At 30.8% G+C, this 48,892-nt stretch carries 43 protein-coding genes, 1 tRNA gene, 2 rRNA genes and 1 other annotated feature; of the genes, 30 read left to right on the forward strand and 16 right to left on the reverse strand.

The features are described 5' to 3' along the window. The first annotated feature begins 8 nt into the window (after window positions 1-8). Window positions 9-125: ribosomal RNA gene (rrf, locus tag Ctaglu_RS19680) — 5S ribosomal RNA — on the forward strand. Between the two features lie 5 nt (window positions 126-130). Then, window positions 131-206 (forward strand) — tRNA-Lys (locus Ctaglu_RS19685). Between the two features lie 31 nt (window positions 207-237). Here the strand turns inward: Ctaglu_RS19685 and Ctaglu_RS19690 are convergent. Further along, entirely contained in the window at window positions 238-816 is a 579-nt protein-coding gene (locus Ctaglu_RS19690) for a response regulator (RefSeq protein WP_125004911.1), read from the reverse strand. Window positions 817-1,262: 446 nt separating this feature from the next. Here Ctaglu_RS19690 and Ctaglu_RS19695 point away from each other — a divergent pair, with 446 nt between their 5' ends. From Ctaglu_RS19695 to kdpC, 10 genes are all read left to right on the forward strand, one after another. Next, a complete protein-coding gene (locus Ctaglu_RS19695) occupies window positions 1,263-1,916 on the forward strand; it encodes a potassium channel family protein (RefSeq protein ID WP_125004913.1) in 654 nt (217 codons plus the stop codon). Beyond that, window positions 1,913-2,572: a potassium channel family protein gene (locus tag Ctaglu_RS19700; RefSeq protein ID WP_125004915.1), complete on the forward strand. Its 660-nt coding sequence runs from the start codon at window positions 1,913-1,915 to the stop codon at window positions 2,570-2,572. Before Ctaglu_RS19695 ends, Ctaglu_RS19700 begins: the two co-directional genes overlap by 4 nt. A gap of 111 nt (window positions 2,573-2,683) precedes the next feature. Next, window positions 2,684-4,219, forward strand: coding sequence for a TrkH family potassium uptake protein (locus tag Ctaglu_RS19705; RefSeq protein WP_125004917.1), 1,536 nt, complete (start codon window positions 2,684-2,686; stop codon window positions 4,217-4,219). Next, a complete protein-coding gene (locus tag Ctaglu_RS19710) occupies window positions 4,195-4,695 on the forward strand; it encodes a DNA-binding protein (RefSeq protein ID WP_125004919.1) in 501 nt (166 codons plus the stop codon). Before Ctaglu_RS19705 ends, Ctaglu_RS19710 begins: the two co-directional genes overlap by 25 nt. A 57-nt stretch (window positions 4,696-4,752) precedes the next feature. After that, entirely contained in the window at window positions 4,753-6,384 is a 1,632-nt protein-coding gene (locus tag Ctaglu_RS19715; protein WP_233439880.1) for an ATP-binding protein, read from the forward strand. After that, entirely contained in the window at window positions 6,353-7,054 is a 702-nt protein-coding gene (locus Ctaglu_RS19720) for a response regulator (RefSeq protein WP_125004921.1), read from the forward strand. Before Ctaglu_RS19715 ends, Ctaglu_RS19720 begins: the two co-directional genes overlap by 32 nt. Window positions 7,055-7,352: 298 nt before the next feature. Continuing rightward, window positions 7,353-7,430 (forward strand): K(+)-transporting ATPase subunit F, encoded by a 78-nt coding sequence (gene kdpF / locus Ctaglu_RS26510; protein ID WP_224617774.1) that lies wholly within the window; start codon window positions 7,353-7,355, stop codon window positions 7,428-7,430. Between the two features lie 26 nt (window positions 7,431-7,456). Beyond that, window positions 7,457-9,130, forward strand: coding sequence for a potassium-transporting ATPase subunit KdpA (gene kdpA / locus Ctaglu_RS19730; RefSeq protein WP_125004925.1), 1,674 nt, complete (start codon window positions 7,457-7,459; stop codon window positions 9,128-9,130). A gap of 29 nt (window positions 9,131-9,159) precedes the next feature. After that, a complete protein-coding gene (gene kdpB / locus Ctaglu_RS19735; protein ID WP_125004927.1) occupies window positions 9,160-11,223 on the forward strand; it encodes a potassium-transporting ATPase subunit KdpB in 2,064 nt (687 codons plus the stop codon). A 31-nt stretch (window positions 11,224-11,254) separates the two neighbouring features. Beyond that, window positions 11,255-11,845 (forward strand): potassium-transporting ATPase subunit KdpC, encoded by a 591-nt coding sequence (gene kdpC, locus Ctaglu_RS19740; protein WP_125004929.1) that lies wholly within the window; start codon window positions 11,255-11,257, stop codon window positions 11,843-11,845. A 121-nt stretch (window positions 11,846-11,966) separates the two neighbouring features. Here the strand turns inward: kdpC and Ctaglu_RS19745 are convergent, their stop codons facing one another. After that, complete coding sequence (locus Ctaglu_RS19745; RefSeq protein WP_125004931.1) at window positions 11,967-13,121, reverse strand: sensor protein KdpD; 1,155 nt, start codon at window positions 13,119-13,121, stop codon at window positions 11,967-11,969. 290 nt (window positions 13,122-13,411) lie between these two features. Here Ctaglu_RS19745 and Ctaglu_RS19750 point away from each other — a divergent pair, with 290 nt between their 5' ends. After that, the gene (locus tag Ctaglu_RS19750) at window positions 13,412-13,825 is read left to right on the forward strand and encodes a hypothetical protein (RefSeq protein ID WP_125004933.1); all 414 of its coding nucleotides are present in this window, start codon (window positions 13,412-13,414) and stop codon (window positions 13,823-13,825) included. Window positions 13,826-13,975: 150 nt separating this feature from the next. Here the strand turns inward: Ctaglu_RS19750 and Ctaglu_RS19755 are convergent, their stop codons facing one another. The 4 genes from Ctaglu_RS19755 to Ctaglu_RS19770 form a co-directional block, all read right to left on the reverse strand. Continuing rightward, the gene (locus Ctaglu_RS19755; protein WP_125004935.1) at window positions 13,976-14,179 is read right to left on the reverse strand and encodes a hypothetical protein; all 204 of its coding nucleotides are present in this window, start codon (window positions 14,177-14,179) and stop codon (window positions 13,976-13,978) included. A 63-nt stretch (window positions 14,180-14,242) separates the two neighbouring features. Then, the gene (locus tag Ctaglu_RS19760; protein WP_125004937.1) at window positions 14,243-14,911 is read right to left on the reverse strand and encodes an ABC-2 transporter permease; all 669 of its coding nucleotides are present in this window, start codon (window positions 14,909-14,911) and stop codon (window positions 14,243-14,245) included. Beyond that, window positions 14,911-15,771 carry an ABC transporter ATP-binding protein gene (locus Ctaglu_RS19765; RefSeq protein WP_125004939.1) on the reverse strand — a complete coding sequence of 287 codons (861 nt, stop codon included), beginning with the start codon at window positions 15,769-15,771 and terminating at the stop codon, window positions 14,911-14,913. The genes Ctaglu_RS19760 and Ctaglu_RS19765 overlap by 1 nt, the downstream gene beginning before the upstream one ends. Window positions 15,772-15,841: 70 nt before the next feature. Beyond that, window positions 15,842-16,219 (reverse strand): GntR family transcriptional regulator, encoded by a 378-nt coding sequence (locus Ctaglu_RS19770; RefSeq protein ID WP_125004941.1) that lies wholly within the window; start codon window positions 16,217-16,219, stop codon window positions 15,842-15,844. 203 nt (window positions 16,220-16,422) lie between these two features. Here Ctaglu_RS19770 and Ctaglu_RS19775 point away from each other — a divergent pair, with 203 nt between their 5' ends. From Ctaglu_RS19775 to Ctaglu_RS19795, 5 genes are all read left to right on the forward strand, one after another. After that, entirely contained in the window at window positions 16,423-17,589 is a 1,167-nt protein-coding gene (locus Ctaglu_RS19775) for a mechanosensitive ion channel family protein (RefSeq protein WP_233439882.1), read from the forward strand. 226 nt (window positions 17,590-17,815) lie between these two features. Beyond that, window positions 17,816-18,865, forward strand: coding sequence for a M42 family metallopeptidase (locus Ctaglu_RS19780; protein ID WP_125004943.1), 1,050 nt, complete (start codon window positions 17,816-17,818; stop codon window positions 18,863-18,865). Further along, the gene (locus tag Ctaglu_RS19785; RefSeq protein ID WP_125004945.1) at window positions 18,856-19,854 is read left to right on the forward strand and encodes a M42 family metallopeptidase; all 999 of its coding nucleotides are present in this window, start codon (window positions 18,856-18,858) and stop codon (window positions 19,852-19,854) included. Before Ctaglu_RS19780 ends, Ctaglu_RS19785 begins: the two co-directional genes overlap by 10 nt. A gap of 32 nt (window positions 19,855-19,886) precedes the next feature. Beyond that, on the forward strand, window positions 19,887-20,843 hold the full coding sequence (locus tag Ctaglu_RS19790; protein WP_125004947.1) for a M42 family metallopeptidase: 957 nt from the start codon (window positions 19,887-19,889) through the stop codon (window positions 20,841-20,843). A gap of 133 nt (window positions 20,844-20,976) precedes the next feature. Continuing rightward, a complete protein-coding gene (locus Ctaglu_RS19795) occupies window positions 20,977-22,224 on the forward strand; it encodes a right-handed parallel beta-helix repeat-containing protein (RefSeq protein WP_125004948.1) in 1,248 nt (415 codons plus the stop codon). A gap of 68 nt (window positions 22,225-22,292) precedes the next feature. Here the strand turns inward: Ctaglu_RS19795 and glgD are convergent, their stop codons facing one another. The 3 genes from glgD to Ctaglu_RS19810 all read right to left on the reverse strand — a co-directional run bounded on the left by glgD (window position 22,293) and on the right by Ctaglu_RS19810 (window position 25,993). Then, window positions 22,293-23,402 carry a glucose-1-phosphate adenylyltransferase subunit GlgD gene (gene glgD, locus Ctaglu_RS19800; protein ID WP_125004950.1) on the reverse strand — a complete coding sequence of 370 codons (1,110 nt, stop codon included), beginning with the start codon at window positions 23,400-23,402 and terminating at the stop codon, window positions 22,293-22,295. 9 nt (window positions 23,403-23,411) lie between these two features. After that, on the reverse strand, window positions 23,412-24,557 hold the full coding sequence (locus Ctaglu_RS19805; protein WP_125004952.1) for a glucose-1-phosphate adenylyltransferase: 1,146 nt from the start codon (window positions 24,555-24,557) through the stop codon (window positions 23,412-23,414). A 224-nt stretch (window positions 24,558-24,781) separates the two neighbouring features. Further along, complete coding sequence (locus Ctaglu_RS19810) at window positions 24,782-25,993, reverse strand: Nramp family divalent metal transporter (RefSeq protein ID WP_125004991.1); 1,212 nt, start codon at window positions 25,991-25,993, stop codon at window positions 24,782-24,784. Between the two features lie 615 nt (window positions 25,994-26,608). Between Ctaglu_RS19810 and Ctaglu_RS19815 the strand changes: the two genes are divergently transcribed. The 4 genes from Ctaglu_RS19815 (at window position 26,609) to Ctaglu_RS19830 (ending at window position 31,382) form a co-directional block, all read left to right on the forward strand. Then, window positions 26,609-27,190, forward strand: coding sequence for a TerD family protein (locus Ctaglu_RS19815; protein ID WP_125004954.1), 582 nt, complete (start codon window positions 26,609-26,611; stop codon window positions 27,188-27,190). A 41-nt stretch (window positions 27,191-27,231) separates the two neighbouring features. Further along, window positions 27,232-27,810, forward strand: a complete 579-nt coding sequence (locus tag Ctaglu_RS19820) for a TerD family protein (RefSeq protein WP_125004956.1) — start codon at window positions 27,232-27,234, stop codon at window positions 27,808-27,810. 64 nt (window positions 27,811-27,874) lie between these two features. Further along, entirely contained in the window at window positions 27,875-28,480 is a 606-nt protein-coding gene (locus Ctaglu_RS19825; RefSeq protein WP_125004958.1) for a TerD family protein, read from the forward strand. A gap of 124 nt (window positions 28,481-28,604) precedes the next feature. Continuing rightward, complete coding sequence (locus Ctaglu_RS19830) at window positions 28,605-31,382, forward strand: calcium-translocating P-type ATPase, PMCA-type (RefSeq protein ID WP_125004960.1); 2,778 nt, start codon at window positions 28,605-28,607, stop codon at window positions 31,380-31,382. 72 nt (window positions 31,383-31,454) lie between these two features. On the opposite strand, the gene Ctaglu_RS19835 is transcribed toward Ctaglu_RS19830, so the two are convergent. The 4 genes from Ctaglu_RS19835 to Ctaglu_RS19850 are packed head-to-tail and all read right to left on the reverse strand — an operon-like array spanning window position 31,455 to window position 35,964. Continuing rightward, the gene (locus tag Ctaglu_RS19835; RefSeq protein WP_125004962.1) at window positions 31,455-32,324 is read right to left on the reverse strand and encodes an HAD hydrolase family protein; all 870 of its coding nucleotides are present in this window, start codon (window positions 32,322-32,324) and stop codon (window positions 31,455-31,457) included. 46 nt (window positions 32,325-32,370) lie between these two features. Further along, entirely contained in the window at window positions 32,371-33,507 is a 1,137-nt protein-coding gene (locus Ctaglu_RS19840; RefSeq protein WP_125004964.1) for a cysteine protease StiP family protein, read from the reverse strand. Between the two features lie 44 nt (window positions 33,508-33,551). Continuing rightward, window positions 33,552-34,928, reverse strand: a complete 1,377-nt coding sequence (locus tag Ctaglu_RS19845; protein WP_125004966.1) for a phosphoribosyltransferase family protein — start codon at window positions 34,926-34,928, stop codon at window positions 33,552-33,554. Continuing rightward, window positions 34,873-35,964 carry an HpcH/HpaI aldolase/citrate lyase family protein gene (locus Ctaglu_RS19850; protein WP_125004968.1) on the reverse strand — a complete coding sequence of 364 codons (1,092 nt, stop codon included), beginning with the start codon at window positions 35,962-35,964 and terminating at the stop codon, window positions 34,873-34,875. The genes Ctaglu_RS19845 and Ctaglu_RS19850 overlap by 56 nt, the downstream gene beginning before the upstream one ends. 367 nt (window positions 35,965-36,331) lie before the next feature. Between Ctaglu_RS19850 and Ctaglu_RS19855 the strand changes: the two genes are divergently transcribed. From Ctaglu_RS19855 to fliB, 3 genes are read left to right on the forward strand one after another with little or no spacing between them, the layout of a single operon-like run. Beyond that, a complete protein-coding gene (locus tag Ctaglu_RS19855) occupies window positions 36,332-36,991 on the forward strand; it encodes an AIM24 family protein (RefSeq protein WP_125004970.1) in 660 nt (219 codons plus the stop codon). Window positions 36,992-37,006: 15 nt separating this feature from the next. Further along, window positions 37,007-37,837, forward strand: a complete 831-nt coding sequence (locus tag Ctaglu_RS19860) for a TerD family protein (RefSeq protein ID WP_125004972.1) — start codon at window positions 37,007-37,009, stop codon at window positions 37,835-37,837. 22 nt (window positions 37,838-37,859) lie between these two features. Beyond that, window positions 37,860-39,089: a flagellin lysine-N-methylase gene (gene fliB, locus Ctaglu_RS19865; protein WP_125004974.1), complete on the forward strand. Its 1,230-nt coding sequence runs from the start codon at window positions 37,860-37,862 to the stop codon at window positions 39,087-39,089. A gap of 107 nt (window positions 39,090-39,196) precedes the next feature. Here fliB and Ctaglu_RS19870 read toward each other — a convergent pair whose 3' ends face one another. Continuing rightward, entirely contained in the window at window positions 39,197-41,725 is a 2,529-nt protein-coding gene (locus tag Ctaglu_RS19870) for a YceG family protein (RefSeq protein ID WP_125004976.1), read from the reverse strand. Window positions 41,726-42,130: 405 nt separating this feature from the next. Between Ctaglu_RS19870 and Ctaglu_RS19875 the strand changes: the two genes are divergently transcribed. Next, window positions 42,131-42,442 (forward strand): hypothetical protein, encoded by a 312-nt coding sequence (locus Ctaglu_RS19875; protein WP_226176702.1) that lies wholly within the window; start codon window positions 42,131-42,133, stop codon window positions 42,440-42,442. Between the two features lie 155 nt (window positions 42,443-42,597). Next, window positions 42,598-43,302: a glutaminyl-peptide cyclotransferase gene (locus Ctaglu_RS19880; RefSeq protein WP_207669506.1), complete on the forward strand. Its 705-nt coding sequence runs from the start codon at window positions 42,598-42,600 to the stop codon at window positions 43,300-43,302. 112 nt (window positions 43,303-43,414) lie between these two features. Here Ctaglu_RS19880 and asnA read toward each other — a convergent pair whose 3' ends face one another. Further along, window positions 43,415-44,437 (reverse strand): aspartate--ammonia ligase, encoded by a 1,023-nt coding sequence (asnA, locus tag Ctaglu_RS19885; RefSeq protein WP_125004980.1) that lies wholly within the window; start codon window positions 44,435-44,437, stop codon window positions 43,415-43,417. Between the two features lie 103 nt (window positions 44,438-44,540). Continuing rightward, window positions 44,541-44,791, reverse strand: a binding site (T-box leader). 234 nt (window positions 44,792-45,025) lie between these two features. On the opposite strand from asnA, the gene Ctaglu_RS19890 reads away from it, so the two are divergent. Beyond that, the gene (locus Ctaglu_RS19890; protein ID WP_125004982.1) at window positions 45,026-45,478 is read left to right on the forward strand and encodes a VanZ family protein; all 453 of its coding nucleotides are present in this window, start codon (window positions 45,026-45,028) and stop codon (window positions 45,476-45,478) included. A 190-nt stretch (window positions 45,479-45,668) separates the two neighbouring features. On the opposite strand, the gene Ctaglu_RS19895 is transcribed toward Ctaglu_RS19890, so the two are convergent. After that, window positions 45,669-46,523 carry a hypothetical protein gene (locus Ctaglu_RS19895; RefSeq protein WP_125004983.1) on the reverse strand — a complete coding sequence of 285 codons (855 nt, stop codon included), beginning with the start codon at window positions 46,521-46,523 and terminating at the stop codon, window positions 45,669-45,671. Window positions 46,524-46,801: 278 nt separating this feature from the next. Between Ctaglu_RS19895 and Ctaglu_RS19900 the strand changes: the two genes are divergently transcribed. Further along, a complete protein-coding gene (locus Ctaglu_RS19900) occupies window positions 46,802-47,935 on the forward strand; it encodes a pyridoxal-phosphate-dependent aminotransferase family protein (protein WP_125004985.1) in 1,134 nt (377 codons plus the stop codon). A 737-nt stretch (window positions 47,936-48,672) separates the two neighbouring features. Beyond that, a 16S ribosomal RNA gene (locus tag Ctaglu_RS19905) occupies window positions 48,673-48,892 on the forward strand; the annotation flags it as partial.

A 48,892-nucleotide genomic window follows, 5' to 3' on the forward strand; every position in this document is an offset into this window, starting at 1 on the left:
TTTCTCAATCTGGTGATTATGGCATGAAGGTAACACCCCTTCCCATACCGAACAGGTCGGTTAAGCTTCAATGCGCCAATGGTACTGCAGGGGTAACTTTGTGGGAGAGTAGGTCGTCGCCAGGTAACATGGTTTACTAGCTCAGTTGGTAGAGCACATGACTTTTAATCATGGTGTCCGGGGTTCGATTCCCCGGTAAGCCACCAAAAAAAGCACTTCTTTATGAAGTGCTTTTTTTTATTCCCATTGGGCAGCCATATTATGAAATATTTCAGCCTTTCTTAAGTCACCTTGTTTTCTGTATACCATAGATATTAATTCATAAACTTCAGGAGTATTTGGATCAGTAGATAAAACTACTTTTAGTGCATCCAATGCTTTTTTTAGGTTATTCTCAGATATTAATTGTTTTATAATCATTATTTGATATTCAATATTTTTTGCATTTGGAGCCTCTTCCTTTGTTATCATTTCATCAATAATAGTCTTAATTTTATCTGTAGTAAAAGGTTTCTGTAAATAAGTAATGGCGCCAAGTTTTGTACAATCCACTGCATTTTTAACCGTAGCGAAAGCTGTCATAATTACTACAGGAGCAGTTAAACCTTTAGCTCTAATTCTTTTTAGGACCTCTGTGCCACTTATTTCAGGCATTTTAATATCTAAAAATATTAGATCTACAGGTTCTGTATCAATTAAGGATAGCGCTTCATGACCGTTAGTAGCCATCAAAACTTCAAATCCCTTTAGTTTAAGATAAATTCCGAGCAGTGTACGAATATTTTTTGTATCATCTACAACTAAAACTTTCTTCATAATTGCCCTTCTTTCCCCAATAATTAATAATATAATTAATTATATAGAACTATATTTTCAGCATAAATATCACTTGTATTTTTAAGTTTACATATAAGTATAAGACTTTTATTGATTATATGCAACTACAAATTAACAGATAAAGTATATGGTAGATGTAAGTTATAGGCGTATAAGGAGTATAAATACAATATATTTCTTTAATAAAACTCATATATTCAATTATTGATTTAATACTATAAGAAAAATGAAGGATAACGAATATAAACAAAGAATAGCAGTGATAAATCTCTTAAATCACATACAACAATTAGGATAATGATTTTAAAATGAGTTAGACAAAGTTGCGATATGCCCTAAAATCGCTTAACATATACATATAATATTCAAATTTAATAAGAAATTATTATTTTTCAATAAAGAAATTCAAGTAAGGAGAACAAACTATGTATATTATAATAATAGGTTGTGGTAGATTAGGCAGTGGACTTGCCATGGAACTTTCTAATGATGGTCATGATGTGGTAATAGTGGACAAATATGCAGCCAATTTGCAGCGCCTTAGAAGTGGTTTTAATGGAATTAAAATTAAAGGTGTGGAGATAGATAATGATACATTGATGGAAGCTGGAATAGATAAAGCAGATATATTTTTGGCCATGACCCCTGCAGATAATATAAATATTATGGCTAGTCAAATTGCGAAGAATATATTTAAGGTACCTAAAGTAATAGCTAGAATCTTTGACCCATCCAGAGAATTTATTTATAGAAAACTAGGATTACAAACTATAAGTCCAACTGAATTAGGTATAAATATAATTAAAAACAAAATAATAGATAAAAATTCAGATACACTATTTACGTTAAACAATGATATATCTATAGAAGAGATTACAATAAACAAACTTAAGTTTAAAAATGTTTTAGAAATAGAAGATAAGTTTAATTGTAGCATATGTGCAGTTTGTAAAAATGGTGAATTTATGATTCCAAATAAAAATGAACTATTTAAAAAGGGTAATAAAATAGTTTGTAGCATAAATAAAGAGAATAAAGAAAAGTTGGTAAAGGCGATAATGAGGGAGAAACTTATATGAGAGCAGTAATAGTTGGTGGTGGAAAGGTAGGGTACTATCTTGTTAAAGCATTAAAAGAAAAAAAACATCAAGTAGTATTAATAGAAAAAGACATAGATATTTGCCAAAAGATTGCTGAAGAAATTCAGGTAGACGTAATATGCGGGGATGGGTCGGATGTTGAAGTACTAAAAGATGCGGGTATTGAGGAAGCGGAAGTAGTAGCTGCAGTAACGGGTAAAGATGAGGAAAATTTGGTAATATGTCAGATGGCTAAAGTGAACTTTAATATTAATGAGACAATAGCCAGAATCAATAATCCTAAAAATACAGCAATATTCAAGGCATTAGGAGTAGATAAGACTGTATGTAGCACACAAGTAATTTGTAATTTAATAGAAGGAGAATTTAATAGCGAACCTCTAAAAGTAATAGAAAGCATAAATAGAGGGGAAATGATATTAGTAGAAGCGAAAATAGATAAGGACAGTGCATGGAAAGATAAATCTATAGAAAAGTTAAAATTACCTAAGGAATGTCTAATAATATCAATAATAAGAAGTGAGAAAGTGATTTTTCCAAGAGGCGGCGAAGACATAAAAGAGGGCGATAAAGTACTTATCATAACAAATACAGATAGAAAGAAAGATGTAGAGAAATCTATAATTGGAGGGTAAATATTATGACAAGCAAAAAGATTATAGGTGGAGTAATTACAGAGATAGGATATACACTAATGTTTTTATTTGTGTTATATGGCATTAATATGATTTTGGCAAGGTGATTATATGAAAAAAATAATAAAAAACTTTGATGATTTTAAAATAATAAATTTTTATGTAGGATATGTAATCATAGGAACCGCAAGTTTAATGCTGATACCAATGCTTACTTCATTAATATTTAAGGAATGGAGTGCACTTTTAGATTTTACTATTAGTATAAGTATAGCTATTAGTTTAGGTATATTGCTTATGGCTACAGGTAAGAGTAAGATTGATAAAGTAAAAGTGCAATGGAAACATGGATTAATTATTGCATCTAGCTCCTGGCTTATACTAACTTTGTTATGTGCGGTGCCATATCATCTTAGTGGAAATACTCAATCTTTCTTAGATGCATGTTTTGATGTTATGAGTGGGTTTACAACCTCAGGAGTTTTACTTATCCAAAATATTGACCATCTTTCACTGGGACTCAATATGTGGAGACATATTATTACCTTTGTTGGGGGACAAGGTATGGTAGTACTCGCTTTAAGTTTTATGGTAGACCATACTTTAGGTGCTTACAAAATGTATGTTGGTGAAGGTAAGGATGCAGAACTCGTACCTAATGTAAAAAATACGGCAAGAATAATATGGAAAATAAGCATTATATATTTAGTAGTAGGCACTATTATGCTTTGGATCAATGGAATACTTATAGGCATGCGACCTGTAACTGCTCTTTTTCATGGATTATTTATTTTTATGTCTGCTTGGAGCACAGGTGGATTTGCGCCGATGTCTCAAAATATGCTGTATTATCATAGTCTTTCCTATGAGTTATTGACAATGATTTTCTTCGTTATTGGTTCTTTAAATTTTGCATTACATTATGCAGTATGGCAAGGAAAGAAGAAAGAAATATTGAAGAATATTGAAACACAGAGTTTTTTTATTACAGCTCTACTTATTTCTTTTTTTGCAGCATTAAAACTAACAAATTCGGGAGTATATAGTAACGCTATATCAGTTTTCAGAAAAGGTGTTTATAATATATTATCAGCTCATACAACTACAGGGTTTGGTAATCTATATGCAAGGCAGTTTGCAACTGAGTGGGGAGATTTTCCTGTAGTTATGATGATAATAGCCATGCTTATAGGTGGATCAGCCTGTTCTACGGCGGGTGGTTTTAAGGGGCTTAGGGTAGGATTGGTTTTTAAAAGTATAGGTGTAGAAGTGAAAAAATTGATAAATTCTGACAGAAAGATAAGGGTAGCTAAGTTTCATCATATAAAAGAAATTGTGTTAGAGGATGCAATGGTGAAATCTGCTTATCTTATAATAATATGTTATATAATTTTATTTTTTGTAGGTACTGCACTAGGAACCTATTATGGATACCCAGTGCTTAGTGCAGCTTTTGAGGCTGCATCAGTTACAGGAAATGTAGGATTATCCATTGGAATTACGGCTCCATCAATGCCAACTTTACTTAAGATATATTATATAATTGCAATGTATTTAGGAAGATTAGAATTTATATCTGTGTTTGCGCTAATAGGAGTTACATTTGGAGGCATTAAGAAATTATGGTTAAGACTTTTAAAACAATAATATTAATATGTATTTTAGTTTTTTCTTTTCCCATAGCATGCATGGCAAAGGAATATAGCAACTTTACTGAATTAATCGAAAATGGAAAAAAGATTGATAATGCTAAAATTACACTAAAAGGTGAAGCTATTGGGGAAAGTATGAATAGAGGTAAATATTCCTGGGTAAATATAAGTGATGGAAGCAATGCTATGGGGATATGGATTAAGAATGAACAAGTCAAAAGTATAAAAAACTTTGGTAAGTATGGCTATAAGGGAGATCTATTGAAAATAAATGGTACTTTTAATAGAGCCTGCGTGGAACATGGTGGTGATATGGATATCCATGCAAGCTCGGTTGAAATTATAGAGGTTGGTGAAAAAGTAATAATCCCTATAAGTAACAATAAAAAAATTATAGCAACAATACTAACACTTATTACACTTACTTTAATTTTTTCATATAAAAAATTTACTAAAAGCATTTCAAAATGAAATGCTTTTTTTTGGAAATTAAGGGGTATTTAAATATATTAGGAGGTGGTGGTGCGTTTGAAAAAAAGCAAATTAAATGAGTGGTTTCTAAAAATTTTTAATGAGTATGAATATAATGACTATAGCGAAATCAAACCTAAACAAATGATAATTGCCAATGTGTTTAAAATTATAGCAATTATGAGTTTATCAACTATAATAACTCTGATATTTAGAAAAATTGGGATTCATGAGTCAAATGTTATAATAGTATATATTTTAGGAGTATTATTTGTATCAATAAGTACTGATGGATATATTTATGGTACAATGGCTTCGATAATTGGAGTACTATCATTTAATTTTTTCTTTACGGTACCATATTATAGTTTTTTAGCTTATAGAGCCGACTATCCAGTAACTTTTATTATAATGCTTATAGCCGCAATTATTACAAGTACTTTGACTTCAAGAGTTAAAACGCAAGTTAGAATATCTTTTATACGTGAAAATAGAATGAAAATTTTATATAAAATTAACAAATCATTGCTTACAGCAAGAAATAAAAAACAAGTAGTGGAGTTTTGTGGTGACAATTTAGTTGATATGTTTAATAGAACTATTATGATAGCTATACTAGATGATAAAAATAATTTGCAAAAGCCAAGTGATTATATGGTTAATGGAGAATATGGTAGGAATATTTTCAAGTCAGATGTAGAGGTTTTGGCAATTGAGAAATGCTTTAAAACAGGCCAATCAGTAGGTGTTGAAGCTGATATCTCCATAAATAGTGTTGGATATTATCATCCCATTAAAGGGCAAAATAAAATTCTTGGAATTATTGGTATAGTATGTTTAGAAGAAGATACCTTATCAAAAAATGAAAAAATTCTTTTGGAGTCAGTTTCTACACAAATTGCTTTAGCTATTGAAAGGGAAGACTTATATCAAAAGAAAAAAAATATAAATTTAGAGGCCGAAAGAGAGAGAGTTAGGGGTAATCTTTTAAGATCAATTTCACATGATTTAAGAACTCCGCTAACAGGAATATTAGGATCTGTTTCTACAATTACTGACAATTATGATATACTTGATAATGATATAAAAAAAGAGCTTCTTGATATAATTTATGAAGATACAAGTTGGCTTATACATTCAGTTGAAAATATATTGAGCATGACAAGAATAGATGAAGGTAAACTTGAAATTAAGAAGGATGCAGAGGTCGTTGAAGAAATTGTTGCTGAATCCATATCGAGAGTTAAAAGGTTTTCGGGAAGTCATAATATCGTGACTGATTTACCCCAAGATATGGTTATATTATTTGTAGATGGGTTATTAATAGAACAAGTGCTTATTAATTTGATTGATAATGCTATAAAGTATACGCAGGATGATTCCATCATAACGGTTAAAGTTACAGTAAAGGAAGATAATGTGGTTTTTGATATATCAGATAATGGGAAAGGGATACCAGAAGAAGATATAACGTCTATATTTGATAGATTCTATACAAAGACTAAGGGCGATTGCCTAGAAAAACGAGGCATAGGACTAGGACTTGCTATTTGTAAGTCTATTATAGAAGCACATGGTGGATGTATGGAAGCTTTAAATAACTCTTCTGGTGGGGCTACATTTAGATTTAGTTTACCTGGAATAAGGAGCGATGAAAATGGATATAAAGCCTTTGATTTTAATAGTTGAAGATGATAAACCTATTAAAAAATTTATGAAAGTTTCGCTTGAGGCGCAGGGATATAAGTGTATTGAAACTGAATTTGGGAATACAGCTATAGCACTGATTTTTTCCAACAATCCAGATATAATAATTTTAGACTTAGGCCTTCCAGATATTGATGGTCTTAATGTTATTGAAAAAGTAAGAGAGTCCACAAAAGCTAGGATTATAGTTGTTTCAGCTCGTGGACATGAAAGTGAAAAGGTCGAAGCCTTAGATAGCGGTGCGGATGATTATTTGACTAAGCCTTTTAGCGTAGCTGAGCTTTTAGCAAGAATCAGGGTGGCACTAAGACATTTTAATGGGGATAGCAATTCACAAAATATTGCGCAATCAGTATTCCAGGTTAAGGATTTAAAAATTGATTTTGAAAAACGCAGAGTTACAATTTTGCATGAAGAAATACATTTAACACCAATGGAGTACAAATTAATTGAGTTAATGTCAAGATATGCAGGACGTGTCTTAACTCATAAGTATATAATTGATGAGATTTGGGGAAGTTATTTTGAAAATGAGACGCAATCTCTTAGGGTATTTATGGCTAATATAAGAAGGAAAATAGAAAAAGATCCTGCCCAGCCACAGTATATCATAACGGAAGTTGGAGTAGGATATCGTTTAGTAGATGAATAATTTTTAAAAGATGAAGCTTTTGGCTTCATCTTTTTTTATGGAGAATAATGGTAGTATTTCTTAACATAAAATTTATGCAGAAGTTAGCATCTTTACACTATCTTTATTTTGCATTTGTTAGAATGAATGCATAAGGTGATCAGAAGGAGGCGACGTAAATTCATGATGGATGTAATATTCATAATCGGGACAGCATTTTGTTTTTTGCTAGTACTACCCTTTATTAATTGGTGTGAAGCACAAATTAATAAATAAAAATCAATATATCACTTAAAGTGATAATTAAATGGAGGATTTTATGAAAGGTTTAATTGTAATTGCAATTTTATTGTTTTTGTATTTAGGGTATGCGTTGTTTAATCCCGAAAAATTTTAAAAGAAATAGATGGAGGGTAGTTATTTATGGACATTTTTCAAATTGTATTAACACTTATAATTTTTGTATTGCTTATAATTCCAACTGGAAAATATATATATAAAGTTATAAACAATAAGAGATCTTTTGTAGATCCAGTTATGGACAAGGTAGATAACTTAATATATAAAATTACAGGGATAACAAAAGAAGAGATGACTTGGAAGCAATATGCCGTTGCTTTTATAGTATCTAATATGGTTATGACTTTAATGGCTTACCTAGTGCTTAGGATTCAAGGCGTTCATTTCTTAAACCCTAATGGTAACAAAGCTATGGATGCTTCACTTATTTTTAACACTATTTTTAGTTTTATGACTAATACAAACCTTCAACACTATGGTGGAGAATGGGGATTATCGTATTTAAGTCAAATGATAGTTATAACTTTCTTTATGTTTACGTCTGGAGCATCAGGAGTTGCCGTTGCAGCTGCTTTTATAAGAGGTATTACTGGAAAGACTAAAATGATAGGTAATTTCTTTGTTGATTTAGTAAGAGTTACTACAAGGGTTTTAATTCCTTTTTCAATAATAGTAACAATCCTTTTAATGGGACAAGGAGTTCCACAGACTTTTTCGCCAAATAAAGTTATTACGACGTTAGAAGGAACTAAACAGGTTATTGGCCTGGGACCTGTAGCTTCCTTTGAAGCTATTAAACATTTAGGTACTAATGGTGGTGGTTTCTTTGGTTCAAACTCATCACACCCATTTGAAAATCCTACTCCGATTTCAAATTTAATAGAAATGTTATCTATGATGTTAATACCCGGAGCTATAGTTTATTGTTTTGGCCTAATGGTAAAAAAGAAAAAGCAAGGATGGGCTATATTTGCGGCAATGTCTATATTGTTTGTATTGTCTTTAGTAGTTTGCTTTAATGCTGAAAAAGCTGGGAATCCTGCAATTGCTAATCTTAATTTAAGCCAAGCTATGGGTAATATGGAAGGTAAAGAAATAAGGTTTGGACTTCCAGGTTCAGCGCTATTTACAACAGTTACAACAGCATTTACTACAGGTAGTGTAAATAATATGCACGATTCATTAACACCTCTTGGTGGAATGGTTCCACTATGGCAGATGATGCTTAATGTAGTATTTGGTGGTGAAGGTGTAGGCTTTATGAATATGATAATGTACGCGATACTAACAGTATTCCTATGTGGGCTAATGGTGGGAAGGACACCGGAATTTTTGGGTAAAAAAATTGAGGCAAAGGAAATTAAGCTAATATCTTTGGCTATATTAATACATCCTTTTATAATTCTTGTACCTTCAAGTATAGCTGTACTTACGAAGCAGGGGCTCGCGGGTATAACTAATTCAGGATTCCATGGGTTAACCCAAGTACTTTATGAATTTACTTCCTCTGCTGCTAATAATGGTTCAGGTTTTGAGGGATTGGCAGATAATACTATGTTTTGGAATGTAAGTACAGGGCTTGTTATGTATGCAGGAAGATTTTTCGCCATGGTTATTCTTTTAGCTGTAGCTGGTTCGCTAGCAGCTAAGAAGTCTGTAGCAGAATCAAATTCTACATTTAGGACAGACAACACTACATTTACTATAATATTAGTATTTATAGTTTTAATAATAGGAGCGTTAACATTTATGCCAGCTATAGTATTAGGACCGATAGCTGAACACCTAATGCAATAAAATATTTAATAATGTAAGGAGTAATATATATGAGTAATAAAGATAGTAAAAAGAAGTTTATAAGTAAAAAGATTTTTAATGATGCACTTAAAGATTCTTTTAAAAAGTTAAACCCTAAATTAATGATAAAAAACCCTGTTATGTTCATTGTTGAAGTTGGATTTTTTATAACTTTATTTCTTACTTTTGTTCCTACGGCCTTTGGTGATACAGGTACGAATTTAAGAGTATATAATGGATTAGTTGCTTTGATTCTTTTCATTACAGTTCTATTTGCTAACTTTGCAGAAGCAGTGGCGGAGGGGCGCGGTAAAGCTCAAGCTGAAAGTTTGAAGAAAACAAAAAAAGATACAATGGCTAAACTTTTAGACAAAAATGGTAAAATAACAGTTACCAATGCGTCACAGATTAAAAAGGGAGATATTGTTCTTGTTGAGAATGGGGATATAATACCAAATGACGGTGAAATTGTTTCGGGCCTTGCAGCTGTAGATGAATCCGCTATAACAGGAGAATCAGCGCCTGTTATGAAAGAGTCTGGTGGAGACTTTAGCTCAGTTACTGGGGGAACTAAAGTCGTGAGTGATTGGCTTAAAATCAAAATTACAGCTAGTCCAGGAGAGTCTTTCCTTGATAAAATGATAAGTTTAGTTGAAGGAGCTTCAAGACAAAAAACTCCTAATGAGATGGCATTAAATATTTTATTAACAGTTTTAACAATGATTTTTCTTATGGTTGTTGTTACGCTACACCCATTAGGATCTTATTCGGGTGTTAAGATTCCTGCATCTACACTTATAGCATTGCTTGTATGCTTAATACCAACTACAATAGGTGGTTTATTATCAGCTATAGGAATTGCAGGCATGGATAGAGTTACAAGATTTAATGTAATTGCTATGTCAGGTAAAGCAGTTGAAGCTTGCGGAGACGTAGATGTTATGATTTTGGATAAGACTGGTACAATAACTTACGGTAATAGACTTGCAGCAGAATTTACGGCTGTATCTGGGTGTGATCAAAATAAATTAATAAAATATGCATTAATATCTTCCCTAAAGGATGAAACTCCTGAAGGCAGGTCTGTAGTTGAACTTGCGAGTAAACTTGGAGTATCTTTAGATGTAGAGGATTATAAAGAAGCAGAATTTATAGAGTTTACTGCTCAAACTAAAATGAGTGGATTAAATTTACAGGATGGAACTATTATAAGAAAAGGTGCTATTAGTAGTATTATAAAAATGGTGCAGGGACTTGGTGGTAAGGTTTCAAAAGATTTAGAAGTAGTTACAACAAAAATCTCAATGCTTGGAGGAACACCCTTAGTAGTTTGTTTAAATAGTGAAATACTTGGAGTTATTTATTTAAAGGATACTGTGAAACCAGGACTTACGCAAAGATTTGAAAGACTAAGACAGATGGGTATAAAAACCATTATGTGTACAGGGGATAATCCACTTACAGCGGCTACAATAGCAAAAGAAGCAGGGGTGGATGAATTTATTGCAGAGTGTACCCCAGAGGGTAAAATTGATATTATAAAAAGAGAACAAGCAGAAGGAAAACTTGTTGCTATGACGGGTGATGGTACTAATGATGCTCCGGCACTTGCACAAGCGGATGTTGGGCTTGCAATGAATAGTGGTACTGTTGCCGCAAAAGAAGCTGCTAATATGGTGGATTTAGATTCTGATCCTACTAAGATAATTGAAGTAGTAGAAATAGGTAAGCAGTTACTTATAACAAGGGGAGCACTAACTACATTTAGTATAGCAAATGATGTTGCAAAATACTTTGCTATAATACCAGCAATATTTACTGTAGCTATTCCCACAATGAATGTATTAAATGTAATGAAGCTTGCTACGCCTTCAAGTGCTATATTATCAGCATTAGTCTTTAATGCAATAATAATACCTCTATTAATTCCAATAGCTATGAGAGGGGTAAAATATAAACCATCAAAGGCTGAAACCCTTCTTTTGAGAAATATATTAATTTATGGTTTAGGTGGAATTCTGGTTCCGTTCGGTGGAATTAAAATAATAGATATGATAATATTCCCGCTACTCAAAGTACTTAACGTGGCATAAGTACTTAACGTAATAATTGAGGAGGATAACAATGAAAGTATTAAAAAAATCAATATTAGTTAGTTTGACGTTGATGTTTATATGTGGGTTTGTATTTCCTACTGTAATGACGGGGGTAGGTAAGTTGTTTTTCAATAATAAGGCTAATGGAAGTATGATAACTGTGAATGGACGTGAAGTAGGTTCAGAGCTCATAGGTCAAAACTTTACGGATCCTCGTTACTTTCATGGAAGAATTTCAGCTGTAAATTATAATACGTGCAAGGAGGGAGATAAGATTTCATTATCTTCTGGGTCTGCAAATCTTGCGCCTTCTAATAAGGCGTTAACAGAGAGAATACAAAAGGATATGAATGAATTTTTAAAGGCCAATCCTGAAGTGAAAAAAGAAGCTATCCCAGCAGATTTTTTAACAAGTTCAGGCTCAGGTCTTGATCCTCATATAAGTCCGGAAGCTGCAAAGATACAAATACCAGCTATTTCAAAAGCTACAGGTATTGCTAAAAGTGATTTAGAACAAATGGTTAAGCATAATACGCAGGATAGGCAACTTGGTGTGTTTGGCAATAAAAGAGTTAACATATTGAAACTTAATATTGAAGTTGAAAGTAAGCTTCATTAGTTCAGAATTGAGAGTTAACAAAAATGGGAATGTAGCTAGATTTGTGTAAACAAATTTAGCTACATTCTTTTTTGTATAATTAAATGATAGTTGTGGTAATGACATCTAAATATCAACTTAATTAAAAGCTGCGGTTATCAGGAATTACGTGTATTTCTATATCTTTAGCATGACGTAAAATTTTTGTTACTGGAGAACCTCTAAATACCATTTGCCAAAAGGAACGGTTAGCATGGCCAATTATAATTTGTGTGATATGCTTTTGTGAAGCAAATCTTACCAGTTCTCTAGAAACACTTTTGCCAGTTAAGGTTATAGTCTCAGCGCCAAGTTGCTCAGCTAATTTAAAGTGATTTGCTAACATATCTAAACCTTTTTTAGAAGGAGTAGTAGCTAAAGCATGAGTACAGTTTACTGTAGCTACAATCCATTCGCATTTATAACGTTTTGCTATGCGGGCACCTCTCCTTATTAATTTTTTTCCAAAGGGATTAGCACTTACGCAAACCATAACTCTTTCGGCGGTGTGCCAGTTTTCTCTAATATTGTGTTTCTTCATATACTCTGCTAAATCATCATCAACTTCTTCAGCCGTTTGTCTTAATGTTATTTCTCTTAAGGCATTTAAATTTCCACCTCTAAAAAAGTTTTTTAATGCTCTTGCAATATTTTCGTTTTTATAGATATCACCTCTTTTTAATCTGGACTGAAGTGCTGAAGGAGTAATATCGATAACAACCACCTCTTCAGCATTTTCAACTATAATATCAGGAATTGTTTCTCTTACTGTTATACCTGTTATTTGTTTTATAACGTCATTAAGACTTTCTAAATGTTGAATGTTTAAAGTAGTAACCACATCTATTCCATGTTCCAGTATTTCTAAAACATCTTCATATCTCTTCTTATTTTTAGAACCTGGTGCATTAGTATGGGCGAGTTCGTCTATAAGTACTATTTTAGGGTTACGTTTTAATACCTCACCTAAATGAATTTCTTCTAAAATCATGTTATTGTAGTTTATTTTTTTTCTGGGTAATACCTCAAGAGAATCTACTTGAGAATTAGTTTCTTGTCTCCCATGGCTTTCAAGATAACCTATAACAATATCTTGTCCTCTTTTTAACATTCTATTAGCTTCATTAAGCATGGAGTATGTCTTTCCAACACCAGGGGCGTAGCCTAAAAATATTTTAAGATGTCCTTTCGAAATTTCTTTTTCTACTACTTTTAATGCTTCTTCAGGTGTAGTTCGGTAGAAAGAATTATTACTCATTTTAAATCAATCCTTTATTTATAAAATTTTGGTTCTTTAAGTGAAAAGTTATGAATTAAAACATATATTCATTATACAATTAATTTATATTTTTTTAAAACTACACAATAAAACTATGGAGGGCATGAAAAGCGTTAATATAGAACAGTTGATGGAAAAAAGCAACGTTAAATTATAAAATCTTAACACAATCTTTATACGATAGGGTTTATATTTATACCTTCTTAATATTGAATTTGATAAAATATAATTATAAAATAAAGAGTGAAAGGATAACTTGAGGTGATAGTATGTTAAGAAGTATAAATGAAGAAAGTTCTTTTGAAAATAATATAAAAGAAGCTATTAATGCAATAAAGTCAAATGAATATGATCTAGCACGTAAGTATTTGTATGCAGGAATGATTGAAAATGACCATTCGGCAGAAGTATACAACTTACTAGGAATTATTTCAGAATATAAAAGGGACGAGTCTATGGCGTGCACATATTATAGAGCGGCATATGTATTTGATCCAACTTATAAACCAGCAGATAAAAATTTAGAAAGAGTAACTTCATTTTTTTATATATTTAATAAAACAAGCATAGACTACGGCGATACTATAGAGGAAGAATGTGAGAAATCATGTTTTGCTGAGTATAGTGGAATGCAGATTGGAAATTTAAAAAATATTCAGGTAGATAGAAAGTCAGCCTGTTAATTTATAAATAAGGAGATATCTAAAGTAGTATGTATTGGAAATTGGTGATGCTTCAGTTTTAAATTCTATAGTAGACAATATTGAAGATTAATGTAAGTAAAATTGGCTTGTCATTTACGACAAGCCAATTTTAAAATAATCTTCTATTTATTATAAATAGGTATTCTTCCTTTCATTGTTAAAAAGTATTACCCACGCAATAACTGGCAAAAATGAAAGAACTAAGTAGAACATACCAAATATGTTTGATAATATAGCAAGTATGGCTGATAGACCCAAAAGAAACATGGTACAACTAGCTTTATAGATATGAAAATTTTGAGTTACAATGTTCAAGAATTTGTCTTTTTTCATTAAAATACCTCCAATCTAATTTATTAAACGTCTTAATAGTACTATTTTTAAAATAAAAGGAGTTTAAAACTCCTTATTTTTATATATGCGTATTGAGATCATTAGAGAAATTAAGAAAATAATTAAGCATATGATTATAGCTAGTGAGTTTTGAGTAAAACTAGAAGTGTTGTTTATAAAATAATTAATTTTTTGTACTAAAACATTATTTGGATTAGAAGTAGCATATTCAATAGTTGCTGTTGGTACGAATAAAAATGACATAAACAGTATAACGTTAAAGAAATTCATCTTTATATACCCAAATTTAAAATATACAGGAAAAAATATAGAGGTAAATATACAAACAGATGTTAAAACTAAAATAATATTCAATAATGAAATTGATGCAGCAAACATAGGAAGACCAGTGGCTTTTCCTATAAATCCAACTAATATAGAATAAATAATGCCTATAAATGCAAATACAAAGACTGATATATATTTTGATAAAACAATATCCTTTCTTTTAAGTGGCAAGCTATTTAATACAATTTCACTTTTGTTTTTCTCATCATAGCTTACCGCAAAGCTTATGAGCATATAGGCAGTTACCACAGGGGATAATACATATAAACCGAAGCCACTGGGGCCCTTGGAAAAAAAAGCAATTGGTGCAAAAATAGAATAAAGAAGAGCATATAATAAGGTTTTTTTCTGAATAGCTATATCCTTTATTATTAAATTTAACATTAATCATTCCCCCTAACTGTATATACCATAATTTCTTCAAGAGAAGCTCTTTCAATAATAGTTTTGCCAGTAAATATCTTTCTTGCCTTATTGATATCCTTTGTTAAAGCCTCAAATCCACAATTAGTTTCTTTTATACTCACAAATTCACGTCTAGTATCATTATCTAAAACTTCTTTACTTCCCTTTACTAAACCGTAGTTTTCAATAATTTCGTCTTTACTTTGGGAGAAAACTAATTTGCCTTTATTGATAAAAGTAATATAATCTGCTATCTTCTCAAGGTCTGTAGTTATGTGTGTTGAAAAGAGTATGCTTACATTTTCATCTTGAATTATGTTGTATAAAATATCTAAAAGTTCACTTCTAAATACTGGATCGAGTCCAGAAGTGGGTTCATCCATTATAATTAGCTCTGCATTATGAGAAAGAGCGAGTGCTAGAGAAAATTTCGTTTTCATTCCTTTTGATAGGTTTTTAATTTTATTTTTTTTAGGCAATTCAAATTCTTTTATAAATTTTTCGAACAAGGTGTCATTCCAGCTTTTATAGAAAGGGCTAAGGATGTTTTTCATTTCTAGGACGTTTAATTCTTCATAGAAATAGTTTTCGTCATAAACAAAACCGATTTTTTGTTTGATTTCTTTCTCATGTTTTAAATTGTCTAGTCCAAAAACATTTATGTTTCCACTATTTTTTTTAACAAGATTCATTATAAGTTTTATGGTGGTACTCTTTCCAGAACCGTTTGGACCTATAAAGCCCATTACAGAGCCTCTTTCTAGATTAAAAGTTAGATTATCTAAAGTAAAATTTTTATAGGATTTCTCCAAATTATTTATTTCTAAAATATTATTCATAGTTATCTCTCCTTAATAGTTTGGTAGAACGTAATTATAAATAGTTAGTAATATCTAATTTCATTAGATATTAATTTTCTTCCGTATATAGTAGTGCTAGCATACTTTGTAATTCTTCTAAACTTAAATTTAAATGTTTGCTTTCAATTGTTACCTCCGTTAGTTTTTCTTCTATAGCTGTTAGCCTTTTTTCTCTTATTAGGTCTTTGTTTTGACCAGAAACATAGGAGCCCTTTCCTGGTACAGTTTCTATAAAACCATCTCTTTCAAGTTCTTCATAAGCTCTCTTAGTTGTTATAACGCTTATCTGAAGGTCTTTTGCTAAACTTCTTATAGAGGGCAAGGCATCACCCTCTGAAAGCGCCTCCTTCATAATGGCGGTTTTTATTTGAGTTACTATTTGCTCATAAATTGGATGCTGTGATGAATTAGAAATTATAATATTCATAATTTACTCCTTTGTTAATAGTGTATATATACTATGTGAACAGTATATACGGATTAAAAATTATTGTCAAGGAATATTTGTAAGTTTTGTTTATGAATATATTAATAAGAATCCTTTCTTTCTTACATAATCCATTGAGAAAATAACATTATTAGCTTAAAATGATTATATATATAAACATAAGATAAAGGGAGAGTGATTTTTTGTTCCAGTCTATAGTTGATTTTTTTGTAGAAAACAGAATACGATATGTTTTTACTGATATGCAATCCTACAAATTCCAATATGTAGGTATAGCTATTGTAGTGTTTGCATTATTTGTATTATTAAAAAAAGTGTTTGCAAAATATGTATTTAAAATAATATTGAGACTTGTTAATAAAACAAAGTTTAATGCAGATACAAAAATAGTAGCTGCCTTTCAAAAACCTGTAACTAATTTTTTTGAGGTATTAGGATTTTATTTTGCTTTTAAAATTTTAACTAGGGCAGGAATTCCAATTAAATTAATAACTATAGATAAGTTTTTTAGTTCTGCTGTAATTATTTTAATTACTTGGGGAATATATAATCTCACTGGCGAATCTTCTGTGCTCTTTGAGAGAATGCATAAAGCTTATGACATAAAGGTAGATAAAATATTATTTCCATTTATGTCAAAGACATTAAGATTAGTAGTTTTAGCATTAGCTGTTACTATAGTAGCTGAAAAATGGGGATATAATATTCAAGGTTTTGTCGCAGGTCTAGGACTAGGAGGACTTGCTTTTGCACTAGCAGCTAAAGATGCAGCAGCTAATATTATTGCAGGTGTTTTTATAATATTGGATAAGCCATTTACTATTGGAGACTGGATTAGTAATGACTCATTAGAAGGTAGCATAGAGGATATTTCTTTTAGAACTACGAAAATAAGAGCTGTTGATCAATCATTAATAATAGTGCCTAATTCAAAATTAACTAATGAAGCTGTAATCAATTTTAGCAGAAGAGGAAAACGAAGAGTTAATTTTAATTTAGGATTAAATTATAGGACCTCTAGGGAGAAATTAGAAACTTGTGTTGAAAGCATAAGGCATATGTTAGAGAATCATTCACAGATTAATAAGGAGGACATCCTTGTTAGATTCGATAAATTTAATTCAAGTAGTATAGATGTTTTAATATGTTTCTTTACTGATACAGCAGATTTTGATGAATACTTTAAAATAAAAGAGGATGTTAATTTTAAAATAATGGATATTCTGCAAAAGCAAGGAGTTTCAATGGCATTTCCAAGCACAAGCGTATATGTGGAAAGTCTACCTAATACAATAGAAGAGAATTTTAAATTAGTGGATAAAGCCCAGAAAAAGAAAACTTCAGAATAAAATTTTTCAAGAAGCAATGGAAAAACTGAAAACAATAAAAGCTTTAGGGTGTGCCCTAGAGCTTTTTATAGTTACATAGAATGACAATAGTTTCAAAAATTACACTCACATATTGGAGGAAAAAACCATTATATATAGAATACAAGTAAGTATGAGTTTGTTCTAAAGTATATTAAAGAAATACGGTAAATATTAATTAGACTAGAATCTCAAGTAGGGGGAAATTATGGACGAGAAGCAACTGTTAAAAAACTTATGTACGTCGCATGCTCCAAGTGGACGCGAACATTGGATACATGCACAAATTAAAGAGGCTTTTGAGCCATTTTGCGAAGTTACAGAAGGGAAATTAAATAATCTGTATGCTATAAAAAAAGGCAATAAAAATGGAGAAAGAAAAAGTATAATGCTTATGGCACATGCTGATGAGGTCTTCCTTATGATAACGGAGATAATGCCAAAGGGATTTTTAAAGTTTATTGGTAGTGGTATTGATCCTAAGACCTTGGTTTCACAGGAAGTTCTTATTCATGGCAAAAAACAGATAGATGGCATTATAGGAATTAAACCACCGCATCTTATGACTGAGGGAGAAAGTGAAAAATCAGTTACTATATCAGGGTTAACAATTGATACAGGGTATAGCACAGAGAAATTACAAGAGATTGTGAGTATTGGTGATTTTGTAACATTAAAAAGAGATTTCTATGAGCTTTTAAATAATAATGTAACATGTAAAGCTACAGATGATAGAGCAGGTATAGTGGCTATGTATACTTGTTGCAAAGAACTAGAAAAAATAAACCATGATTTAGATGTTTATTTTGTAGCTTCTTGCCAAGAGGAAGTAGGGCATAGAGGCGCTAAAATGGCAAGTTATGATTTATTACCAACTCTAGCTATTGCTATAGATGTAACTTTTGATAATGGTCCTATGGGTGATATGGATCGGGAAAACAAACTAGCTGGAGGTCCTGTTATATGTTTTGGGCCTAATATTCATAGTAAGTTTAGAGAAAGACTTATGGAAATAGCTGATGAGTACGCCATCCCTTATAACGTAGAAGTGGAATCTGGCAATACTGGAACAGATGCTTGGGATATACAAGTAACTAGGGGCGGTATTCCTACACTATTAATATCTATACCAATCAAGTATATGCATACATCAGTTGAGATTGTTAATATGGATGATATTATAAATACAGGAAGATTAATTGCTAAGTTTATTGAAAAGGTAAGTAGAAAGGACGTGGAGGAATTACTATGCTTTTAGAAAAATTATCTAATGCCGCAGGTCCTTCAGGGTTTGAAGGAGAAGTAAGAGAAATTATAAAAGAAGAAATTGTGAATTATGTAGATGAGATGAAAGTAGATGTTATGGGCAATATTATTGCACATAAAAAAGGTAATGGCGCAAAAGTACTTATAGATGCCCATATGGATGAGGTAGGTTTTATTATTACTGGATATAATCAAGATGGTACTTTAAGGTTTGAATCCTTAGGTGGAATTAACGGCAAGGTGCTCCTATCTAAAGTTGTATTAATAGGCAAAAATAAAATAACAGGAGTAATAGGCTTTAAACCAATTCATCTACAAAGTGGAGATGAAAGGAAAAAGAATGTAAAGGCTAGTATGTGTTGCATTGATATAGGTTCAAGTTCTAAGGAAGAAACTAAAAAAAATATAAAAATCGGAGAATTTGTGGTGTTCCAAATGAAGTATGGTAAGTTTGGAGATGGACTAGTTAAAGGAAAAGCCTTTGATGATAGAATGGGCTGCGCTGTTGCTATAGAAATATTAAAGGGAAGTTATAATTGTGATCTTTATGTTAGCTTTAATGTTCAAGAGGAGGTAGGAGAAAGAGGAGCTTATGTTTCTGCTTTTAATATACAACCAGATATAGGAGTTGCGCTAGAGGGAACTATATGTGCAGATATGCCTGGTATTCCTAAACATTTGAATGCCACAGAAATAGGTAAGGGTCCTGCACTATCTATTATGGATAAGACTAGTATTTTTGATGATGAGATTTTAAAGACATTAATAAAGGTGGCAGAAGATAAGGATATACCTTATCAGCTAAGGAGAGCAACGGCAGGTGGAAATGATGCAGGAGCCATACTTATGTCAGGAGATGGAGCAAAGGTAGCTACAGTGTCAGTGCCTTGTAGATATATACATTCCTCTGTTTCAGTAGCAAGTATACAGGATTATAAGAATACTGTGACACTTATGGTGGAGTGGCTAAAAACATTTTAAAAATAAGCAGTTTATGAAAGTGAGGATTAATCATGGATATAATGTTACAAAAACTAGTTAAAGCCTTTGGTGTTAGTGGCCATGAAGATGAGGTTAGAGAAGTTATAAGGGAAGAATTAAAGGATATTAATTGTGATATAAAAGAAGATAAGATGGGGAATTTAATAGTTAAATTAGGTAGTGGCGCACAAAAAATAATGTTCTGTGCTCATATGGATGAAATAGGGCTTATAGCTACGTATATAGAGGACAAGGGGTTTGTACGAGTAAGTAATATAGGTGGAATTCGTGCCTCTGAAATAGTACATAATCTTGTTGTGTTTCAAAATGGTATTATGGGCAAAGTTAGTGCTACAAAATCAGAGCCTAAAATAGAAGATTTATTTATAGACCTTGGTGTGTCTTCAAGAGAAGAAGCATTAAAGAAGATTAAAGAAGGCGATACAGCATGTCTTTTATCAGATTTCATGGAAGTAGAAGATAAAATAATAAGTCCGTGTTTAGATGATAGGATAGGATGTTATATTCTTCTTAGGATGATAAAAGAAATTAAACAAACAAAAAATGAGCTATATTTTGTATTTTCTAGCCAAGAGGAACTAGGGGGACGGGGAGCAAGAGCAGCAGCTTACACTGTAAATCCAGATTACTGCATAGTATTAGATACACAGGAGGCAGGAGATTATATTGGTGCAGAGGGAAAATTAGAACTTGGAAAAGGTCCCATAATTAAGATAAAAGATAGAACTTTAATCATGCATCATGAAATCAAAGAAATGCTTGAAAATGCAGCGCAAAGATCGGTGGTAAAAGTTCAATATGGAGTTTCAAATGGAAGTACAGATGGTGGAAACATTCATAAAGAAAATGGTGGAATAAGAACAGGAGTAATTTCAATTCCTTGTAGATATACTCACTCTATATCGGAAATGGTTTCTATGGAGGATGTAGAGGATACAATAAAGTTACTTAAGGGGTTTTCTAGCTAAACCTTTCTTATATTATTAAGGTTTAGGAGATTTGTGTTTTATAATGTAAGTATTATATTTACATATATAATAAATAGTGGTAGTATAATAAGTGAGTAGTTTAAAAAAAATAGAAGAGTATGGGGGGATTTATATGAAGAATTTATTAAAAAAATTAATAAGCATTCTAATGTGCTTCACCATGGTTTTATCAATAGCAAGTTTGAAGACAGAAGTTGTACAAGCTAAAGAGAAAGAAGTTGTTCCTAAGATGGATATTGTATCACTTGGACATTTCCCATTCATTGAAGGACAAGAAAATTCTATATATGCGTCTTGTAATAATTATACAGGTAAAGTTCAGTATCAGGCATTTTATATAGGAGAAAACACCATGAATTCATGGGAGTTAGTTAATAATAAAGATATGGTAGATGGATGGACAAAATCTATAGAGGCTAATAAGTTCGCAGTACTTAATATATCTAATTTAAACTTAAAACCAGACTATTATAAATTCGCAATTAGAGTAAAAAGAGATGGAGTGCAGGGGAAATATAAAAATAAGTATGGTAGTTATGATGATGTATATGCTTTTTCCACAGTAGTAAAAAAAGTTGAAAAAGAAATAAAAAATGAAGTGATTGAAGTTAGTAACGCAAAAGAATTATTAGAAAATATAGGATCCAACAAGACTATAAAATTAAAAGCGGGTGAATACGACTTATTAGCTGTAAAAGATTTAAATAATAAGCATATAAAATTTGAAAAAGTGTTTGATGGACAACAGCTAGTAATATCAGATATAAGCAATTTAAACATTGAAGGATTAAAAGAGGCGCAGGTAAAATTATTAGTTAATCCAAGATATGCAAATGTACTTACTTTCAAAAATTCAAACAACATAAATATTTCAAATATAATTGCAGGGCATTATCCAGACAAGGGATCTTGTACCGGTGGAGTATTCTTTTTTGATAATTGTAAAAATGTTGATATAAAAAATTCAGTTTTATTTGGATGCGGAACAGAAGGTATAAATCTTAATAAGGTTGAAAATTTTAATTTTGAAAATTCTACAATTAAGGAGTGTTCATATGATTTAATGACTTTACTTGATTCAAAGAACATTGTATTTAAAGACTCGAAGTTTTATGATACGGTGGAATTTAATCTTATAAATGTAAGTAATACTAAGGGTGTTATTTTTGACAAATGTAAGATTTATAATAACAAGGCAACAGGTGAATTTTTCCCATATTTATTTAATGTAGATGAAAATTCAAATGTTCTTGTTAAAAATTCCATAATAAAAGATAATGCAGTTAAGAGTTTAGTCAGTAATAAGGAAGCTGTTATTTTTGAAAATGTAGAATTTCATAATAATACTTTTGACAAATAATAAAATAAATTAAAGGATAAGGATACTGTTTGGGATAAAACAGTATCCTTATCTTTTGTAAAATAACATTAAAATAAAGCTCTCTTCTCAATTACAAGTGGAAATTCTTCATCACCATTAAGTTGCTTATTTTTATTTACAATTACATTTTTGTCCATTATAACATTGAAGAGTTTAGAATTTTCTCCAATTTCGCAATTTTGGAGAATAATACTATTTTTAATTTCAGCACCTTTATGAACCACAACGGCCCTTGATATAATACTATTTTCAATAAGCCCCTCTATAATACAGCCGTCAGCAATTATGGAATTTTTTACATTGCTTTCATCGTAATATTTAGTAGGTGGTTCATCTTTAATTTTTGTATAGATGGGTCCATTACTAAAAAATAATTCCTTAGTTGTTTTTAAGTTTAACAGGTCCATATTAGCTTTGTAGTAGGTACTTATTGAATTAATACACTGAAGGTAGCCTTTAAATTCATAAGCCGTAACTCTTAAATCTTTGATGCTTTTATATATAAGATCCTTAATAGTAAAGTAAGAACCAGTTTGTATACATTTATTAATGAGTGATATTAAAAGGTCCTTTTTCATAATGAACATTTCCATGGAAATATTTAAACTGTCATAAGTGCCCATATTCTTTCCTACACTTAGTACATTATTGTTTTCATCTATATTTAATACGTCGCAATTTAAGAAATTTTTAGTCCCAGTTTTAATATTTTTATATATGACAGTTATATCTTGCTGCCTCTCTTCATGATATTTCACGGCATCTATATAATCTATATTCCCTATCATATAAGAAGGAGAAATAATAACATTTTTTTCTTTACTTCTATATATATATTCCATGTTGTTCCACAACATTTCTGCATCATTTATAGACATGTTGCCAATTCCCAAATTAAAAACAAATAGCCCATTGAGTCTTCTATCTAAATCCCATGGTTTTCCAGAACCTAGATGATCTACTAAGGAACGAGATTTACTTTGAGTGAAAATCCCAATGTTTTTAAGACCTGAATTAACCATGTTAGATAATGCAAAATCTATAATTCTATACCTAGCAGCTATGGGAATAGCGGCCAGTGGTCTATTTTTAGTAAGACTTATTATATTTGTTTCATTTTCGTTTAGATTTAATATACCCATATAATTATTAAGCATTCAACCACCTCATCTTATAACTGAATTAGATTTAATTTCAGTGCCTTCTGCAACTAGAGTTATGTCATCTGCAATTCCTATAAGAGAATGACCTCTTATAATAACGTTATTACCGATTATAGCTTTATCAATAATAACGTTGTCCCCTATTTTGGTGTTAGGCATAATAACAGAATTTGATATTTTAGAGTTTTTTCCAACTGTAACTCCTTGAAATAGCACTGAATTATAAACTTCCCCAAGAACAATGCATCCTTCCACAACTAGTGAATTAGTTACTTTTGCATTAGGGCCTATATATTGAGCTGGGTTGGTAGGATTTATGGAGTATATCTTCCAAGACTCATCATGAATATTTAATTCATTATTGTCATCTATTAAATCCATATTTGCTTCCCAAAGACTTTTAATAGTACCTACATCTTTCCAATAGCCTTTAAAAGGATAGGCATAAAGTTTCTTTTGGTTTTTAAGCATAGAAGGTATTATGTTTTTCCCGAAATCGTTGCTGGAGTGTTTATTGTTTTCATCATCTTTTAAAAAACTTTTAAGAAACTTCCAATTGAAAATATATACCCCCATAGAAGCCATATTATTTTTGGGGTTTTGAGGCTTTTCTTCAAATTCATATATTTTGTTATCTGAAGTAGTATTCATTATTCCAAATCTAGAGGCTTCATCTATTGGAACTTCAATAACGGCTATAGTAGCATCGGCGAATTTTTCTTTGTGAAAATTGAGCATTTTTGAATAATCCATTTTATAAACGTGGTCTCCAGAGAGAATAAGTACATACTCCGGGTCGTAGGAGTCTATAAAATTAGTATTTTGATGGATCGCGTTAGCAGTACCTTTATACCAATCTCCTCCAGATTCATCCATATAAGGAGGAAGAAGTGTAACTCCACCGTTATTTCTATCTAAATCCCAAGGGACGCCTATACCTATATGAGAATTTAGTGCAAGGGGCTGATATTGTGTTAGGACCCCAACCGTATCTATTCCTGAATTTGAACAATTACTTAGAGTAAAATCAATAATCCTATACTTACCCCCAAAAGGTATTGCAGGTTTCGCTGTATTTTTAGTAAGCATCTTAAGCCTACTACCTTGTCCACCTGCTAGAATCATAGCTATCATCTCTTTTTTTGGCATTTTAAATACCCCCATTATCTAAGGCTTCTTCAATAAAAAACTAACTAATAAGCTTGTCTATTTTTGAAGATGCTTAAAGCTTCATTATATTACTTTACCTATGTATATTAGGATGAAGGTGATTTAATGCCTTTTAAAGAAAATATATTTATAATTGTGGCAAATAGTAAAAAAGGAATTGGGCAACATATTGCACCCAATTCCTTTGTTTGTATTATATGAATTTATAATATATAGCTTAATAATAGCATTATGTTAAGTGCAGTTACTATAAGTCCAATAATCCAAAGAGTTACTTTATCGAATCTAGTGTTTGCATACTTGCCCATAACTTTTTTAGAGGAAGTTAAATATATCTGTAGGAATATAGTTATAGGAAGTTGGATACTTAAGAGCATTTGAGAATAGATGAGTCCCTTAAATGGTTCCGATATAAAAAATATAACTACTGCAGCACCAACTAAAGTAATTGCTACACCTATTTTAGTATGAATATCATGAATATCATAAGGTTCTCCAAATATTCCTGCAAAAATACTACCACCAGCCATGCCAGCGGTAACTGACGAGGCGATTCCTGCAAACAGTAGGGCTAGTGCAAACACTACGGATGCTATACTTCCAAGCATGGGTGTAAGCATTTGTTGAGCTTGACTAAGCTCCGTAACATGAATATTTTGTGTAAAGAAAGTAGCGGCTGCAATAAGGATCATAGCACTATTTATAGCCCAACCTATTAACATTGAGAAAAATGTGTCCATAAATTCATATTTCAATTGTTTTTTTATTACAGTTTCATCTTTTAAATTCCACTGACGACTTTGAATTATTTCCGAATGGAGAAATAAATTATGAGGCATTACAACGGCACCCAGAACGCTCATTATTATTGGAATAGATCCATTAGGGAAAGAGGGTTTAACCCAGCTTATCATTGCTTTTCCCCATTCGATATGAACAAGGCTAAGTTCAAATATAAAAGATATTCCTATTATAGAAACAAAGCCAATAATCCATTTTTCTAGCTTTTTATAAGAGTTTGTGAATAGCATCCATAAAATCAATGCTAAAACTAATACCGTTCCTAGTTTTATAGGTATACCAAATAACATATTTAAAGCAATAGCGCCACCAAGAAGTTCTGCAAGGGCAGTAGATACTGCAGCCACGACTGCAGAGCCAAGCACTACTTTGTTCAATTTTGGTTTTAAGGTGGCAGTAGATGCTTCTGCTATACAATTACCTGTAACAATTCCAAGATGGGCCGCATTATGCTGAAGAACAATTAACATAATAGTTGAAAGGGTTACCATCCAAAGTAGAGTATATCCGTAACTGGCACCAGCAGCAACATTTGCTGCCCAGTTACCAGGATCTATAAATCCAACAGTTACTAGCAGTCCAGGTCCAATATATTTTATAAAATCTAATGCCATAAGTTTTGGTTTATGGTCATCTTTTAAAAGGTTTTTAATAGTTGAAAATTTCACTTTAACACTTCCGTCCTATATTATTGTTGTACTATATAATATATATTATATAGTAATTATTATTTAAAGCAACATTAAAAATAGAATAAATGAAAATATACTATAATAAGGATATTTTTTTATTATATAGGAAACAGCTTGCGCAAATGATTGTGGATAACACTTACACTTGATCATAGAGATATTTTGTTCTCATACAGATTGTATATTTACGGTTTATTATTATTTTTTTGTAGAATTAATAAATAAAATGTTAAATTGTTCACTAAAAATATACAAAAAAGTAAAGTACATTTATCTATATAATCTACTGTTTAGTATGGAATGGTGCTATAATAGTAATAGTGAGTGTTGCTTTATTGGGTTTAAATTATATTTTGTAATTTAAACTAAAATAAGGCTTTTTTAATAAATGCTCAGAAAAAATGATTATTGTCTAAATTTTTGGAAATAATTTAGAAAAAGTACTTTATTTTTATGGATTAAAACCGATTATTTAACTACTATATATTATAAAAGTCTAATATAGTCACTTTAGTGGCATTCGAGGAGGAATTTATTATGGCAATTAGTTTGAAAAAGGGTCAAAAGGTAGATTTAACTAAAACCAACCCGGGTCTTGTTAATGTTATTGTTGGACTTGGTTGGGATACTAATAAATATGATGGGGGATCGGCTTTCGACTTAGATGCAGCAGCTTTCTTGGTTGGACCAAATGGAAAAGTAACATCTGATAATGATTTTATTTTTTATAATAACCCAAAAGACTCAGCAGAGTCTGTAACCCATTTGGGAGACAACAAGACTGGTGAGGGTGAGGGCGATGATGAACAAATTAGAATAGAACTAAGTAAAGTTCCAGCTTCTGTTGAAAAAATCAACTTTACAGTAACTATTCATGAGGCTGCGGAGAGGTCTCAAAATTTTGGACAAGTTTCTAATGCATTTATAAGAATTTGTGATGAGACTAGCAATGAAGAATTAATAAGATATGATTTGAGTGAAGATTATAGCGTTGAAACTGCAGTAGTTGTAGCTGAACTATACCGTAATAATGGAGAATGGAAGTTTAGTGCAGTTGGAAGTGGATTCGAGGGTGGATTATCTGCGCTTTGTGCTAACTTTGGAATTAGTGTAAACTAACACCACCGAAGGTGATGACTAATAATTAAGGGGGAATAATCATGACTATTAACTTAAACAAAGGTCAAAAAATTGATTTAACCAAAACCAATCCAAGTTTAAAGAAAGCAATCATAGGACTAGGCTGGGATACAAACAAATATTCAGGTGGAGGCGATTTTGATTTAGATGCCTCAGCTTTTTTAGTAGGTGCCAATGGAAAAACTAATAATGACCTAGATTTTATATTTTATAATAATTTAGAGCATTCATCAGGAGCGGTTATACATACAGGTGATAATAGAACTGGAGAAGGAGAAGGAGACGATGAACAATTAATCGTTGAATTTTCTAAAATACCTAAAGATATTGAAAAAATTGCAATTACAGTTACTATACATGATGCAATAGCTCGTGCTCAAAATTTTGGTCAGATATCTAATGCCTTTGTTAGAGTAGTAAATGAAGAAACTAATGAAGAAATATTAAGGTATGACCTATCAGAGGATTTTTCAGTAGAAACTGCATTGGTATTTTGTGAAATATATCGTAATAATGGAGAATGGAAGTTTAGTGCAACAGGAAGTGGTTTTCAAGGCGGACTTTCAGCCCTTTGTAAGAATTATGGTCTTGATGCTTAGAGGGATACAAATATAAATTAATAAGTGTAAGCAAGTACAATAGATATTAGGGGAGTTGGAAAACATGAGTATAAATTTACAAAAGGGTCAAAGAATAAGCCTAACAAAAGATAATCCTGGTTTAAAAAAGACAATGGTGGGACTTGGATGGGATCCAGTAAAACAAAAATCTAAGGGATTACTTGGAGGATTATTTGGTGGCAGTCAAGCACAAGTAGATTGTGATGCTTCTGTATTTATGTTAGATGAAAATGACAAGATAAAGTCCAAAGAAAATATAATTTATTTTGGAAATTTAAAAAGTAAATGTGGTAGTGTTCAGCATATGGGGGACAATCTTACTGGAAGTGGTGATGGGGACGATGAGCAAATCATGGTTGACCTATCAGGTATACCTCAAAATATAGCCAAGCTAGTGTTTGTTGTTAATATCTATGCTGCAGCGGAGCGTAAACAACATTTTGGCATGATAGAAAATGCTTTTATACGCTTAGTAAATGTAACAGACAACAAAGAAATGCTTCGTTTTAACTTGACAGAAGAATATTCTGGTAAAACTGGTTTATACGTTGCGGAAATTTATCGCAATAACGGAGAGTGGAAATTCATAGCTGTAGGTGAAGGCGATGCTTCTGCTGGCTTAAATGAAATGTCAAAAAAATACCAATAAGTATAGATTATAGATTAATATAAATATATATTTATAGAAAAGCATTTATGTAGAAAATGACATGTCCATCATTTTCTACATTTTAATGTAAGGAAAATATAGAAATTACTGAAAGGTGGATAATATGAAATATTTTAACAAGCAGAGCTCAGAAGTTTTAGATGAGCTTAAGGTTGATAGTAGCGTTGGATTATCGAGTTCCGAGGTTAAAGAAAGACTGGAGAAATACGGTGCTAACGAATTTACTAAACAAGAAAAAGGATCTATATGGGATAGTGTGAAGGAAGCAATAACTGAGCCTATGATGATAATACTTTTAGTTGCAGCCTTAATTAGTGCATTAGTAGGAGAGGTTGAAGATGCTATTGGTATAGTATGTGCCGTAGCAGTAGGAATTGGTATAGGTATTTTTACAGAAGGAAAATCACAAAAAGCTGCAGATGCGCTTTCAAAAATGACAGAAAACATAGAGGTAAAAGTAACACGTAATGGGAAGATTATTCAAGTAAATAAAAACGATTTGGTACCAGGAGATATGGTTTTAATTGAAACTGGAGATATGGTGCCAGCAGATGGAAGACTTATAAGTAGTATTGATTTAATGGTTAGAGAGGATATGCTTACAGGAGAATCAGAGGACGTAAGCAAAGATTCTGAAGTTGTAATAGAGATGGAAAATATAAAATCTAAAGATAAAAACATTGTACAAGACCCTATTCCAGCAAAACAACTGAATATGGTTTTTGGTGGAACGCTAGTAGCTTACGGTAGAGCTAGCTTTGTAGTTACTTCTACCGGTGACAGTTCTCAAATGGGTGAAATAGCTAAAAATCTTGAGGGTAGTGATCTTCAAACACCACTTCAAGCAAAGCTTGGAGATTTAGGTGGTAAGATTTCAAAAGTATCAAGTGCTATAGCTGCTGTATTATTTATAGTTATGATTGTAAAAATGGTAATGGCCAAGACTATATCACCAGACACTTCAGGAATATTTGCATTTTTACAGTCTGTTGAACCTATAAAAACTGCTTTTGTTGTATGTGTTGCATTAATTGTTGCCGCTGTTCCAGAAGGACTCCCAACAATGATAAATATGACACTTGCAATCACTATGCAGAAAATGGCTAAAATAAATGCCCTTGTTACTAAAAAAGAAGCCTGTGAAACAATAGGCTCTGTAAGTGTAATATGCTCAGATAAAACAGGTACACTTACTCAAAATAGAATGACTGTAGAAAAAGTTTATTTAAATGGTAAGTTCAAAGAAAGAAATGAATTAAGTGATGGAAATAACTACTTTATAGATAACTGTCTTGTAAATTCAACGGCAGATATTCAAAAGGAAGGTAAAGAAGTTAAATATTTAGGTAGTGCAACAGAATGTGCTTTACTTTTATATAATGATGCCTGTGATTACGTACAAGAAAGACAAAGCGCAAAAATAGCTCATCAAATTCCATTTAGTTCAAAACGTAAGAGAATGAGTACAGTTATAGGAGAGGGTGAAGGCTCTACAGTATTAACAAAGGGCGCACCAGAAATCGTTCTAGAATTATGCAAATATGAGCATGTTAATTGCAATGAAATAGAGTTAGATGAAGCTAGAAGGAAAGAAATACTAGGTGAAATTGAAAAACTTCAAAAAAAATCTATGCGAGTACTTGGCTTTGCATATAGAAATATAGATGAAGAGGTAGCCATGGCATCCGAGCAAGGAACTCTAGAAAATGATTTAGTATTTACAGGGTTCGTAGGAATAAAAGATCCTCTAAGAATTGATGTTAAAGAAGCTGTAGAAACTGCTAGAAATGCAGGAGTTGCTACAAAAATGCTTACAGGGGACAATATTAATACAGCTATTGCTATAGGGGAAGATTTGGGACTGCTTGAGGGTAATAATAGGGCAGTTGAGGCTACTTATATAGACACATTATCTGACGAAGAACTTAGACAAGAGATAACAACTATTTCAATAGTAGCACGTTCAAAACCTGATACAAAAATGAGAATAGTTATAGCTCTTCAAAATAATGGAGAAGTAGTTGCTGTAACAGGAGATGGAATAAACGATGCCCCAGCTCTTACAAAAGCAGATGTAGGTATAGCTATGGGAATAGCTGGAACTGAAGTTAGTAAGAATGCTGCGGATATAATTTTAACAGATGATAGTTTTGGAACTATTGTAAAAGGAATTAAATGGGGAAGAGGTATTTATGAAAACTTCCAAAGATTTATTCAATTCCAGATAACAGTAAATATAATTGCATTCTTAACAGCAATTTTATCTGTAGTATTTGATTTTCAAATGCCATTTACTACAATACAACTCTTATGGGTAAACATTATAATGGATGGTCCACCAGCACTATCACTAGGACTAGAACCAGTAAGAGATGCTGTTTTAAACAGAAAGCCTACAAATAGAAATGCCAGTATTATAACTAAACAAATGATGAAGAGCATGCTTTTAAATGCTATATATATAACTGGTATTATTATGGTTCAGATGAAATTTGACATATTAGGCGCTGGATTCCCGAAAGAAGGGGTTACAGGACCAAATGAAATGCAGACAGTATTATTCGCATTATTTGCTTTTAGTGCATTATTTAATGCTTTTAACTGTAGAGAATTTGGAGCAAACAGTATATTGCCTAGTCTTACAAAAAACACTATATTCTTAAAGATAATTTCGATTACAGCAGTAGCACAGATATTTGTAACTGAAGTGTTTTCAGGATTCTTTAATGCAGTTCCTTTAAGTGTTACTATGTGGCTTAAGATAATCCTATTATCTTCACTTGTAATAGTTGTAAATGAAATTGCAAAATTAGTTATGAAGCCTTTTGTAAAAAAAGAGCAACAAGTAAAACCAGAATCAGAGGAAAAGATAGCAGCCTAAGAACAACAAAATCCACATTATTGAGTAAAATCAATAATGTGGATTTTTTATATTAGTGAATATATGATAATTCTAAACAACATAAGAATGTAATTTATCTTGTGAAACATCGTGAACTTCATGGAATTTTCCATGTACTATATCTAAAATTTCTTCACCTGCAAATATACCAGATGTCTTTGTAATAAATACAGTATCTTCAAGTGTTTTCACAGGAAGAGCCTTTAGTAATTCTCCATGTGAAGGGATTATTCCATAATTTGAATGTTCAATCATAGGGTAGTCTAGTAGAGAATCACCAGCGGCTATAAATGTATTTATGTTTTCTAGTTCCATTATATATTTTATAGGATCATATTTATTTATACAATTAGGTACTATATAAACCTTTTTTCCTTGTTTTGATAGGCTATAATTATGCTTTGAGCAAAAGAGCCTTAATACTTCGAAATAATCTATTGCTATTTCTCCCTTTAAAAAGGTATTGGCTAACTTTTCTTCATCCATAATGGAGTATATAAAAAGATCTTCACAAGTTTTATATGATTTTACAAAGTCACTTTCTAAAAAGAAACTACATAAATTTATCATAGTCGAAATAGATACAACGGCCTTAATTTTAGAACAACTTATATCTGACCAAGTTTTAAGTTCCTTGCCATCCTTAAGTATTATGCCTCCGTTAGCTACTACTGCGTATTTAGGTCTTATTACATCATAGAAGTAATTCATTCTCATATATTGCGCTGTAGAGCGGGTGGTGACAGGTATAAAAAGCATACTTTCATTTATATGCTCTAGTTTATTTTGAATGGACTTAGTAATGAAACTACTGTTACAATTATTATAAAAATCTACAGGGACAAGTTTTTCTTCATTAATTAGGGTGCAGTGCCTTGAAGAATATATAAGCGTGCTATCAAGGTCCGAGGCAAATATCATATAGTCACATCCTTTGGTTACTTTTTATATATCTTCTTCCAAGCTATTACAGCTCAGCATGAGATGATTTAATAATACCACAAGAGGAATAGCACATATCACTATATATTTCTACAGGAATATGCTTTTCCTCAGCTAACTTAAATATATGTAATAAATTAGGATTATCAAAGGAATCAACTAGTATTTTCCAAGGTATTCTCCTTAAAAGTACTCTTGTGGTTTCTCCAATTCCTGGTTTTATAAGATTAATATTATCAATATTAAACTTATTTTTAATACTTTCAATATCGCGAAGTCCTTTGCAGTTTAAATGTTCACCATTGAACTCAATATCTGCAGCAATTTCGGAAGTATTTTGCGACGTTAAAAGCTCAGATAGATAATTTTCATCTATTTTATTAAAACAGTTACATATTTCGTCAATATAAAAATTGGAAACATCTGAGGACTTTAATTCACTATAAAACTTGGTACCGTGGAAATCATCACTGGAAATATAATTATCATTAAGTACAGTCCTGCTTACAAGCCCTGAGACTGTAGAATTAAGGCAAGCACTTGGGATTAAAAAATCCTCCCGTGTACCGTAAATAAGGGTGCAGTGAGCAGGATCAGATAATACTGCTAGGTTTGGATTAAGGTTTATATTAAAATCTTTATAAATTTCCTTGCAAGCTTTTGTTAAGGTATGTTGAATAACACCTTTGCCTGTCCACCCATCAATGAATTGTATTTCTGCACAGGGGTGATTTTGTAATATATGGGCAAGTGCATTTTTATCTATGCCTTTATCTCGTATTATGGAAATACTATAATGAGGGATGGTTATATCATATTTAAACTGAATATACCTTTTAATTAATATACCAATAGGAGTGCCAGCTCTAGCAAGGGAAACTAAAACAATATTTTTACCACGTGCTTCTATAATTTTATGGCTTAATACAGAAACTAGAGAAGCCAATTTGATTTTTGATCCTTCTAGTGTGTTATAGAAAATATCCATGTATTCTTTTGATGGAGTATATTCTATTGGTAACATTTCGGAATAATGAATTCCACTTTGTATAGCATTTTCTCTAAATTCATTATCTTGTTCTACTATAAGATTTGATATGTCTTTAAGAAGAAATACAACATCTTCTGCGGGGTAGCTTCCTGAAAAAATACATTGATTCATTTAAATACACCTCTTTTATATATTATTTAGAAAAATAAAAGCTATTAGCCTTTCCAACATGCAAATATAATAGACTTCACATGAAAATAGGAAAAGATTTTATTTAATTCTTCTTTTTTTTCTTTGGTTAAAGGCTTTTCAGAAAAGAAGAATACCTGGTTATAAAAATTATCGGGAATATTATAAAGGTAGTTAGTTATAGTTTCATCTCCCGGACTTTGAAAAGCGACCTTATTTTTATTCCCATAACAATGGATGTTTCTAGCATGAACGGGACTTCTTGTAGTGGACTGAAAATATATATTATCTCCAAGCTTTGCGCTTATACTACAAGGTAAATATATAAATTCTCCAGTTCCTATGCAAAGACAGTTGCCAAGAGTTCTTTCTTTTTTTAAAACTTCTGATATTGATTGGATTTCTTCCAGAATTTTAGAATTATCTTCTGAACTAAGTCCAAATCTACCAGTAGATTTATTATAACCTTCTATGCTTTCGCCTATTTCAAAAATATAATCTTTATCTGGAATTAATTTAGTAGAACTTGGAACCATAATTATTGCATCGCTAATAATATCTTTTGTTTTACTACACTTAATATCCCCTTTTAATAAAGAACAGACCCTAACATCTATATTTTTTTCATCCTCAAACATTTTATAGCTATTAGTATCTCGCCAGTCTAGAATGGATAATATCCCAAAAGATTTCCCCGGAAGACATTTTATTAAATTTAATGCAGATTTACCTGTAGTAAGTTCATCATCTATTAGAACTATATCGCAAAAATCATTAAAAAAGTCTTTTTCATAAGGAAAAAGTGAATGTTCTACTGCATGAGAATGTTCTTCATTAAAAAATAGTGCAGGATCTATAGAATTTATTTTTTCACGTGTGGTATGGATATAAGAAGCATTTGAAAAGTTTTGGAATACTGCTTGAGCAAGACCTGTAGCAGTCTCTGCAAAACCTATAAAAAGAGTTTTATTTGCAAGTTTTATAGGAGTGTTTAAAAGATCATGTGTGTTTTCTATATTAACTAGAGAATTATGAATCTTAAATATTTCTTGTCCGTTTTCTAAATCTGAATCAGGTATATTAAGAGATACATCTAAAGATATAAGGGCATTAACTAATTCAGTAGTAGGATAATCATAGGAGTCCTCTCTTTCATTAATCCAAAGACGGGCCAAAATCCCTCCAATGATTTTTAGAGAATCTGGAATCATTGGCATATGTTTTCCTATAACCTTACTTACAAACAAGAAATCTCTCTTTTTATTTTCACGAGCGGACATAGTAAAAAGATTGGATACCGGAATATTACATAGGTTTTCCTTTATATTAAGTGATATGTCTAGTCTATTATCTATGTTGTAATGAATCGATCCGTTGCAACAATTCTCTGTGCGATTTTCCATCTTCAAATACCCCCATTATTTTAGCTTTTAGTAATATTTCTTTAGCCCATTTTTCATGGGGTTTTATTTCATTCATTTTATTTGAGTAATTGCTTTTTATTACCCCATCAAGGGAGGAACTAAGAATATTGCTCGCATCTATATAATCTTCTTTAGAAACTACCATAAGAGAATTAACAATATTTACTTGGGTTGGGTGTATAACGGTTTTACCAATTAATCCATTAGTTCTATCTAAAAGAGTTTCTTTAATAAGAACATTATTATTTAAATCTAAAACTTTACTATAATATTCATAAACTACTCCAGAGATAACATAATTATCTCTTTTAAAGACATTTATTATATCGCTTATACAGCCCTGTACTACGGTTAAGTCGTACACGGTAAAATCCTTACTCCGACGAAGACTATATAATCCAGAAAAATCTGTTCCACCAATTCGAATGTTTAAAACATAGTCTTTATAATAATCTACAATATGTTTTATTTTAATAAGTTCTTCCACCCGAGTTTCTTTATGAATTATGTTTGGTGTTTCAAGGATTGGCATTCCGTACAAAGTCCTTTTATTAGACTCATTATATTCTTTTAGCAAGGAAAAATATTCCTCCCCAAGTGGAGCATTAAATTTAGGGAAAATAAAGCCACAAAGCCCAGTTAAGGAGGATTCATTGAGTAATCTTTGAAGTTGGTAAATATTACGAACTCTAATAAAAATAAGGGGAAGACGGTCCATAAAAGAAGAATCTTCTTTTAAAGCAAGTGCTATCTTCATAAATAGGTCAATAATATTATTTTCAGCTTGCACAACTTCATTTGTTGATACAGAATCTTCAATACAAAGAGTAATAGTGTGAGCACCCATACTTTTATTAAAAAGTATGTCCACAAGCAGATTTTCCCGAGTTCCTGGCATATATAAGCATGCTCCTAGTGCATAGGATAAATCTTCTTTTGAGGAAAATAGATTGTAAGATGAAGGGATTTTAAAAAAAATATCTTGTGAATTGTTAATATTATTAAAATAGCGCATAATTTTTCTCCATTTAACATAATAAATTAATCAGCAATTTCAAAGGACACTTAGTACTGATTGTAATATATAATTATAACATAGTTATATAAACAATTACATATTACACATAGGAATTACTGTATGTTAAGAAGTTTTAACAATTATGAATGAGATTTGAGTTATACTTCTTCAAAATCAAGGGCTTTATTTTCTAAATGATTTTTTTCAATATTATCTTTAGGCCAGTTTTCATTTAAATAAGGGCTAATAGTATACAATATGATATAATGTATACACACAATTCAAAAAATGAAATTTACACAAAAATACAAATCTTGTAATAAAAGATTTGCTTATATTGAAATAAAGAAAGGAGTTAATACGCATGTTTAGTTTTAAAAATCATCAAGAGCTTACGTGTATCGCAGAGGGCGATGGTCATTTCTTCGCAAAATTAGGTGCTATGGTAGCTTACAAGGGTAACTTTACTTCAGAAAAGGTATTATTAGATACAAATAGTAATCAAAGCATATTCAAATCAGTTATGAATCTAGCAGCAAGAAAGCTTTCGGGAGAAAATATTCCGATTATGAAGGTAAATGGTAGTGGTAGTTATTATATGGCAAATAGAGCGCAACATATTACTATAATTACACTACAGCCAGGTCAGAGTATAGGAGTTGAAGGAGAAAATTTACTTGCTTTTACTGAAGGCTGTAAATATGGAGTTAGATTTATGGGATCCGGGGTAATATCTCAAAAGGGGATGTTCACATCAAATCTAACAGCAATTGGCAATAATCCTCAGGTAGTTATAACTACCAATGGAAATCCGATTATTTTAGAAACACCTTGCGTAGTGGATCCTGATGCAGTGGTATGTTGGACAGGTCCTGATCCTAATTTTAAGACTGATGTAAATTGGAAAACTTTCCTTGGACAAACCTCCGGAGAATCCTATATGTTAGAATTTAATTCTCAGGGCGAAACTGTAATTATCCAGCCCTGTGAAAGAGTTTCAGGATTAAATGTTGCAATAGATTAAGGGGGGGATGTGTTTGTGGCTATAATTATTGATAATACTAATAAAAAAATAATAACATCCCAAAAGAAACAATATGGGAAATTAATTATTGAAACCAGCATAAGACCAGAAAATAATTCTACTATAGCAATGGGTGTAAAGCAGTGCACAGAGGAAAATAATTCTAAAAATACAAATAATTTATATTCTAATGTCACTGCAGGACCTAAAGAGAGTGCTATCGTAAAGCCAAATAATAATATGGAAAAAAGAAAACTTGTAGACGTTACAAAAAGCATTAAGCTAGGAAAAGGGCAAAAGTTAAGTCTAAATCAGAATGCTAAGAATCTTTCAAAATTGATATTAACACTAGATTATAATGCAATCTCAAAGGGACCTAATGAGTTTGATTTAGATGTATCGGTGTTTATGGTGGATATAAATGGTAAAACCATAGAAAAAGATTTTATCTTTTATGAAAACACAAAGAGTACGTGTGGAGGAATAGTTATTAAGGCAGATCATAATACTTCTCTTAAAGATGCTTATAATGAGTGTATTCAATTAGATTTAAATCTAATACCATCCAACATTGAAAAGTTAGCATTTACTGTAACTATTTATGAAGCAGATGAAAGGCTTCAAAACTTTGGACAGTTAACAGATGGATATTTTAGAATTATAGCCGGCGATAGTAAACAAGAAATTTTAAACTATAAATTCAATGAAAATTTATCCGTACAAACAGCAATGGTAGTAGCGGAGATATACAGATATAAAAGTGAGTGGAAGATTAATTGTATAGGCAGTGGATTTACAGGAGGTCTTCAAGCACTGTGTGATAATTATGGAATAGCTACGGTGTAGTAACAGGGAAAGGAAGTATACAATGGGGGAAAATATAAAAAAAAGATATCCGACATATCTTAAAGAATTTAAGTGTGTAGGTGGAGCGTGTAAAGATAGTTGCTGTATTGGATGGGATATAGATATAGATAAGGTTACCTTTAGACAGTATTATAAAGTTCAAAATAAAGAAATGAAGAGAATGTTTCAAAAAAATGTTCACAATAATGATAATTATCTAGATAGTAATGTAGATTACGGAAAAGTAAAATTAGCAAGTGGAAAAAGATGTCCTTTTTTAGATGGAGAAAATTATTGTATTATTTATTCTAAGCTTGGAGAAGAATATCTTTCAAATGTTTGCACATCTTTTCCCAGAATAATCAATAAAGTAGATGGATGTTATGAAATGTCTCTTGATGTAGCTTGCCTTGAAGCTGCAAGAATTATTTTACTAAAGGAAGAAGGAATTCAATTTGAAGAGAGCACGGAAACTTTAGAAAAACATATAATATCAAGTGATATTGATACCAAATCTAAAAAATTCAACAATTCACCTATAAAATATTTTAAAGAAATTAGAGATTTGAGTATTAAAATAATAAAAAATAGAAAAATTGATTTAACTCAAAGGCTTTATATATTAGGTGAATTTATAAACACATTAGAAAAAGAATCTAAACATAATTATAATAATGTACCTAAGTTTATTAAAGAATATGATATAAATTCAATTAGTGATTCCCAAGAAAAAAATAAATTAAGTTATATTGCTGGGATGGATTTTTTCAAAAAGATGGTGGGTTTTTTAAATGTATTTAAAGAAGTGGACAGTCTTTCTTTTAAGGAATATACTAAGCAAATTATAGTTGAATTCAAATTTGAGGAAGAAGGGGGCATAAGTAAACACTCAGAATTGTACATAAAAGCATTTGAAGATTATACTGAAAAATTTATAAATAATGATAGCTATATTTTTGAAAATTATTTGGTGAATTTTATATATAACAACATGTTTCCGTTCTCTGTAACAGATTTAATGTTTGATGGGTATATTATGCTTTTAATAAGATATTCATTTATTAGATTTTATTTGGTTGGGAAATATCTATATAATAAACAGGAGTCTAAAGAAGCTATAGTTGAATTTATTCAAGTTTTCTCGAAAACCATAGGGCATCACAAAACTTATACAGCTGATGTAGTAAATTATATAAAAGAAAATAAATTTGATAATATAGAATTTGCTAAAATACTTTTAAATATTTATTAGAAGTATAGAATAACACTAATAACTTACTATAGATGAAGTTATTAGTGTTATTCTATATTGATATTTATTTGGAGATTAACATATACCGTTGTACGGATAATATATAATTATTTAAAGTTAAAAATATTAGAGAAGAAGCTTTTACCTTTTTCTTTGGTATATTTTTTTTCATCATTAAAATCAGGTAAGGGTAAATTAAAATTCACTTCTTCTAATCTATGAGTATCATAGAATTTCTCCTGGATTTTCCCTTCTATATTATTATAGCCAGTAGGCGTTAATATACCAATGTCAAATCCAAATAGGTTTAAGAAACATAACATAATGCAATCCTCATCACTAAAAATACTTTCATTATTATCATAAATAAGAAGTTTAGGTATCTTTGAAGGATAATCATACTGCTGAATTAGTTGTAATATGTTTTTATCAGCATTTAAAATAGTCATTAAAATCTTTAATTTAAATTCCTTATCTATAGCTTTTTTTAACATATCTGTTTTCAAAAAATAGTTTATTTTTTCTAAAATAATATGTTGCAGAGAAGTTTTTAAATAAGAAAATTTATAACAACTGTGGGTTAGTAGTTTTTTTTCATCAACAAATCCATTATTATCAAATACAAAGGCTAAGGAGTATAAATCCGTTTTAGAGTAAGTTATATTAGTAAAAGGAATTCCTGGTATAAATAATGTATTATCTGCGGATTTTAAATGAAAAAAATCCTTCCAATATAAAGTTAAATCATTGGGAACGCCACTTATTTTTGCGAATAAGTTTGGCATGTATACGGTGTTATTTTCTACTCTAAATCCTGTGCGAAGACTAGATGGTTCATTCCATAGAAGTTTAAATTCATGAAAGGTAGTATTAAGTGTCACAGGCTGAGTTTTATACTCCTCAAATTGCCAAGGTCTATAAAAACCATCTCCATCAGTGTACAATGAGTTTGATAATTCTCTAGAGGCAGATGCAGCAATAGTTTCCTTGCGTATAAGCTTCTCTTCTTTTGGAAATGCTTTTAAATCAGCCTTATACGGGAGTTCAAAGCACTTTGAAAATGTATCGCTATATTCTGTAAGGTCTAAAAAACTATCACTTAAAGAATTTATGTATAACACATCACAGCCTAATTTAGATAAAAAAATTAAGAATAAAAGCTCATGTTTTTTAATTTCACCATAGTATATAATTTTAGGATTTATAATTTCATCTGTGGAAGTATCTTGAAAGTGAAAATTCTTCACAAGGGTGGGAACAAAATCATGAACCCAAGAAAGTAATTTAAGTGAAAAATTCTTAACCTTAGATAAGTTTAAATTCTTCTCTTCTTTGCAGTATAAATCTAATATATAGCTAAAACTATTTGCCATAGAACAATTTAAAGTATTATTATTAGTTGGAAAAACTTTATGTTCCATAAGTAGTGTAGCAATCTTAGTAGTCAGTGAAGCATCAAAAGGATCCACATGCTGCCATATATTTAGAGTGCTAGTGATTAATTTAGCAGCAGTACGTATAGGTATAGAGTCTGTGAATTTTAAATATAACCCAGTGAACATACTTAAACTTTTATCTAATCTAAATAAGTCATTATAATAATCATCTTCATTTTCTTTTATTCCTATATATCTATAGAAATACACTGGGATAAAAGGTACGCTGCCTCCTATAAATCCAATCCTTTTATTAACAGGTAGGATTAAATCATTAAATATATTCATACTGCTTTTAAGTAAAGTGTTAATAGAATCTTTAAAGATTATATCTGAAGGTAGATTTCTATTTTCTATAACAGGTTGCTCAATTTTAATAACAGTTTCTTTTAAATTACGAGTATCATCCACAATAGTTTCCTTAAAGTTGTGAGTTGTTTTTAGGTTAAGATCTATTAAGGGCTGAGTTTTAGGTAACTTTATGAGTTTTGAGTGAATATTTAGTTTATCGATTTTTGAAAACTCTATATCTGACATAGAATTAATATATATAACATCACAACTTAGTTTAGACAAAAGTATTAAAAAATAAACTTCATGTTTTCTTATGTCACCATAAAAAAGCACCTTGGGATTTATAATATCGGTCTCTAGTCTAGAATTATAATTAGAACTATGAAATAGCTTTGGAGCAAAGTCCAAAGTCCATCCAAGCAATTTAATAGCAAAATTTTTCATTACAGTTTCTGTAGTATTAGGTTCATTTGCTAAATATAGAGCTAGGGTTTCATCGAAGCTATTTTGGATGTAATCATTGAAAAAATTGTTATTAAACTCTGGGAATAGACCTTTAGTTTTAAGAATATTGATTAGTGTATTTCTTTCAGTTGAATCAGAACCTAGAAGCCCAGTCCAAGGTATCTCTGTTATAGATGTAGATAAAATTTTCACTGGTATTCCAGAGGTAAAGTTTATATACAAGTCTCCAAGTGAAGTAAGTGTATTGTTTAGTTTATGTAAATTCTCATAATAGAGTTCACTATTTTCAATAATACCAATATATCTATAAAAATAAATAGGTATATTAGGGGATTTTGATTTAATAAACCCCTGCCTCTTATTTACAGGAACAAATATATCTTGAAATAAATCTTGTGCTTCTAAGATAGATGTACTTATTTGTTTTCTAGTATTAATCAAAGTGTAAACCTCCAAGCTTATTCTTACATCTATGATACACAATGAAGATAGATGTAAAAAGTTAATAATAAAAACAATTTTATTTACTACTAGTTTACCATTAATATTACTATTAGGTAATAGAAGAATTGAGGACTACTTTCCATTTCTCTTCCTGAGACTTAAATAAAAATCAGCAAATCCACTAATAGCTATATAGAATCAAAAATCATACTACCAGGCGGAGTTTACAATTTCATAAACACCATGACTCATATTAAATATAGCTAAAATTAATTTACTTATAATACATATTTTATCATTTAGTATATAAAAATACTATAAATCTCTAATTATAATAAGAAGAATAGGAAAGGAAAATAAACAAAGACTATAAATATAATAAGTTAGAAAGGAAGTAATAAGTTGAAAATAAATGAATCACTTAAATGCCCAAAATGTAATAACAAAAACTTCGAAATAAAGCATGAAGCCACTTTCCTCTATACATACAAAATAGACACAGTTAATGAGACTATAGCTGAGGAGGGATCTGAAAATCTGCCGTTTTTATTTGATAATAGAGAACAAACTTGCTTCAAGGAATATATAGAATGTAGCACCTGTGGTAGCAAATATCCTTGCTCTTTTGATAAAGATAACCAAACTATTGATCTTACCATAATGAAAAAGGCAATAAGAGCAGATAATGTTAAAAACCCAGAATTTTTCGGGTAAAAATTTACTGTTAAGTTTTATAATTTATATAGTTAAGATATCTTATGTAAAGATGAAGTAATAATATATGACTTTGTTTTGCGTTAGTATTAACATAAGTATTGAAATATACATATAATAATGGGAAACTTAAATTATGTAGGGATGTGATGGTTATGGTGTATTTTAAAAATATTCCAATATATTCTTACGATATTATAAATACTTATCCACATGATGTTAGTTCTTTTACTCAAGGGTTGGTGTATGAATGTGGATATCTTTATGAAAGCACCGGAAAATATAATGAGTCTACACTTCGTAAAGTAGAATTACAAACAGGTGAGATTTTAAAATTACACAAATTACATGAAAATTACTTTGGTGAGGGCATTACACTTTACCATGATAAAATTTTTCAGTTAACATGGAAATCTAAAGTGGGTTTTATTTATGATAAAGATAATTTTAACCTAATCAATAAGTTTTACTATAATACAGAAGGTTGGGGAATTACTAATAATGATGAACATTTAATTATGAGTGACGGTACAGATGAAATATTATTTTTGAATCCTAAAAACTTTAAAAAGGTATATAGTATTAAAGTCCATGATGAATTTAAGCCTATTACGCGGCTAAATGAATTGGAGTTTATTAAAGGGGAAATTTATGCCAATATATGGAAAAGTGATAAAATTGCTAGAATTTGTCCTTATAGCGGCAAAATAACTGGGTGGATAGACCTTAAAGGGTTATTAAGTCCTAAGGAATATAAAAATGCAGGTACAATGAATGGAATAGCCTATGATAGTGAAAATAATCGATTTTTTGTAACTGGAAAGATGTGGCCTAAAGTATTTGAAATAAAGATAATTTAGATATACGTTTATAGAATTTAATTAAAATAGTAATAATTAATAAAATAAGACGAAGCAATTTTAAAAAACACTGAAAATAATTAATTATTTTCAGTGTTTTTTTTAAATGTCATTAAAGTAAAACTATATTTGCTTCCATACAATCATTTATCATTTCATCTGTCCATATTGAAGATTGAACTTCGCCAATATGAGCTTTATTTAGAAAGTACATACATATTCTAGATTGACCTATACCACCACCTATAGTATATGGAAGTTTACCTTCTAAAAGTAGCTTATGGAATTCAAAGGAACTTCGCTCCTGGCAACCGGCTACTTTAAGTTGCTCTCTTAGTGCTAATTCATCAACTCTTATTCCCATAGAAGAAAGTTCAAAGGCTTTTTCAAGTACTGGATTCCAGAATACTATATCGCCATTAAGTGACCAATCATCATAGTCAGGAGCTCTACCGTCGTGCTTTTCACCAGATTTCAGTGTACCGCCAATTTGCATTATAAATACGGCAATATTTTCTTTACATATAGCATCTTCTCTTTCCTTTGCTGTAAAAGAAGGGTACAAATCTTCAAGTTCTTGTGTAGTTATAAAGAAAATTTCTTCAGGTAAGAATTTTTCTATTTTAGGATATAATTTGTGAATATGATCTTCCGTATCTTTAAAAACTTTATAAAGACTAGTTACAATTTCTTTTAATTTATCTAAAGTTCTTTCTTTTTTTAGAATAACCTTTTCCCAATCCCATTGGTCTACATATATAGAGTGAAGATTATCTAAATCTTCATCACGTCTTATAGCATTCATATCAGTGTATAGACCTTCTCCTACTTCGAAGCCATATCTATATAAAGCCATACGCTTCCACTTAGCTAGTGAATTAACAATTTCGATATTTGTACCAGCTAAAGCCTTCATATCAAAGGAAACTACTCGTTCAGTACCGTTTAGGTTATCATTTATTCCGGTATCAGATTTTACGAAAAGAGGAGCTGAAACTCTGGTAAGAGTTAACTCTTTCGCTATTCTATTTTCAAAATAATCCTTTACTTGTTTAATAGCAATTTCTGTATCTTTTAATCCGAGAAGTGGTTTGTAGCCAACTGGAATTGCAAGTCCTTTTTTGTAAGTTATCATAAATAAAACCTCCTAGTAGTTTTGTAATTTTTTCTAATGATTAGCATGGCCATGCTATATGTTCTAAAATTGAAACAAAAAACAAAAAACCTTTCATCCTTGTTTCTAGGACGAAAGGTTAAACTTTCGTGGTACCACCTAAATTAGCTTTAAAAGCTCACTCATAATCAGTACGGAAAAATACTTCGATACTGCCCTATATATAACGGTTAGGACCCGTCCACACCTAATTTCACAAGGATTTCAGCTGGAAACTCAGAGATGTTCTTCGATATAGGCGTCATATGGAACTCTCACTATAATCCACTCGCTTTAACTACTTCCTATATGTACTCTTCTCGTCACAGTTTTTAGAAAAATAACTTACATTTATTCTAACTTGCAAGTTGCAATTTGTCAACCTGCAAAATAAATATTTTTATGAAAATTTATAAAATTGTAAAACCTAACTTCATAGGCTTATTATATATATCTATTATAATCCAATTTTTAAAGGGCATTTTACAAAGGAATATTGACAAGTATATTTTCATAAATCATAATAAAAGCAGTAATAGAGAAATTTTGAAATACTTGAGGGGTGAATATATGAAGAAAAAACATATAAATTGGATTTTAGTTATAGGATGGATGATATTAATATTTCTATTTTCTAGTCAACCTGGTGAGGTATCAAGTGAAAATAATAAATTTGTTATATATATATTCAAATTTATTGGTCTAGACTTAAATAGTATACTTGGGACTCTTAGTGATTTTATAGTTAGAAAAGCGGCACATTTTACAGAATATTTTATTTTGTATATCCTGCTATATGGGGCTATAAATACAAAGAAAAATTGGGATATTAAAGCGTTTATGCTCAGTATATTAATAGTGTTTTTATATGCATGCTCCGATGAATTCCATCAGGCTTTTGTTCCAGGAAGAGGACCGGCTTTTAGAGATGTAATGGTAGATACATGCGGGGGACTTACAGCATTTCTGACTATGTATATTGTCACATTAAAAAAGGGGGCTGCCCTTCAAAAAAAGATTTGATTAAATTAAAATAATATTTTTTGGATTTTATACAGGGTTTACGTTTAAGGATATAACGGGAGATAGATAAGATTCCAGAAATAGTGGTTGATAATAGAATATATGGGTCAGGGTATGAACAAATTTACTATCAGTGGCAAAGCAAATACGTGGAGAATTAACGTTCTAATTTTCAAAATAAATGACTAACTTATCTCCAATAAGAAACATTATCTTCAAGTTTATTAAATATAGAACGAACAGCTTTTGACCAATTTTTATCTTCAGAGTATTTTCTATTAACCCAAGTAAAGGCTTCAATGTTATTAGGCTTATTTTTACACAAATTCACTATGGTTCTTGCAGCAATGTTAGCAGCATCTTGGATATTAGTATTATATTTTTTCCAACTAAAAAATACATTAAAGGGATTATTGGCAATTTTATAGGCGTTTTTATTGTCTTTTGGTACAAAGGATTGTTCTTGGCCTGTAATAGCGAACATAACAAGTGGATTTAAATTAAAGTCTTTGCTTACAGATAATATTGCTGAAAAATAAGGTTCGTAAACTAGAAGAGAGTTTTTTGATTTTAGAAATTCTTTTAATTCTGTTATATTAACATTCTTGTACATTAAATAATCTGGAAGATGAGCATTAACAACTGGATTTTCCTTAGGGTTAATAATGTTTGAGCTAATGTTGGCCTTTTTTGTATAATAACTTTCAAGGAGAGCAGATTCATTTAATGCATAGAGATCATCTTCATAATTATTGGCCTCTATTTTTTTTGAAAGATTTGTATTCAAATGTTCAATATATCCACGACTTAGAGTAGGGGATTGTTTATCTTTTGGCAGTAACGCAGAGTCATAAGATAGTTTATTTGATAGTACATTTTTATATGAGGGGATAGTAGCTATAGTCTTGGGATTTTCTTTTTCGAAATCATTAAGAGTTGTACTATTTAAGTCTGTAAAATTTTTAGTAAATACTATGCAAATCACACTATAAATAATTGTAATTAATAGAAGCTTCCAACTAGTAGGACTTTTTTTAATACTCATATTTTCACACCTGCTTTTATTTTTGTGATATCTCCATGTAAATCATGAAGATACATAATTATATTACAAATATATCCAAAAAAATAAAAAATATACATAGAAATAATAATTTTTAAATTCATTGCTGTTAGTATGGTATTTATATCATTGCTTAATTTCAAGTAGAAGAATGCTTATAAATGGCGAAGTTTATTGTATGGATACATTTTTTAAAATCCGTTAATAGTGATATAATTTTTAATATGATATTGTAAACTACAGTTTAAGGGGTGGAAATTATGAAGGTGTCTCAAATAATGACTCCAGGGCCTACGGAGGTAAGAGAAAACGTCAGAATGGCAAGAGCGTTAGCTACAACTAACCCAGATTTAGATTTAGAGTTTTATGAATTTTACAAAGAAACCTGTGAGAAAATAGGCCTGTTTTTAAAGACTAATAATCAAGTTAGAATACTAAGTGGTGAGGGTATTTTAGGCCTTGAAGCAGCTTGTGCATCCCTAACTGAGACTCATGATAGGGTACTCGTAATTGATAATGGAATCTTTGGAGAAGGATTTGCGGATTTTGTTAAGATGTACGGTGGAGAAGCGGTCGTTTTTAAAGGTAATAGGAAACGTAAGATAGATATAATAGAACTAGAAAAATTTTTAGAAAAGGATCATGATTTTAAATATGCTACTGTAGTACATTGTGATACTCCTTCAGGAGTTTTAAATGATATAGATAAAATATGCCCTTTGTTAAAGAAAAATGGCATATTAACTGTGGTAGATAGTGTAGCTGCAATGGGTGGAGAAGATATAAGAGTAGATGAATGGAAAATAGATGTAGTACTCGGTGCATCCCAGAAGTGTGTTTCGGCTCCAGTAGGGCTAACTTTTCTAAGTATAAGTGAAGATGCATTTAAATTAATGCAGCAGAGAGAAAAGCCTATAGCTTCTTACTATTGCAATTTACTTGTATGGAAGGATTATTACGAAAATGAATGGTTTCCATATACACCACCGATAAGTGATATTGTTGGACTAAGGCGGGCAATTGATAATATATTAGAAGATAAAGGGGTAATTGAAAGACATAATTCTATTGGCAAAGCTACAAGAAAAGCGGTAATGGAGGCAGGGCTTAATTTATACATTGAGGAGGGATATTCCAATACTGTAACGGTTATAGAAATGCCTGAGGGCATAGCTGATAAAGAATTATTAAAGCATATGCTTGAGGAATTTAATGTATTTATAGCTGGTTCCTTTGGTTATCTACAAGGGAAAGTAATAAGAATAGGTCATATGGGTGAAAATGCGAAAGTGAATAAAATGGTCTATACTCTATTAGCATTACAAAACTCATTAAAGGTGTTAGGTTTTCAATGTAAAAAAGACATGGTTGAGGTTTTTTTAAATGAGATATAATTTAATAGTTTGGGGTTAAAGGAATATGAGCGGTAAGTATATATGTAGAATAAAATTTGTGTCGGTGATAAGTCATCGACTTTTTTATTTTGCTTCATATATATAGATGAAATAATAATATAGAAAGCTAAGTAAATGGAGTTCATGCAATTAGCAAAAAAATATATATAAATCAATGAGGGATAAAAAAACAGTTTAGATGTTACTAAGTAAATAGGCTTTATGAACTATAAAGGAGTAATAGTAAGGTGATTTCAGTGTTCCTTTGATTAAATAGAGTATACTAGTCCTAGTGTATCAGTATCAAAGAAACTGCATAATTAGTAGTATTATAAAGAATATTATATATAGTTGTCGTATTTCAAGAGTTAGCATAAATGCCTTATATGTGTATATGATAGAATACTCCTTGTAGTCACGAAAGAGTGGCTCAGAAAGTTAGATGTTAATTGCGATTTAATAAATTTTTACATGAAAATTAAATTTAAAAAGTTATTGACAAAACAAGCAATACCAAGTAAAATAGTAGAAGTCGTCACATGATGACAAAGCAAATTGGTCTTTGAAAATTAAACAGAGAAATAGGTAAAATAGCGAAATAACATTTTGCTAGACCAGTTAATTACTTTAGATAAAAAAGTAATTTTAGTCGTAAGACTAAAAAGTATGTAATGAGCTTGCTAACCAGCTTAACAGTTGGCGCAGATTATTCATTTCAAATAAAAAGTGTAAACTTTTAAATTGAGAGTTTGATCCTGGCTCAGGACGAACGCTGGCGGCGTGCCTAACACATGCAAGTCGAGCGATGAAACCCTTCGGGGTGGATTAGCGGCGGACGGGTGAGTAACACGTGGGTAACCTGCCTCAAAGAGGGGAATAGCCTCCCGAAAGGGAGATTAATACCGCATAATATGTTTTGATCGCATGATCGAAACATCAAAGGATTTTTCTTTTAGA

This window comes from Clostridium tagluense, assembly GCF_003865095.1.
In the GTDB taxonomy this organism is placed as follows: domain Bacteria; phylum Bacillota; class Clostridia; order Clostridiales; family Clostridiaceae; genus Clostridium_AD; species Clostridium_AD tagluense.

What these genes read in the sequence shown, in the direction of transcription:
- Ctaglu_RS19700 (WP_125004915.1), top strand. Translation starts at nt 1,913, where the DNA reads ATGAGAGCAGTAATAGTTGGTGGTGGAAAGGTAGGGTACTATCTTGTT.
- Ctaglu_RS19785 (WP_125004945.1), top strand. Translation starts at nt 18,856, where the DNA reads ATGCTTTTAGAAAAATTATCTAATGCCGCAGGTCCTTCAGGGTTTGAA.
- Ctaglu_RS19745 (WP_125004931.1), bottom strand. Translation starts at nt 13,121, where the DNA reads ATGAGTAATAATTCTTTCTACCGAACTACACCTGAAGAAGCATTAAAA.
- Ctaglu_RS19710 (WP_125004919.1), top strand. Translation starts at nt 4,195, where the DNA reads ATGGTTAAGACTTTTAAAACAATAATATTAATATGTATTTTAGTTTTT.
- fliB (WP_125004974.1), top strand. Translation starts at nt 37,860, where the DNA reads ATGGGGGAAAATATAAAAAAAAGATATCCGACATATCTTAAAGAATTT.
- Ctaglu_RS19810 (WP_125004991.1), bottom strand. Translation starts at nt 25,993, where the DNA reads ATGGCATTAGATTTTATAAAATATATTGGACCTGGACTGCTAGTAACT.
- Ctaglu_RS19750 (WP_125004933.1), top strand. Translation starts at nt 13,412, where the DNA reads ATGTTAAGAAGTATAAATGAAGAAAGTTCTTTTGAAAATAATATAAAA.
- Ctaglu_RS19850 (WP_125004968.1), bottom strand. Translation starts at nt 35,964, where the DNA reads ATGCGCTATTTTAATAATATTAACAATTCACAAGATATTTTTTTTAAA.
- kdpB (WP_125004927.1), top strand. Translation starts at nt 9,160, where the DNA reads ATGAGTAATAAAGATAGTAAAAAGAAGTTTATAAGTAAAAAGATTTTT.
- Ctaglu_RS19895 (WP_125004983.1), bottom strand. Translation starts at nt 46,523, where the DNA reads ATGAGTATTAAAAAAAGTCCTACTAGTTGGAAGCTTCTATTAATTACA.
- Ctaglu_RS19780 (WP_125004943.1), top strand. Translation starts at nt 17,816, where the DNA reads ATGGACGAGAAGCAACTGTTAAAAAACTTATGTACGTCGCATGCTCCA.
- Ctaglu_RS19825 (WP_125004958.1), top strand. Translation starts at nt 27,875, where the DNA reads ATGAGTATAAATTTACAAAAGGGTCAAAGAATAAGCCTAACAAAAGAT.
- glgD (WP_125004950.1), bottom strand. Translation starts at nt 23,402, where the DNA reads ATGCTTAATAATTATATGGGTATATTAAATCTAAACGAAAATGAAACA.
- Ctaglu_RS19835 (WP_125004962.1), bottom strand. Translation starts at nt 32,324, where the DNA reads ATGATATTTGCCTCGGACCTTGATAGCACGCTTATATATTCTTCAAGG.
- Ctaglu_RS19890 (WP_125004982.1), top strand. Translation starts at nt 45,026, where the DNA reads ATGAAGAAAAAACATATAAATTGGATTTTAGTTATAGGATGGATGATA.
- Ctaglu_RS19770 (WP_125004941.1), bottom strand. Translation starts at nt 16,219, where the DNA reads ATGAATATTATAATTTCTAATTCATCACAGCATCCAATTTATGAGCAA.
- kdpA (WP_125004925.1), top strand. Translation starts at nt 7,457, where the DNA reads ATGGACATTTTTCAAATTGTATTAACACTTATAATTTTTGTATTGCTT.
- Ctaglu_RS19830 (WP_125004960.1), top strand. Translation starts at nt 28,605, where the DNA reads ATGAAATATTTTAACAAGCAGAGCTCAGAAGTTTTAGATGAGCTTAAG.
- Ctaglu_RS19880 (WP_207669506.1), top strand. Translation starts at nt 42,598, where the DNA reads ATGGTGTATTTTAAAAATATTCCAATATATTCTTACGATATTATAAAT.
- asnA (WP_125004980.1), bottom strand. Translation starts at nt 44,437, where the DNA reads ATGATAACTTACAAAAAAGGACTTGCAATTCCAGTTGGCTACAAACCA.
- Ctaglu_RS19795 (WP_125004948.1), top strand. Translation starts at nt 20,977, where the DNA reads ATGAAGAATTTATTAAAAAAATTAATAAGCATTCTAATGTGCTTCACC.
- kdpF (WP_224617774.1), top strand. Translation starts at nt 7,353, where the DNA reads ATGAAAGGTTTAATTGTAATTGCAATTTTATTGTTTTTGTATTTAGGG.
- Ctaglu_RS19820 (WP_125004956.1), top strand. Translation starts at nt 27,232, where the DNA reads ATGACTATTAACTTAAACAAAGGTCAAAAAATTGATTTAACCAAAACC.
- Ctaglu_RS19790 (WP_125004947.1), top strand. Translation starts at nt 19,887, where the DNA reads ATGGATATAATGTTACAAAAACTAGTTAAAGCCTTTGGTGTTAGTGGC.
- Ctaglu_RS19765 (WP_125004939.1), bottom strand. Translation starts at nt 15,771, where the DNA reads ATGAATAATATTTTAGAAATAAATAATTTGGAGAAATCCTATAAAAAT.
- Ctaglu_RS19900 (WP_125004985.1), top strand. Translation starts at nt 46,802, where the DNA reads ATGAAGGTGTCTCAAATAATGACTCCAGGGCCTACGGAGGTAAGAGAA.
- Ctaglu_RS19840 (WP_125004964.1), bottom strand. Translation starts at nt 33,507, where the DNA reads ATGAATCAATGTATTTTTTCAGGAAGCTACCCCGCAGAAGATGTTGTA.
- Ctaglu_RS19705 (WP_125004917.1), top strand. Translation starts at nt 2,684, where the DNA reads ATGAAAAAAATAATAAAAAACTTTGATGATTTTAAAATAATAAATTTT.
- Ctaglu_RS19815 (WP_125004954.1), top strand. Translation starts at nt 26,609, where the DNA reads ATGGCAATTAGTTTGAAAAAGGGTCAAAAGGTAGATTTAACTAAAACC.
- Ctaglu_RS19695 (WP_125004913.1), top strand. Translation starts at nt 1,263, where the DNA reads ATGTATATTATAATAATAGGTTGTGGTAGATTAGGCAGTGGACTTGCC.
- Ctaglu_RS19690 (WP_125004911.1), bottom strand. Translation starts at nt 816, where the DNA reads ATGAAGAAAGTTTTAGTTGTAGATGATACAAAAAATATTCGTACACTG.
- Ctaglu_RS19760 (WP_125004937.1), bottom strand. Translation starts at nt 14,911, where the DNA reads ATGTTAAATTTAATAATAAAGGATATAGCTATTCAGAAAAAAACCTTA.
- Ctaglu_RS19855 (WP_125004970.1), top strand. Translation starts at nt 36,332, where the DNA reads ATGTTTAGTTTTAAAAATCATCAAGAGCTTACGTGTATCGCAGAGGGC.
- Ctaglu_RS19720 (WP_125004921.1), top strand. Translation starts at nt 6,353, where the DNA reads ATGGATATAAAGCCTTTGATTTTAATAGTTGAAGATGATAAACCTATT.
- Ctaglu_RS19755 (WP_125004935.1), bottom strand. Translation starts at nt 14,179, where the DNA reads ATGAAAAAAGACAAATTCTTGAACATTGTAACTCAAAATTTTCATATC.
- Ctaglu_RS19845 (WP_125004966.1), bottom strand. Translation starts at nt 34,928, where the DNA reads ATGGAAAATCGCACAGAGAATTGTTGCAACGGATCGATTCATTACAAC.
- kdpC (WP_125004929.1), top strand. Translation starts at nt 11,255, where the DNA reads ATGAAAGTATTAAAAAAATCAATATTAGTTAGTTTGACGTTGATGTTT.
- Ctaglu_RS19805 (WP_125004952.1), bottom strand. Translation starts at nt 24,557, where the DNA reads ATGCCAAAAAAAGAGATGATAGCTATGATTCTAGCAGGTGGACAAGGT.